The sequence below is a fragment of the Clostridium moniliforme genome, from assembly GCF_017873235.1.
Lineage (GTDB): Bacteria > Bacillota > Clostridia > Clostridiales > Clostridiaceae > Clostridium > Clostridium moniliforme.
This window is the reverse complement of the sequence record NZ_JAGGJZ010000009.1, coordinates 1-57671: the sequence shown is the minus strand read 5'-3', so window position 1 is coordinate 57671 and position 57671 is coordinate 1. Positions and strand designations below refer to the sequence as shown.

Annotated in this window: 59 protein-coding genes and 1 tRNA gene (1 of these 60 running past the window's edge); 51 read left to right on the top strand and 9 right to left on the bottom strand. The window is 26.9% G+C overall.

The annotated features are described in order from the left end of the window. Window positions 1-1513, bottom strand: partial view of an LTA synthase family protein gene (locus tag J2Z53_RS11275; protein ID WP_209797598.1) — the 5' portion only. The gene continues 344 nt to the left of window position 1, outside the view; 1513 of the gene's 1857 nt are visible here — the first part of the coding sequence; it begins with the start codon at window positions 1511-1513; its stop codon lies off the left edge, out of view. 135 nt (window positions 1514-1648) lie between these two features. On the opposite strand from J2Z53_RS11275, the gene yedF reads away from it, so the two are divergent. The 3 genes from yedF (at window position 1649) to J2Z53_RS11260 (ending at window position 4164) form a co-directional block, all read left to right on the top strand. Next, window positions 1649-2218 carry a sulfurtransferase-like selenium metabolism protein YedF gene (yedF, locus tag J2Z53_RS11270; RefSeq protein WP_209797597.1) on the top strand — a complete coding sequence of 190 codons (570 nt, stop codon included), beginning with the start codon at window positions 1649-1651 and terminating at the stop codon, window positions 2216-2218. Between the two features lie 77 nt (window positions 2219-2295). Beyond that, window positions 2296-3198 carry a diacylglycerol/lipid kinase family protein gene (locus J2Z53_RS11265; protein ID WP_209797596.1) on the top strand — a complete coding sequence of 301 codons (903 nt, stop codon included), beginning with the start codon at window positions 2296-2298 and terminating at the stop codon, window positions 3196-3198. 6 nt (window positions 3199-3204) lie between these two features. Further along, a complete protein-coding gene (locus tag J2Z53_RS11260; RefSeq protein ID WP_209797595.1) occupies window positions 3205-4164 on the top strand; it encodes an NAD(P)/FAD-dependent oxidoreductase in 960 nt (319 codons plus the stop codon). Here the strand turns inward: J2Z53_RS11260 and J2Z53_RS11255 are convergent. Both J2Z53_RS11255 and J2Z53_RS11250 read right to left on the bottom strand, forming a co-directional pair. Continuing rightward, window positions 4135-4710 carry a GDSL-type esterase/lipase family protein gene (locus tag J2Z53_RS11255; RefSeq protein ID WP_209797594.1) on the bottom strand — a complete coding sequence of 192 codons (576 nt, stop codon included), beginning with the start codon at window positions 4708-4710 and terminating at the stop codon, window positions 4135-4137. The genes J2Z53_RS11260 and J2Z53_RS11255 overlap by 30 nt on opposite strands. Before the next feature lie 19 nt (window positions 4711-4729). Continuing rightward, the gene (locus J2Z53_RS11250) at window positions 4730-5350 is read right to left on the bottom strand and encodes a RusA family crossover junction endodeoxyribonuclease (RefSeq protein ID WP_209797593.1); all 621 of its coding nucleotides are present in this window, start codon (window positions 5348-5350) and stop codon (window positions 4730-4732) included. Window positions 5351-5544: 194 nt separating this feature from the next. Here J2Z53_RS11250 and tsaD point away from each other — a divergent pair, with 194 nt between their 5' ends. From tsaD to J2Z53_RS11220, 6 genes are all read left to right on the top strand, one after another. Further along, window positions 5545-6555: a tRNA (adenosine(37)-N6)-threonylcarbamoyltransferase complex transferase subunit TsaD gene (gene tsaD / locus J2Z53_RS11245; protein WP_209797592.1), complete on the top strand. Its 1011-nt coding sequence runs from the start codon at window positions 5545-5547 to the stop codon at window positions 6553-6555. A gap of 18 nt (window positions 6556-6573) precedes the next feature. Continuing rightward, entirely contained in the window at window positions 6574-7596 is a 1023-nt protein-coding gene (locus J2Z53_RS11240) for an alpha/beta fold hydrolase (protein ID WP_209797591.1), read from the top strand. A 162-nt stretch (window positions 7597-7758) separates the two neighbouring features. Next, entirely contained in the window at window positions 7759-8889 is a 1131-nt protein-coding gene (locus J2Z53_RS11235) for a S1C family serine protease (RefSeq protein ID WP_234925850.1), read from the top strand. Between the two features lie 162 nt (window positions 8890-9051). After that, window positions 9052-10407: an MATE family efflux transporter gene (locus J2Z53_RS11230; RefSeq protein ID WP_209797589.1), complete on the top strand. Its 1356-nt coding sequence runs from the start codon at window positions 9052-9054 to the stop codon at window positions 10405-10407. Window positions 10408-10431: 24 nt separating this feature from the next. After that, the gene (gene eutH, locus J2Z53_RS11225) at window positions 10432-11517 is read left to right on the top strand and encodes an ethanolamine utilization protein EutH (RefSeq protein ID WP_209797588.1); all 1086 of its coding nucleotides are present in this window, start codon (window positions 10432-10434) and stop codon (window positions 11515-11517) included. 12 nt (window positions 11518-11529) lie between these two features. Further along, complete coding sequence (locus tag J2Z53_RS11220) at window positions 11530-12663, top strand: ABC transporter substrate-binding protein (protein ID WP_209797587.1); 1134 nt, start codon at window positions 11530-11532, stop codon at window positions 12661-12663. Here J2Z53_RS11220 and J2Z53_RS11215 read toward each other — a convergent pair. Next, window positions 12652-13782 (bottom strand): glycosyltransferase family 4 protein, encoded by a 1131-nt coding sequence (locus tag J2Z53_RS11215; RefSeq protein ID WP_209797586.1) that lies wholly within the window; start codon window positions 13780-13782, stop codon window positions 12652-12654. The genes J2Z53_RS11220 and J2Z53_RS11215 overlap by 12 nt on opposite strands. A 120-nt stretch (window positions 13783-13902) precedes the next feature. Here J2Z53_RS11215 and J2Z53_RS11210 point away from each other — a divergent pair, with 120 nt between their 5' ends. The 3 genes from J2Z53_RS11210 to J2Z53_RS11200 are packed head-to-tail and all read left to right on the top strand — an operon-like array spanning window position 13903 to window position 16654. Then, complete coding sequence (locus J2Z53_RS11210; RefSeq protein WP_209797585.1) at window positions 13903-14898, top strand: CotS family spore coat protein; 996 nt, start codon at window positions 13903-13905, stop codon at window positions 14896-14898. Between the two features lie 55 nt (window positions 14899-14953). Beyond that, window positions 14954-15589, top strand: a complete 636-nt coding sequence (locus J2Z53_RS11205) for a hypothetical protein (protein ID WP_209797584.1) — start codon at window positions 14954-14956, stop codon at window positions 15587-15589. Window positions 15590-15601: 12 nt separating this feature from the next. Continuing rightward, window positions 15602-16654 carry a CotS family spore coat protein gene (locus J2Z53_RS11200; protein WP_209797583.1) on the top strand — a complete coding sequence of 351 codons (1053 nt, stop codon included), beginning with the start codon at window positions 15602-15604 and terminating at the stop codon, window positions 16652-16654. A gap of 50 nt (window positions 16655-16704) precedes the next feature. Here J2Z53_RS11200 and J2Z53_RS11195 read toward each other — a convergent pair whose 3' ends face one another. Beyond that, the gene (locus tag J2Z53_RS11195; protein ID WP_209797582.1) at window positions 16705-17829 is read right to left on the bottom strand and encodes a glycosyltransferase family 4 protein; all 1125 of its coding nucleotides are present in this window, start codon (window positions 17827-17829) and stop codon (window positions 16705-16707) included. A 107-nt stretch (window positions 17830-17936) separates the two neighbouring features. On the opposite strand from J2Z53_RS11195, the gene J2Z53_RS11190 reads away from it, so the two are divergent. From J2Z53_RS11190 to rho, 13 genes are all read left to right on the top strand, one after another. After that, window positions 17937-18938, top strand: coding sequence for a CotS family spore coat protein (locus J2Z53_RS11190; RefSeq protein WP_209797581.1), 1002 nt, complete (start codon window positions 17937-17939; stop codon window positions 18936-18938). A gap of 94 nt (window positions 18939-19032) precedes the next feature. Next, window positions 19033-19914 carry a sporulation peptidase YabG gene (gene yabG, locus J2Z53_RS11185; RefSeq protein ID WP_209797580.1) on the top strand — a complete coding sequence of 294 codons (882 nt, stop codon included), beginning with the start codon at window positions 19033-19035 and terminating at the stop codon, window positions 19912-19914. Window positions 19915-20120: 206 nt separating this feature from the next. Continuing rightward, window positions 20121-20357 (top strand): Veg family protein, encoded by a 237-nt coding sequence (locus tag J2Z53_RS11180; protein ID WP_209797579.1) that lies wholly within the window; start codon window positions 20121-20123, stop codon window positions 20355-20357. Between the two features lie 355 nt (window positions 20358-20712). Continuing rightward, complete coding sequence (locus tag J2Z53_RS11175) at window positions 20713-22272, top strand: DUF3794 and LysM peptidoglycan-binding domain-containing protein (RefSeq protein WP_209797578.1); 1560 nt, start codon at window positions 20713-20715, stop codon at window positions 22270-22272. A gap of 127 nt (window positions 22273-22399) precedes the next feature. Further along, entirely contained in the window at window positions 22400-23245 is an 846-nt protein-coding gene (locus J2Z53_RS11170) for a cyanophycinase (protein ID WP_209797577.1), read from the top strand. Next, entirely contained in the window at window positions 23217-25823 is a 2607-nt protein-coding gene (gene cphA, locus J2Z53_RS11165; protein ID WP_209797576.1) for a cyanophycin synthetase, read from the top strand. The genes J2Z53_RS11170 and cphA overlap by 29 nt, the downstream gene beginning before the upstream one ends. A gap of 102 nt (window positions 25824-25925) precedes the next feature. Continuing rightward, entirely contained in the window at window positions 25926-26768 is an 843-nt protein-coding gene (gene ispE / locus J2Z53_RS11160) for a 4-(cytidine 5'-diphospho)-2-C-methyl-D-erythritol kinase (protein WP_209797575.1), read from the top strand. Window positions 26769-26830: 62 nt separating this feature from the next. Beyond that, entirely contained in the window at window positions 26831-27487 is a 657-nt protein-coding gene (gene spoIIR, locus J2Z53_RS11155) for a stage II sporulation protein R (RefSeq protein ID WP_209797574.1), read from the top strand. Between the two features lie 113 nt (window positions 27488-27600). Further along, a complete protein-coding gene (locus tag J2Z53_RS11150; protein WP_209797573.1) occupies window positions 27601-28590 on the top strand; it encodes a tRNA 4-thiouridine(8) synthase ThiI in 990 nt (329 codons plus the stop codon). Between the two features lie 12 nt (window positions 28591-28602). Continuing rightward, window positions 28603-29016 carry a DUF1934 domain-containing protein gene (locus J2Z53_RS11145; RefSeq protein ID WP_209797572.1) on the top strand — a complete coding sequence of 138 codons (414 nt, stop codon included), beginning with the start codon at window positions 28603-28605 and terminating at the stop codon, window positions 29014-29016. Window positions 29017-29096: 80 nt separating this feature from the next. Continuing rightward, on the top strand, window positions 29097-29390 hold the full coding sequence (locus tag J2Z53_RS11140) for a hypothetical protein (protein WP_209797571.1): 294 nt from the start codon (window positions 29097-29099) through the stop codon (window positions 29388-29390). 205 nt (window positions 29391-29595) lie between these two features. Beyond that, window positions 29596-31203 (top strand): CTP synthase, encoded by a 1608-nt coding sequence (locus J2Z53_RS11135; protein ID WP_209797570.1) that lies wholly within the window; start codon window positions 29596-29598, stop codon window positions 31201-31203. Between the two features lie 233 nt (window positions 31204-31436). Beyond that, a complete protein-coding gene (rho, locus tag J2Z53_RS11130; protein ID WP_209797569.1) occupies window positions 31437-32834 on the top strand; it encodes a transcription termination factor Rho in 1398 nt (465 codons plus the stop codon). A 23-nt stretch (window positions 32835-32857) separates the two neighbouring features. On the opposite strand, the gene J2Z53_RS11125 is transcribed toward rho, so the two are convergent. Further along, the gene (locus tag J2Z53_RS11125; protein WP_209797568.1) at window positions 32858-33976 is read right to left on the bottom strand and encodes an MGDG synthase family glycosyltransferase; all 1119 of its coding nucleotides are present in this window, start codon (window positions 33974-33976) and stop codon (window positions 32858-32860) included. A gap of 120 nt (window positions 33977-34096) precedes the next feature. Continuing rightward, the gene (gene rpmE / locus J2Z53_RS11120) at window positions 34097-34303 is read right to left on the bottom strand and encodes a 50S ribosomal protein L31 (RefSeq protein ID WP_209797567.1); all 207 of its coding nucleotides are present in this window, start codon (window positions 34301-34303) and stop codon (window positions 34097-34099) included. Window positions 34304-34476: 173 nt separating this feature from the next. On the opposite strand from rpmE, the gene J2Z53_RS11115 reads away from it, so the two are divergent. The 8 genes from J2Z53_RS11115 to upp all read left to right on the top strand — a co-directional run bounded on the left by J2Z53_RS11115 (window position 34477) and on the right by upp (window position 41332). Next, the gene (locus J2Z53_RS11115; protein ID WP_209797566.1) at window positions 34477-35064 is read left to right on the top strand and encodes a thymidine kinase; all 588 of its coding nucleotides are present in this window, start codon (window positions 34477-34479) and stop codon (window positions 35062-35064) included. A 15-nt stretch (window positions 35065-35079) separates the two neighbouring features. Beyond that, window positions 35080-36831 carry a peptide chain release factor N(5)-glutamine methyltransferase gene (prmC, locus tag J2Z53_RS11110; protein WP_209797565.1) on the top strand — a complete coding sequence of 584 codons (1752 nt, stop codon included), beginning with the start codon at window positions 35080-35082 and terminating at the stop codon, window positions 36829-36831. A 69-nt stretch (window positions 36832-36900) separates the two neighbouring features. After that, entirely contained in the window at window positions 36901-37986 is a 1086-nt protein-coding gene (gene prfA / locus J2Z53_RS11105; RefSeq protein ID WP_209797564.1) for a peptide chain release factor 1, read from the top strand. A 53-nt stretch (window positions 37987-38039) separates the two neighbouring features. Next, complete coding sequence (locus tag J2Z53_RS11100) at window positions 38040-38627, top strand: hypothetical protein (RefSeq protein ID WP_209797563.1); 588 nt, start codon at window positions 38040-38042, stop codon at window positions 38625-38627. Window positions 38628-38643: 16 nt separating this feature from the next. After that, the gene (locus J2Z53_RS11095; protein WP_209797562.1) at window positions 38644-39687 is read left to right on the top strand and encodes an L-threonylcarbamoyladenylate synthase; all 1044 of its coding nucleotides are present in this window, start codon (window positions 38644-38646) and stop codon (window positions 39685-39687) included. A 20-nt stretch (window positions 39688-39707) separates the two neighbouring features. After that, window positions 39708-40160 carry a low molecular weight protein arginine phosphatase gene (locus J2Z53_RS11090; protein ID WP_209797561.1) on the top strand — a complete coding sequence of 151 codons (453 nt, stop codon included), beginning with the start codon at window positions 39708-39710 and terminating at the stop codon, window positions 40158-40160. A 71-nt stretch (window positions 40161-40231) separates the two neighbouring features. Next, on the top strand, window positions 40232-40681 hold the full coding sequence (gene rpiB, locus J2Z53_RS11085; RefSeq protein WP_209797560.1) for a ribose 5-phosphate isomerase B: 450 nt from the start codon (window positions 40232-40234) through the stop codon (window positions 40679-40681). 21 nt (window positions 40682-40702) lie between these two features. Next, window positions 40703-41332, top strand: coding sequence for a uracil phosphoribosyltransferase (gene upp / locus J2Z53_RS11080; RefSeq protein ID WP_209797559.1), 630 nt, complete (start codon window positions 40703-40705; stop codon window positions 41330-41332). Between the two features lie 71 nt (window positions 41333-41403). On the opposite strand, the gene J2Z53_RS11075 is transcribed toward upp, so the two are convergent. After that, window positions 41404-41898: a deoxycytidylate deaminase gene (locus J2Z53_RS11075; protein WP_209797558.1), complete on the bottom strand. Its 495-nt coding sequence runs from the start codon at window positions 41896-41898 to the stop codon at window positions 41404-41406. Between the two features lie 214 nt (window positions 41899-42112). On the opposite strand from J2Z53_RS11075, the gene J2Z53_RS11070 reads away from it, so the two are divergent. The 16 genes from J2Z53_RS11070 to mreB all read left to right on the top strand — a co-directional run bounded on the left by J2Z53_RS11070 (window position 42113) and on the right by mreB (window position 56170). Then, complete coding sequence (locus tag J2Z53_RS11070; RefSeq protein ID WP_209797557.1) at window positions 42113-43291, top strand: acetyl-CoA C-acetyltransferase; 1179 nt, start codon at window positions 42113-42115, stop codon at window positions 43289-43291. A 629-nt stretch (window positions 43292-43920) separates the two neighbouring features. Continuing rightward, entirely contained in the window at window positions 43921-44283 is a 363-nt protein-coding gene (locus tag J2Z53_RS11065; RefSeq protein WP_209797556.1) for an ATP synthase subunit I, read from the top strand. A gap of 4 nt (window positions 44284-44287) precedes the next feature. Next, window positions 44288-44938 carry a F0F1 ATP synthase subunit A gene (locus J2Z53_RS11060; RefSeq protein ID WP_209797555.1) on the top strand — a complete coding sequence of 217 codons (651 nt, stop codon included), beginning with the start codon at window positions 44288-44290 and terminating at the stop codon, window positions 44936-44938. A gap of 58 nt (window positions 44939-44996) precedes the next feature. Next, window positions 44997-45242 (top strand): ATP synthase F0 subunit C, encoded by a 246-nt coding sequence (atpE, locus tag J2Z53_RS11055; RefSeq protein WP_209797554.1) that lies wholly within the window; start codon window positions 44997-44999, stop codon window positions 45240-45242. A gap of 70 nt (window positions 45243-45312) precedes the next feature. Continuing rightward, window positions 45313-45792: a F0F1 ATP synthase subunit B gene (locus J2Z53_RS11050; protein ID WP_209797606.1), complete on the top strand. Its 480-nt coding sequence runs from the start codon at window positions 45313-45315 to the stop codon at window positions 45790-45792. Between the two features lie 2 nt (window positions 45793-45794). After that, complete coding sequence (locus J2Z53_RS11045; RefSeq protein WP_209797553.1) at window positions 45795-46334, top strand: F0F1 ATP synthase subunit delta; 540 nt, start codon at window positions 45795-45797, stop codon at window positions 46332-46334. Between the two features lie 10 nt (window positions 46335-46344). Continuing rightward, window positions 46345-47853: a F0F1 ATP synthase subunit alpha gene (gene atpA, locus J2Z53_RS11040; protein WP_209797552.1), complete on the top strand. Its 1509-nt coding sequence runs from the start codon at window positions 46345-46347 to the stop codon at window positions 47851-47853. A 45-nt stretch (window positions 47854-47898) separates the two neighbouring features. Next, window positions 47899-48753, top strand: a complete 855-nt coding sequence (atpG, locus tag J2Z53_RS11035; protein ID WP_209797551.1) for an ATP synthase F1 subunit gamma — start codon at window positions 47899-47901, stop codon at window positions 48751-48753. Between the two features lie 17 nt (window positions 48754-48770). Then, the gene (gene atpD, locus J2Z53_RS11030) at window positions 48771-50168 is read left to right on the top strand and encodes a F0F1 ATP synthase subunit beta (RefSeq protein WP_209797550.1); all 1398 of its coding nucleotides are present in this window, start codon (window positions 48771-48773) and stop codon (window positions 50166-50168) included. 14 nt (window positions 50169-50182) lie between these two features. Further along, a complete protein-coding gene (locus J2Z53_RS11025; protein ID WP_209797549.1) occupies window positions 50183-50581 on the top strand; it encodes an ATP synthase delta/epsilon chain alpha-helix domain-containing protein in 399 nt (132 codons plus the stop codon). A 165-nt stretch (window positions 50582-50746) separates the two neighbouring features. Beyond that, window positions 50747-51361 carry a hypothetical protein gene (locus tag J2Z53_RS11020; protein ID WP_209797548.1) on the top strand — a complete coding sequence of 205 codons (615 nt, stop codon included), beginning with the start codon at window positions 50747-50749 and terminating at the stop codon, window positions 51359-51361. A 21-nt stretch (window positions 51362-51382) separates the two neighbouring features. Next, entirely contained in the window at window positions 51383-52642 is a 1260-nt protein-coding gene (murA, locus tag J2Z53_RS11015) for a UDP-N-acetylglucosamine 1-carboxyvinyltransferase (RefSeq protein WP_209797547.1), read from the top strand. Between the two features lie 115 nt (window positions 52643-52757). Then, window positions 52758-53789, top strand: a complete 1032-nt coding sequence (gene spoIID, locus J2Z53_RS11010) for a stage II sporulation protein D (protein WP_209797546.1) — start codon at window positions 52758-52760, stop codon at window positions 53787-53789. 129 nt (window positions 53790-53918) lie between these two features. Continuing rightward, window positions 53919-54686, top strand: coding sequence for a M23 family metallopeptidase (locus tag J2Z53_RS11005; protein WP_209797545.1), 768 nt, complete (start codon window positions 53919-53921; stop codon window positions 54684-54686). A gap of 73 nt (window positions 54687-54759) precedes the next feature. Beyond that, the gene (spoIIID, locus tag J2Z53_RS11000) at window positions 54760-55011 is read left to right on the top strand and encodes a sporulation transcriptional regulator SpoIIID (RefSeq protein WP_209797544.1); all 252 of its coding nucleotides are present in this window, start codon (window positions 54760-54762) and stop codon (window positions 55009-55011) included. Between the two features lie 124 nt (window positions 55012-55135). Continuing rightward, window positions 55136-56170 (top strand): rod shape-determining protein MreB, encoded by a 1035-nt coding sequence (gene mreB, locus J2Z53_RS10995; protein ID WP_209797543.1) that lies wholly within the window; start codon window positions 55136-55138, stop codon window positions 56168-56170. A 19-nt stretch (window positions 56171-56189) separates the two neighbouring features. On the opposite strand, the gene yyaC is transcribed toward mreB, so the two are convergent. After that, window positions 56190-56735 (bottom strand): spore protease YyaC, encoded by a 546-nt coding sequence (gene yyaC / locus J2Z53_RS10990; RefSeq protein ID WP_209797542.1) that lies wholly within the window; start codon window positions 56733-56735, stop codon window positions 56190-56192. A gap of 99 nt (window positions 56736-56834) precedes the next feature. Here yyaC and J2Z53_RS10985 point away from each other — a divergent pair, with 99 nt between their 5' ends. Then, window positions 56835-57410, top strand: a complete 576-nt coding sequence (locus J2Z53_RS10985; protein WP_209797541.1) for a hypothetical protein — start codon at window positions 56835-56837, stop codon at window positions 57408-57410. Window positions 57411-57576: 166 nt separating this feature from the next. Continuing rightward, window positions 57577-57662 (top strand) — tRNA-Tyr (locus tag J2Z53_RS10980). Window positions 57663-57671 lie beyond the last annotated feature (9 nt).

Sequence of the window (57671 nt, the reverse complement as noted above, 5' to 3'; positions counted from 1 at the left end):
TGTCTATACTATCTTGATAATATTTATGAACACCAGTATGATCACCTTCAATTGCAACAACAGTGTTATCTAAAAGACCAGCTTTATCAAGAAGCTTTAGAAAATAGCCTATTTGAGCATCTGTATAATGAATACTCTCAAAATATCCACCAAGTTTACTATTATTCAATTCAGGATCTAAATTAAGTTTTCTCATTTTTTGAGGAAGATCAAAAGGTCCATGACTTGTAAGTGTTACATTAAATGAATAAAATGGTTGCTTTAATTTTTTTAGTTTAGGAACAACTTGTTTAAAGTAAGTTCTATCACTTATACCCATTCCTATTATTTCATCAGGATTGAAAGAATAGAAATCTTTAAAGTTTTTAAATCCTATTCCTGTTAAACCATTTTTGTAATTCCAAAATGATCCTTTATCTGGATGGATTGCAATTGATTCATAACCATTTTTACCTAATATTTTTGGTAGTGAGTTGTAAGTTCTATTTGGGTATCTAAAGAATGTTGCACCTCTTCTAAGTGGTAACATAGAAGCATTTATCATTAAATCTGAATCAGAGCTTGTACCTTCATTTACTTGTTCGCATATATTAGGGAAGTAAACCCCTTGTTTAATTAAACTATCCATTACAGGAGTTATAGGTTTTCCATTTATTTTATGACCTATTAAAAAACTTTCAAGAGATTCAACTTGAATAATTATAAGATTTTTACCTTTGTACATTCCATAATATTTATTGTTAGGTAAATTTTCATTTTTGAATTTATAATAATCTTTTATTTCTTGTTTTTCCTCTGAAGTTAATTTATAAGGCTTTGAATCTTTATAAACATTTATAGCATCTATTATATGATAACCAATTGATGAAAAATATTGTACTGTATTAGTTGGATCATAATTTTCAAAAAGATATGAATTTTTAACATCCTTATTTTTCAATGCATAAATGTTAAAAGGAACATATGTAATAAATAATATAGGAATTATTAATGTGCATAAAAATGTTTTAATAGCTCTTTTTTGAACTCTTACATATGATTTTCTTGTAAAGAATACGTATATACCTAATATTACAAAATCTAATACAAATAAAATATCATATGGACTAAACATTGATAATATACTACCTGAAAGGTTGTCCAAATTAGCAGTTTGAGTAAATATAAGCACTGATGGAACTGTTTGGAATCCTCTAAAGTAGGTTATATCTGTAAGTATTAAAGCAGTAAGTATAGCATCGATTACAAATAGATAAATAACACGACCTTTTCCTTTGAACAATAATGCAAAGCTTAAAAATACTAATGCAAAAGCAAAATAGTAGTCTAAAAATTGACTAGCAACTGAAAATCCGTGAGTGATATTTAAATCATAAGGGTTTTTACTAGTTACAAAGCTTTGAAAAAGAATACCTTTAAATACTATTGAAAATAAAGGTATTAAAAAAAGAATAATTCTGTAGATCGTATCTTTATCAAACTTATTCTTTGAATTTTTTGGAAATTTTTTCATTTGGTCACCTCTTAAAATTTAATCAACTTAAATTATATTATATTGATTATATTTAAGCAATAAAGAGATAAGTTAATAACATTAAATAGTGTTATAATATAAGTATAAATTAAATAATAAAAAAGGGGTGTTTTTATGAAAACTATCAATTGTGTTGGGCTTCCATGTCCTAAACCGGTAATAGAAACTAAAAAATATTTTGAAGGAATAGAAAAAGGAGAGGCTATTGTAATTGTAGATAATGAAGTAGCAAACACTAATGTAACAAGGTTTGCAGAAAATTCAGGATTTTCAGTTAAATCTGTTGAAGAAGATGGACTATTCAAGCTTACAATATCAAAAAAATCAGAGCAAAATAAAGAAGATAAAAAAGATACATTTTCAATAGTAATTTCTACAGATAAAATGGGAGAAGGAGATGATGCTTTAGGAAAAATTTTAATGAAAAGTTATATGTATGCCTTAAGTGAATCTTCAGAAATTCCAGAAGAATTAGTTTTCTTAAATGGAGGAGTTAAACTTGTAACAGAGGGAACAGAAGTTTTAGATAGTATAAAGGAATTAGAAAGAAAAGGAACAAAGATTATAAGCTGTGGAACATGTTTAGATTTTTATGGACTTAAGGACAAGCTTTTAACTGGTGAAGTTTCAAATATGTATACAATAGTTGAAATTATGAATAGTAAAAGAATAGTAAAAATATAGATTGTACATAAATATAGAAATATCTGATTTTAATATGATATAATCTATCATATTAAAAAAGATTTATGGAGTATTTTATGAAACACATTTTTATTATTAATCCTGTAGCAGGAAAAGGAAAAGGTATAGAATTTAAAGAAAAAATAGAAGGTATATTTAAAGATTTAGATCTTGAGTATGAAATAATAATTACAGAAGAAAGTGGATATGCTATAAAGAAAGTTAGGGAGTTAACTTCAAAAGAAAAATGTAGAGTATATTCAATTGGTGGAGATGGAACATTAAATGAAGTTTTAAATGGAATGGTAGGATCAGATAGTGAACTTGCTGTTATACCAGCAGGTTCTGGTAATGATTTTGCTAGAACATTATATAAAGATATAAGCTTTGATAATATATTACAAGAATTAATATATGGAGAGGAAAAAACAATAGATGTTGCAAAGTTAAATGAAAGATATTATTTAAATATATCTTCTGTTGGTTTTGATGCAAATGTAGTTAATAATGCTAGAAAGTATAAGAAATATAAGTTTATAAGTGGTCCTATGGCTTATGCTATAGGACTTATAAATTCACTAATAACATTTAAATCTATGAAATTAAAATTTGAAGTAGATGGAAAAGAAATAAATACTGAAATGTATTTAATTGCAGTAGCAAATGGTAAGTGCTATGGTGGAGGTATAAGTATAGCACCAAATGCAGAAATTGAAGATGGTTTTTTAGATGTTTATGCAATAAGAAAACCTAAAGTACATAGACTAATTAGATTTTTACCTAAAGTTATTAAAGGAAAAGATATTAGAGATATAGATGAAGTAACATATATAAAGTGCAAAAATATTTCTGTTAAAGCAAATGAAGATATAACGGCAAACATAGATGGAGAAATTGTATTTTTAAATAATATGAGTTTTGAGATAGTACCAAAGGCTATAAAGATTATAGTTCCTAAAAAAGAAATAAAGGAAGTGTAAAAATATATGAAAAAGTATGATTTAGTAGTTGTTGGTGGTGGAATATCAGGAATGACAGCAACTTTAGCAGCTTTAGAAAATGGAATAAAAAATGTACTTTTAATAGAAAGAGAAGAAACTCTTGGTGGAATATTAAATCAATGTATTCACAATGGGTTTGGTAAATCATATTTAGAAGAAGATGTTACAGGACCTGAATTTGTAGAACTTATTAGAATTAAACTTTCAAAATACGATTTTCATATAAAAAAGAAAACAACTGTACTAAATATTTCAGATGATAGAGTAATTACATATGTTAATGAAAAAGATGGAATAAGAGATATAAAATCTAAGGTGGTTATATTAGCAACCGGTTGTCGTGAAAGATATACAGGAAATGTACTAGCACCTACAAGTAAGTTTACTGGAATATTTACTATTGGTAATGCTCATAGATTTATAAATTTAGAAGGGCTACTTCCTGGAAAAAATCCTGTTATCATAGCTAATAGTAAATGGGCAGTTATACTTGCAAGAAGAATAGAAATAGAGGGTGGAAAAGTTGCTTCTTTGATTATAAATAAAGATAGTGGTTTTGTTCTTAGTAAAGAAGAAAGAGAAATAATAAAAGATTTCAATATAAATTTATTAGAGAATGCTAAGCTTTTAGAAATAGAAGGAAACAAAAGAATAAATAAGGTTAAAGTGTTAGATAAAAGTATAGGTGAAATTAAGAAAATAAGTTGTGATTCTTTATTTTTATCTGTTGGATACTATCCAGAACTTGGAGTTGTAAAAAAACTTAATCTTGAGATAGATAATGAATTAAAAACACCAAAAGTTAATAATTATCAAACTTCAAAGGAATGGTTATTTGCTTGCGGAAATATTATATATGGTAAGGAATGTATAGATATGAATGATATAAATGGATATGATGCTGGAGTTATAGCATCACAATACATTCTTAAAGAAGTTGAATAATAAATCATTTCCTTTTTCATTTAAGTGGATTCCATCTAAAAATATCTTTTCATTTATATGATTTTTAGTTAGTTTATAAAAATCAACATATTTGAAAGGATATTTTTTTTGTAAATTAATAATACTATATCTTAAAACTGGAAGATTTTTATCACAATGGTCATAATAAGTAGAAGGCATAAATATAGCTTCAGCCATATTTTTTATTATAGTAGGTGGTATGCCGACTATTATGGATGAATTATTATCTAAAGATTCCTTAATCATAAGTTCTATATTTTTAATTATATAATCCACATTTTTTCCACTTAATAAATCATTAGTACCTCCCATTATAAAGGTTGTTTTTGGAAGGTTTTTAGTTACATCTCTATAATATCGTGTAAGCATTAAAGATGTTGTATCTCCATTTACTCCTTTATTTAATATTTTTAGGTTATTATATTCATTTTGCAATTTATAAACCCAAGAATTTTTTTTAGAAACTCCATAGCCAAAAGTTAGACTATCTCCAATTAAAATCATATCTATATTTTTAGAATTCATAAAATATCACCTCTAAATTTTAAAAAAGTTTATTAAAACAGCTTTTGCATATTAATGTTTTTCCTTTGTTTGCTTTAATTGAATCTTTAGGAGAAACTTTTTTCTTACATATTTCACAAATGTGTTCTAAGTTTTTAGTTTCTATCTCCTTTGGTTTTAAGTTTTTTGAAATAGGAGATTTATTTAGTGAAGTATAATTTTTTACAGGTAATTCTTCATCACGTTCCTCTAATGAAAATGAAAGTTTAAATTTACTAGCTGGATATAATTCAAGTTCAAAACGAGGATCTTCCTTATCATAATATTCTTCAACAATTATTTTTATAATTTGAGCATCATTTATTATAAGTCCACTTTTTTCAATTCCATCAAAAATACTTTTTGATATATTTATTGTATCTGGATGTCTTTTTTCACTTTTATAATAAACTTTAAGTATTGCAATAAGACTTTCAGTAAAAACTATATTTGGATTTTGAACTCTTGCTACATAGGCTATTTCTTGTTCATAAAGGGCATATCTATCATGATATTTTCCAGTATTATAAGGTAAGATAGCTCTTCCATCTTTATTGTGTAATTTAAAGTTTGATTTAGTTATAGGAGAGCCTTTAACTATAACTTTTGCATATGATGACATATATTAAACTCCTTTTAGAAATTATTTTTTATATTTTAAGTTATAATGAAATAATTAAATTAAAATTATATAATTTAACTATACATTATTAAAAAATACTTAACAAGTATTCCTTTCATTGATAATAAAGTATTAATGAAGTATAATTACAAATAGTAAATTTATACGATTATATAAAGAAGAGGGAATTTAAAATGAATAGAAAATTAATTTTAGCAATTGAATCAAGCTGTGATGAAACATCAGCTGCTGTTGTTGCAGATGGTAGAGAAGTTTTATCTAATATAATAGCGTCCCAAATAGATACTCATAAAAAATTTGGAGGTGTTGTACCAGAAGTGGCATCAAGAATGCATATTGAAGTTATAGATAGTGTTGTTAAAGAAGCTCTTAAAAAAGCAAATGTAACTTTAGATGATATAGATGCAATTGGTGTTACTTATGGACCAGGTCTTGTTGGAGCCTTATTAGTTGGTGTTCAATATGCAAAAGGCCTTGCTATGTCAGCTAAGAAACCTTTAATTGGAGTTAATCATATAGAAGGACATATATCAGCAAATTATATACAACATAAAGATTTAACGCCACCATTTGTTTCACTTGTAGTTTCAGGAGGACATACCTTTATAGTTTATGTGAAAGATTATGGAAAATATGAAGTTATTGGAGAAACAAGGGATGATGCAGCGGGAGAAGCTTATGATAAAGTAGCAAGAGCAATAGGACTTGGATATCCAGGAGGTCCTAAAATAGATAAGTTAGCTAAGGAAGGAAATAAATATGCAATAGCATTTCCAAGAGCTAAATTCCATGATGATACATTAGATTTTTCTTTTAGTGGATTAAAATCGGCAGTTCTTAATTATTTAAATAAATGTAAAATGAAAGATATAGAAATAAATAAAGCTGATGTTGCAGCATCATTCCAAAATGCTGTAGTTGAAGTTTTAAAAGATAATGTTTTTAAAACTTGTGAAAAGAAGAAGTTAGATAAAATTGCAATAGCAGGAGGAGTTGCTTCAAATTCTGCTTTAAGAGAAGCTTTAATATCAGAAGGAAATGAAAAGGGAATAAACATATTATTTCCAGAACCAATATTATGCACAGACAATGCAGCTATGATTGGAAGTGCTGCTTATTTTAGATTTATGATGGGAGAAGAATCATCATTAGATTTAAATGCTAAACCAAATTTAAAATTGTAGTATAGCAGGAGGATTAATATGAGATTATTACCTAACTCTAATAGCTTACATAAAGTTAATATGAAAGAAAAAGTTCCAAAGTCAGTTCTTTTTAAGAGAATAGTAATAACTATATTAATAGTTGTTTTAGCTGGAATGATTATTCAATGGGGGTATGGATTTTATGTAAGCGAAAAAGTTGATTCTAGAATGAAATATACTAGAGTTAACGAGAAAAAGATGGAATATAATACTTCTGGAACAGGAGATTTAACAATAATATTTGATGGGGATATGGCAGCTAATTCATATGAATGGAAAAATGTAGCAAGTGATATTCAAAATTCTGAAGGTGTTAAAACTTTTGTGTATAATAGAAGAGGATATGGATTTAATGATGGCGGAGATAGATTAACTCCAAAAGAACAAGCAGAAGATTTAAAGATATTATTAAGAAAATCAGCTGTTAGTGCTCCATATATATTAGTTGGAGAAGGATATGGTAGTTTGGTTATGACTAATTTTGCAAATATGTATCCAGACACAGTAAAGGGAGTAGTTTTAATAAATCCATATGATGAAAATAAATTAAATAATACAAAAAATACTATTGGTGATACATTAGATTTACTAAGAAAAAAATTAGAATATTTAGGATCAAAATGTTCATTAACATTGTTATTAGATAAGTTAGGACTTGCAAGTAATAATAAAGAGTTTGAAAATAACCTTCAAAGTATAGCAAAAGAAGAGTATAACTTAAAGAAAGATCAAAGTAATTATAGAGAAGCTGTTTATAATGAAAGAAAAAATATATATGATAAAGTAAGTAACAGTCAAAGGGCTGGAATGTTTAATAATATACCTTATTATATAATAAGTAATGAAGCTGATAATACTTTAAAAAATCTTGGAAGCAAAGATTTAACATTCCAATATAAAAGTAGCTATAATGGAAATATGTATTCTATGATGGATAGTCAAAATGTTGAAAATGCAATTAAGAAGGTTGTAGAGACAGCTAGACGAATAGAAAAAAGTAATAAGAAAAATAATAATTAAGTTTAAAGTAATAGTATTATAAAAAATACTGAATAGTTAGTTCCTATTCAGTATTTTTTATAAAGAATTTTAGTATTAATTAAAATTTTCTTTTTATGTCATATGGTTGACACAAAGAGTTTTTATACTATTAATAAGCAAGATTTGATTTGGAGGGATATAATGAATACAGATGAGAATAAAAACTTTAATAGCGATAATAACATAAATTATAAACCAAAGAAAAAAGGTAAAAGAACAGTGCTTATTGCATCGCTAATTATAATAGTAGCATTACTTGCAGGAGTTTGTGGTAGTGGAATCACATATTTTATTATGAAAAATAATAATGAAATTGTTCAAAGTAGTTCTAATAGTAATGATTCAGCAAATTTTAAAGAAGATTCTAAATTAACAACTCAACAAGCTTTTAACAAGGTTGCACCAGCAGTTGTTATTGTTTCAACTAAGGGACTTATGCAAAATGGAATGTTTCCAAAAGAGGTTGAAGGAATTGGATCTGGTTTCATAATAAACAAAGAGGGATATATTTTAACAAATTATCACGTTGTAAAAGGTGCACAAGAAGTAACAGTAACTTTAAGTACAGGAAAAGAAGTTAAAGCTAAGGTAGTTAATTATGATGAAAATCAAGATATAGCAATGATTAAACTAGAAGGAAAGTTTGAAGTACCAGCAGTTGCAGAACTTGGAAATTCGAAAGATGTAAAACCAGGAGAAGACGTTATTGCAATAGGAACTCCTTTATCTAAAGATTTTGCACAAACAGTAACAAAAGGAGTTGTAAGTGCAGTTGGAAGAAGTGTAAATACCGAAACAGGAAAACAAGTTAATTTAATTCAAACAGATACAGCTATAAATCCAGGAAATAGTGGAGGACCACTAGTTAATTCAGAGGGGAAAGTAATTGGTATAAATACATTAAAATTAGCTGGTGGAGCTGAAGGAATAGGATTTGCAATTCCAATTAATGAAGTTAAAGCTAAGTTAGATGTTCTTTCAAAACCATTATTAACTTTAGGTGTTAAAGTTAGAGAAATAGACAAAGAAATGTCTAATGAATATAATTTACCAGAAGGAATTTATGTTGTAGAAGTTGTACCTTTTTCACCAGCAGAAAAAGCAGGAATTAAACAAGGAGATACAATAGTAAAATTTGCTGGAGAAAGAGTAAAAACTCTTGAGGAGTTAAATAAAATTAAAAATAAAATGAAATCCGGAGATAAGGTAGAAACAGAAGTAATAAGGGATGGAAAGAAGATAAATCTTACAGTAGTTTTAGAAGCTAATTAAAATAATAAAGAAAAGCACATCAATTTTTATAAATTGATGTGCTTTTTTATATATGTTTTAAATAATTATTTATGAACAAAATATGTTATAATTGTAGCTGAAATTTCTAAGTTGTAAATTTTTTAAACAATAAATATTTATTTAAGACTTAAGGGGGCGCGTATGGAAAAAATATTTAATATGGATAAGAGTTTTATAAAAAAGGTAATAATTTTAGCTTTACCTATAGTTATTCAAAATTTTATATCATCATCATTGAATATAATAGACACAATGATGATAGGTAAACTTGGAGAAAGTGAAATAGCAGCTGTAGGAATTGCTAATCAATATTTTTTTATGCTTAATATTTTAATGATGGGGCTATTTAGTGGAATAGGAATTTTTATATCCCAGTATTTTGGGAAAAAAGATGAAAAAAATATAAAAAAATTAGTAGGAATAGGAGTTGTTTCTGCAATTATTCTTGGTAGCGTATTTACAATATTTGCTCAATTTACTCCAGAAGGAATAATAGGAATATTTAATAAGGATAAGCATGTTATAGAACTTGGAGGACAATATTTAAGTGTTGTATCAATAAGTTATATATTTACTGCAATAACTTTTAATTATGGAATTGCATCAAGATGTATAGAAAGAACTTCAATACCAATGATTGCAAGTGCAATTGGATTAGTAACAAATACAATTTTAAATTATGGATTTATATTTGGAAATTTTAATTTACCAGCACTTGGTGTTAGAGGAGCAGCCATTGCAACATTAATAGCTAGAATAGTAGAATTTATAATTATGGTTGGATATGTATACTATAGTAAAAATGAATTAGCTGGAAATTTAAAGGAATTATTATCTTTTGATTTTAAATTTATAAAGAGAATATCAATTACTGTGCTTCCAGTGGTTTTAAATGAAGGATGTTGGGGATTAGGCTCAGTAATGTACAATGTAATATATGGTAGGATTGGAACAAGAGCAATTGCTTCAGTTCAAATAGCTACAACAATAATTTATTTATTTATGGTTATAATCTTTGGACTTGGAAGTGCTACATTAGTTATGGTAGGAAATCAAGTTGGTAGAGGTGACGAGGAAAAGGCCGATGAATATGGGAGAAATCTTATTAAACTTAGTTGCACAATAGGAATTTTAATTGCTATAGTACTAGCTTTATGTGCTAATAAAGTTGTATCTATATATGATGTTTCAGAACAGGTTAAGTCTTGGGCTAAGTTAATAATTTATGTAACTTGTATTGTTATGGTTATGAGGGTTTATAATATTATAGTGGTTGTTGGAGTTTTAAGGGGTGGAGGAGATGTTAAGGTATCTTTTCTTATAGAAGCTTTAACTATGTGGTGTATAGGAGTTCCTTTTGCATTAATAGGAGCTTTTGTTTTAAAACTTCCAGTATATTTAGTTTATGCACTTTGTACTTTTGAAGAAATTACAAAATCAATTGCATGTTTTAAGAGAATAAAATCAAGAAAATGGATAAAAAATTTAGTATCATAAATATTAAGGGGATGAGAGGGTTTTATGGAAAATTTAATATTATACATTGTTGCTGCATTTTTTTTTATTGGAGCTATAGATTATATATTAGGAGATAGGCTTAGTTTAGGGTTTTTATTTAAAGATGGGTTAAATACAATGGGTCCACTTGCAATTTCAATGGTTGGAATAATTTCATTAACTCCTGTAATTACTGAAGGACTAAATTTATTTTTAGTTCCAATTGCAGAAAGGTTAGGAATTGATCCCTCAATATTTGTATCTAGTATTATAGCAATAGATATGGGAGCATTTAATATAGCAGAGAATATTTCGGTAAGTCAAAATATGATTTATTTTTCAGGTGTATTAATGGCATCTATGTTAGGGTGCACTTTAAGTTTTACTCTTCCTTTAGCACTTGGAATAATAAAAAAGGAAAGTAGACGGGACTTTTTTATTGGGACATTATTTGGAATTATAACTATACCAATAGGCTTATTTATTGGTGGTCTATTACTCAATATTCCAATAAAAATTATATTTATAAATTTATTGCCTATAATAATAATTTCAATATTATTAGGAATTGGAATAGTTTATAAAGGAGATTTTATGATTAAATCTTTTGATATTTTTGGAAAAGCTATTATTGTTATAAGTATAATAGGTTTAACTTTACAAGGGGTTCAATCAATTTCAGGGTTAGTAATTTTTGATAATATTATGCCATTACAGGATGCGTTAACAATTGTAGGTAAAATCGCTATATTTTTAGGTGGAGCTTACGTTATGTTAGAAGTTATAAAAAGAATTTTAGAAAAACCTTTAGATAAGATTTCTAATAAAATTGGAATTAATAATCATTCAATTGCAGCCTTTTTAGGAAGTTTAGCTTCAGCTATAATAATCTTTTTAAATTTTGAAAAGTTAGATAGTAAAGGAAGAATATTATGTAGTGCATTTTCAGTTGGAGGGGCATATGTTTTAGGAGGTCAGCTAGGCTTTGTTGCAAGTGAAGCTCCTAAAATAGTAAGTATTTATATTTTTACTAAATTATTATGTGGACTTTTATCAATTTTAATTGCAATATTATATATAAAGAGTAAAGAAAATAAAATTAGGGTTTAAAGGATTGATTTTATGAATAGTAAATTTAAGACAGCTGTGATTTTTATAATAACAGTAATTGTTTCTTTGTTTATTATTAACTATTTTAGTAAGGATAGAAGTAATACAGTAGGTGGAGAAATAACTATATGGGGAGACGAAAATAGCTATAGCTATATAAATGAATTAGCTAGAGATTATATGAAAAGCAATAAGAAAGCAAAAATAAAAGTTGAAAAAGTTAATTCAAAGGATTATTTTAATAAAATTGTTAACTTAGATAAAAAGAATATGCCTAATATTGCTCATTTTAATAGTTTAGAGATAAGCAAATTAGTAAGCAAGGGTATAAATTTAGGTAATGAGTGGAATTTAATAAACACATATAAGATGAATTTTTCAAATAGTAGATTACAAGAGATTAATATTAATGGAAAAATATCAGGAGTGCCTTTTACAAGTAGACCTTTAGTATTGTATTTAAGAGAAGATGTATTAAATAAATATGGATATTCTAGTGAAGAAATAAATACATGGGATGATTTAATTAAAATATCAGAGGATATTTATAAAAAGAGTAAGGGAAAATATAAAGGATTAAATGGAAATGGACAAGATTATAAAGATTTATTAACTTTACTCATAATGCAAAATATGGAGTATATTAAAGATAAAGATAAAATAATTAAATCAGTAAATAAAGAAATAAAGAAACTTACGTATAAAAAAATACTTACATCTAATGATTATGAAGGATATTTTGGAAAAATTTCTTCTATAAGAGGTATGAAATCTATTGAAGATTTAAAGGAAAAGTGTATATGGACAGCTAATAATCCTCCAGCTGAAGAAATTGGAGCAAATAGATTTTTTGTAGCACAAGGACAAAATTTTGTTGTATTAAATAGTAGTAGCGATAATTCTAATCTTACAGATAGTTTTTTAGAGTATATAAGCAATAATAGTAAAATAGCATTAAAATATGCTATTAATGGTGATGTTTTTCCAAGTTATATTTTTGCTTATAAAAGTAAATCTGTAGAAGAACAAATTAATAATTTTAAAGGAAAAAGCCCTCTTGTTGTTATGAGTAACATAGCCAAGAAGGCACCTAAAATAGAAGATTACAATCTTTATAAGAAAATAGAAGAACAATTAATAAGTTAATGATGATATTATATTTTTATATGCATTAAGAGTCTTTGTTGCTGTTTGCCTCCAAGAAAATTGGAGGCTTCTTTTATATCCATTTTCTGATAAATTGTTTTTTAAATCATAATTTTCAAGTAAGTTAAACATATTTTCAGAAAGCTCATCTTCCTTTAAAGGATTTATAAGTAATGCTGAATTGCCTGTAACTTCTGGTATTGAAGTTGTGTTTGAAGTTATAACAGGGGTTTTACAGCTCATTGCTTCTAGTGGAGGAAGTCCAAAGCCTTCATAGTAAGAAGGATATACAAAGATTTCAGCTCCATTATAAAGTATAGGAAGATCTGAATTTTCTAAAAATCCTGTAAAAATAACATCTTCATTTAAATTTAAAGTATCACAATAATTTTTTAGATTAAGTCCCTCATCTTTAAGAGAGCCTCCAAGTACTAATTTATATTTTTTAGATAAACTATTTTTAATTTTAAAGAAGGAATTTATTAAACCCTTCACATTTTTTCTAGCACTAAATCCTCCTATATATAGTATATAAGGATCTTTAAAGTTAAATTTTTCTTGTATTAAATTTCTACATTTTACTTTATTCATTGGAGTAAATTCATTATTTGTAGATAAAGGAGTAACAAATATTTTATCCTCTGGATAACCTTTAAAAAATTTTAGTATATCCTTTTTTGAATATTCTGATACTGTAATTATTCCTTTTGAGTGCTCTACTATATTTGGCATATCCTTTAAAAATCTTTTTAAATACCCCTCACCAACAGTTTCAGGCATTATATAAGGAATCAAATCATGTATTGTAACTACTGTATTTATATCATAGTTAAATGGATAGCCTATTCCATTTTGAGGAATATGATATAAGTCTAATTCTTTGTTTTTAATTAAATTTGGAATATATTCTTTTTCGAAAAAGCTTCCATGTTTTCCAGAACACAGAATAAGTTCTGTATTATCTTTTAAGAAATTATTATCTATTTTACCAGTCCAAATAAGAGTAAAAAGATTAGATTTATCTATGTTTATTATTTCTGAAACTAAGTTTTTTGTATATGTTCCTATTCCAGTTCCTTCATGTAAATTTATACTTCTAGAATCTATGCAAACTTTCATTAAAACACCTCAAATTATCTATATAATATAAAATATTAGAAATAGTAAATTTGGTGAATGAAATCACATTGAATTAATAGATTCATATAATAAAAATAAATAAGAGTTTGGAGAAAATATATGAATCTTAATGAAATAAAAAAAACAGTTGAAGAGGAATATTGTATAAAGATAAAATCCATTAAAAAAATTAAAAATGTATACAAAATAAACGGAAATGATGGATATTGTCTTAAGGTTGTTAAATATAATTTCTCTCATTTTTATTTTATTTTATCTTCAATCCTTCATTTAAGAAATAAAGGATACTTAAATGTTTTAGATATAATAAAAAATAAAAATAATGAATACTATATAAATTTAGGTTTTGAAACTTATGGATATTTAACTAAATGGATTGAATCTAGAAAAAGTGATTATGATAATTTAGATGAACTTAAAAAGGTATCAGAGGAAGTATCAAAGTTACATGTTTATAGTAGGGATTTTACTATTACTAAAAATATGAATCCTAGAATATATTGGTTTTCATGGATAAATGTTTTTAAAACTAGAAAAATGGAAATTTTAGATTTTGCAAATAGAATTTCTCAAAAAGCTAAAAAAAATGAATTTGATAATATATTTTTAAATAATTTGGAAAATGAATTAGCTAGAGCTGATAAAAGTATACAAGGTCTTATAAATAGTGAATATATTAATATAATGAAAAAACATATGATGAAGAGAGAATTTTGTCATCATGATCTTGCAGATCATAATATTTTAATAGATAAAAATAACTGCATAAAAATTATAGATTTTGACTATTGTATTTTAGATAGTCACTTACATGATTTATCTTCCTTATTTATTAGATCTATGAAAAATCATAGTTGGAGTAATAAAAAGGGTATTGAAATACTTAATAGTTATTCTAAAAATATTGAAATTACTAAAAGTGATTTAGTAGTTATGAAGGAATTTATAAGATTTCCACAAAGTTTTTGGCAAATTGGACTTCAAGTATATTGGGAACAACAACCTTGGAAAGAGGAGGTTTTTTTAGAGAGAATTAATAGGTACTTAGATGATGCTGAAGAAAGGGAGGATTTCATAAATAATTTTTTTAATTAAAGGGGGGATTAATATAAATGAGGAAGCTCTTTCAAAATATTTACTAGAAAACAATGTGTTTATAATAGGAGAATATTTTAAAGTTAAAAAAAGTGATTCTAATGTTTTAAATCATATAGAAGCTATAAAATCTATTCAAAATATACTTATGGGATATCATTCAGTTGAAAAAAATAGCATATTAAGTGAAATAGGAAAAAGAGTTGATAGAATTTTTGTAATGACTAAAAAATTAGAAACTTTATTTAAAGAAAAAAATTATTATGAAAAAAGAATATTAGAAGAAGCAAAAAAAGCACTTGAAGAATTAGAGAAAATTAATTATATAGACATATACAAAAGGGGGATGGAGAGATATGAAATATGTATAGATAAAGTTGATGAGAGTAACTTAAGAATAATGGATAATATTGAAATTGGAAAAATAAAAAAATTTAATTTTAATATAATTGAAGAAGATTTTATAAATTATCTATTTAAGCTTAAAAAAGGGTGCAGTAAAGAATTAATAAAAGAATATTCAATTGAATATGTAAGTAAATTAAAGTTAAGGAAAACTAGCTTAGACTATATAAATTTAATTATTAATATTCCTCAAGAAAGTTTAAAATATTGGTATAAAAATAGATATGAATGGGATGTGTTTAGAAGTAATTTAAAAAATATTGCTGAAAAGGAATTAGGATTTTAAGGGAGGTTTATAATGGGAAGATCTAAATACTTAGAAAAAAATTTCCTGTGTAAATATGATTTAAGTAAAAATTTTTTTGATAAGTTAGGTATTGATATATTAGATATTACTCCTATTAGAAAGTTATTCATATTAAACACAACTAATGGATCTAAAATTCTTAAAAAAGTTGATTACAAAGAGGAAAAAATAAGATTTATAGATGAATCTTTAAAATTTATAAATAGAAACTTTAAAAATACTATGAAAATGGATAGAATAAATGATAATGATGCTTTTATATGCTGGAAGGATGAGAACTATATTTTAATGGATTTAATAAATGGACGTGAAGCATCAGTAAGTAATCCTGTTGAAGTTAAAATGTGTAGTGAGGCTTTAGCTAATCTCCATAAGGCATCAAAAAACATATTAGAACATTTAAATGAAAAAAGAATTCAACCTATTATTGGAGAAAATTTGTGTAATTGTTATAGTAATATAAAAGATGATCTTATAAATATAAAATCATGGGTTAAAGGATATTCTTATAAAAATGAATTTGATAAATTATTTTTAGAAAATTGTGATAGATATATAGAAGAAATAAAAAAAGTAGAAGAAATGCTTTGGGTTAGCAATTATAAAAAATTAATAAAGGATCAAGAACTTATATCTATATGTCATAATGACCTTGCAAATCATAATTTTATAATTAACGAAAATGATGTTAATATAATAGATTTTGATTATGGAACAGTAGATTTAAGAACAATAGATTTAGCTGATTTTCTTTTAAAATGGATTAAAAATAGTACCTTTGATATAAGTAAAGGAAAACTTGTTCTTGAAAGCTATAATAACATATTAAATATAAAAGATGATGAGTATAAGTTAATATATGTATTAATGAGTTTTCCAAGAGATATATACTCAATAATTAAATCATATTATCACAAAAGCAAAGAATGGGAAATGGAAGTATTTCTACACAGATTTAAAAATAAACTAGAAAATGATGTGTTTAGAATTAAGTTCCTTAATGATTATAAAGAACTTTATGAAAAAGAGATTTTTTTTAGTTAAGTTAATAAAAGAAGTGGGTAATAAAAGTTTTTTCTTATTACCCACTTCTTTTAATTATTTAAAATATTTTCATAAGCTTTAATTGTAGATATTGCAGTATTTTCCCAAGAAAATAATCTACTTCTTGTTAATGCTTTCTTTACCATGGCTAATACAAGTAAACTATCACTTAAGACTTTTTCTATTGCATAACTTAAATCATCTGGATTGTTAGGATTTATAAGAAGTGCAGAATCATAACACACTTCTGGAAGTGATGTTACACTAGATGTTATTACAGGAGTACCACAAGCCATAGCTTCTATAGGAGGCAAACCAAAGCCTTCATAAAAGGATGGATAAACTAGCATTTCTGAAGCATTATAAAAATAAGGTAGATCTTTAGATGGAATGAAACCTGTAAAAATAACATCATTTTGAACATTTAAATCTCTAGCTCTTTTTAGATATATATCATATGAAAGACCTTTTTTACCTGTTATAACTAACTTAGTAGTTTTTCTATAAGGTGCTGGTAACAAAGAAAAAGCTTCAATTAGTCCTACTATATTTTTTCTTGGACTAAAACCTCCAACATATAATATAAAATCAGATTTAATTCCATATTTTCTTTCAATATTTTTTTTACACTGGCACTTACTCATTGGTTTATAAATACTTTCTGCAGCTAAATGGGTTACAAAAATTTTATCCTTTGGAAAATTAAACTCCTTAAATATATCTTGCTTTGAAAACTCCGAAACAGTTATTATACCATCACAATTATCAATAATTTTAGGCATTTCATCATTAAATATTTTAAGATAACGATCGCTTACTGTCTCTGGCATTCTAAGTGGGATTATATCATGTAATGTAATGGCTTTTTTACAATTATTAATATTTTTAGAAAGTCCTACACCGTTTTGAGGAACATGATATAATTCCATATTATTATTTGTTAAAATATTAGGAACTTTAATTTCATCCCAAAAGTTTTCTTTAGTTACTGTATCGACCTTTTCAATTTTAAAGTTAGAATTTAAATTATTTAGTTCTTTATTATCAGGAGTGAAAATTAAATAGTTATTATTAAAGTCTACCATATTTAGACTTTGTATTAGTTGACTAGTATATGTGCCAATGCCTGTTCCTCTATACAATTTTGCGGCTCTGCCGTCAATGCCAATTTTCATTACTTAATCCTCTTTTAAAGTATTATTACTTTTATTATATATATTTATAGTAAAAAATGTTAATAAAAGAAATGGCATACACATATAAATATTAAGGGGTGATTGAAATGATGAGAGAGTTTGAAATAGAAAGACAATTTAATATTGAAATTGAAACTCTAAAACCAAATAAAGGGGTTTATTATTTAAATACTAATAAAGGAGAGAGATGTCTTAAAAAGATAAATTATGGACCTCAAAAACTTTTGTTTGTTTATGGAGCTAAAGAACATTTAATAAAAAATGGATTTGATAAAGTAGACAGGTATTTTTTAAACATAGAGGGTGAACCATATGCATTAGTAAATGAAGACTTATATACATTATCAAAATGGTTAGAAGGAAGAGAGTGTGATTTTAATAAAATACCAGAAGTAAAACTTGCAGCAGAAACTTTAGCAAAATTACATGAAGCTTCAAAGGGGTATGATCCTCCAGAAAATTCTAAATTAAAAAGCGATTTAGGAAGATGGATAAATCTAATGAAAAAAAGAGTTAAATCTTTAGATAAAATGAGAGACATGGTTAGAAAAAAACATAATAAGAGTGATTTTGATTTACTTTATATTAAGTCAATGGAATTTTATAAAGAAATGGGAAAAGAAGCTTTTAAAACATTAGAGGAATCAAATTATAATGAACTTTGTGAAATAGCAGAAAAAGAAAAAAGCTTTTGTCATCATGACTTTACTTATCATAATATAATAATTGATAATAATGAAGAAGTTAATGTTATAGATTTTGACTATTGCAAAAGAGAGATAAGAGCTTTTGATATTTCAAATTTTATGATAAAAGTTTTAAAAAGAGTAGATTGGAATATAGAATATGCTAAAGCTATAATTGAAGCATATAATGAGGTAACTCCTTTAAGAGATGATGAATATAAAGTATTATTAGCTTATTTACAATTTCCTCAAAGATATTGGAGATTAGCTAATAGATATTATTATAATGAAGTTAATTGGGGACAAAATACATTTGCAAAAAAACTTCAAGGAATAATAAATGAAAAAGATAATTATCTTAAATTTTTAGATGAGTTTAAAAAAGAATACAATATTAACTAAAATAGAACTCCGTTAATGGAGTTCTATTTTAGTTAAACATAAATTATATTTTTGCATAGAATAATATAGAGAAATAATAATTTAAGGTATAAATATGGTTGTAGGAGATATAGTTGTAAGAAAATCATATGATAAGGATGTAACTTTTAAAATAGTAGATATAATTTATGAAAATGGGAAAACAATTTTTGTTCTTAAGGGAATCAATATAAGAGTTATAGCTGATGCTACTTTGGAAGATCTAGAAAAGGTTTCTGAAGATTATTCAGGAGAAAAAGATAAAATATTAAATAGTAGAGTTAATAAAGCTATAAAGACAGCTATTTCAGCAAGAGAAATAGAAAATAGAAAATGTTCAGTAAAAAATAATAAGGTAATTAATGCTAAAGGGGATACGGAGGAATTATTTTTTGGAAGACCAGGTAAAATACTTCATGTTGATGGGGATAAAGAATATATGGATACTTGTCTTAAAGTATATAAACAATTATCTCTTGATGCAGTTGGCGTATCAATATCTGAAAAGGAACAACCAAATAAAATTGTTGACCTTGTAAAGGAAGTAAAGCCAGATATAGTTGTTCTTACAGGTCATGATGGTGTAATTAGGGGGACAAGAGATTATTTAGATTTAAATAATTATAGAAATTCAAAGTTCTATAGAGATGCAGTAAAAGCTTTAAGAGATTATAACTCTAGTTACGATGAACTGATAATTTTTGCTGGTGCATGTCAGAGTTGTTATGAATCTATGTTAGATGCTGGAGCAAATTTTGCATCTTCCCCTAGTAGGGTTTTAATTCACTGTTTGGATCCTGTGTTTGTATGTGAAAAAGTAGCTTATACTAAAATAAATGATATAGTATCAATTAAAGAAGTGATAGATAATACAATAACTGGAATAAAGGGTGTTGGTGGACTTCAAACAAGAGGAAAATATAGAGAAGGCTATCCTAAGTCATCATATATTTTATAGAAATATAATTAATTTAGAATTTATATATGTAATATTTAAATAAATTTATTATGAATAAATAATTAGGCTTTTACAAATAATAAAAAAGGTAAATAAGAAAATATAAAAATATATTGACATTATATTTATTAAATGATAAAATAAAAATTTTATTTGACTTATATTCAAAAAAATGGTATAATCAAATAAGGAAAGAGGGTGTTTTCATGGGAACCATTAAAACTATTGCCTCAATTAAAAAAAGTATTGAGGGGCACCTTGGAGAAAAAGTAACTTTAAAAGCCAACGGAGGAAGAAAAAAGATTCTGGTTAACGATGGAGTTTTAGAAAGTGCTTATCCTAGCATATTCGTAATAAGATTAGACAATGACACCCAAAGAACCGTGACATATAGTTATTCAGATGTATTAACTCAAACAGTGCAATTACATTTTCCAGGATAGAAATAAAGCTTCGAAATTTTTTCGAAGTTTTATTTCTTTTTTTTGCAAAAAAAAAAGAAAGATGGTGGGTTTCCATCTTTCAACTATGGTATAAAAGGGTATTGAGAATTTATGAGAGGTTATATGGTCAATAACCAATTCTTATATTACGACAAAAAGATACCTTTGTCAACAAAAAAATAAAAGAAATTTTTTAAAAAATTAAAAATATATATAATACATAAAAAATATTTCTTTAATATGGATTCATTGATTAAAAATAACAAAATTAATAAATCTTTTTAACTTCTAATAGTCATAAATTTTAAATATTTTTATATAAATAGTAGTAGGTATTTTATAGGAGGGGTTAAAAATGGCAAGTATAGATGTTATAAAAGAAAATATTAAATTTGAGCAACTTTTAAATGAAAGTAATACCACTACTATGTTAAATGATGAGTATCTTATACCAGATACCCATCCAGATGTAGAAAAGTTATTACTTGTTGATGCAAAGCCAACTGTTATATCTAAGGAAATTGTTGGGGATAAAGTTATAGTAGAAGGTAATATAGAATATAATGTACTTTATTTAGCAAAAGAAGAGGATACTATAGTTTCAGCAGTTAATTATTCTAAAAAATTTAATAGTAGTTTAGACTTGCAAGAAAGTGAACATAAAATGATCTGTGAAGTGGTATGCAGAGTAGAACATATTGAAGCACAAATAATAAATGAGAGAAAAATTGCTATTGATGGAGTGATTGATTTTAATTGGGAAGTGTATGAAGGAAAAGAAGTTGAACTTGCAAAAGATATTTCAGAGAATAAAGGAGTTGAAGTTCTTAAAAAGAATGAAGTGATAAACAGTAAAAATATTAGTGAAAATATTGAAATACTTGGAAAATCAATGATTAGAGTTAGTATGGATAAGCCATCAATATCTAAAATACTAAAATCAAAAATGGAACTTCAAAAAAAAGAAGTAAAAATAGGTGAAGAAAAAGTATATTGTGGTTGTTATTGTAAGGTTGAAATAATATATTTAAGTAATGAAGGTAAAGATATATATTATTTAGAAGATAATATTTATCTATCTAAAGAAATTGAAATGACAGGGGTAACTCCTGATATGGTAGTAGCTTCTGATTTTAATATAAAAAATAAAGATATAACAGTTGAGGAAGATGATTTAGGGGAAGCTAGAATAGTTAACACTGAAGCCTTAGTTATCTGTAATGTAAAAGTATTTTCAAAGAAAAATATAGATGTTATAGTAGATGCTTATTCTCCTAAGTTTAAAGTTGAAGTGTCAAAGAATGAACATAATATTGGAATGCTTCAAGGAATATATAATAATGAATCTATAATTAAGGATAATATATATATAAATGAGAGTAACATGATTCCAGAAAAAATAATAACTTATTTGGCTAATGTTGTTTTAACAGATAAGTCAGTTTCTCAAGACAAAATAAAGGTTTCTGGATATATAAAAGTTGATGTTATATATAAGACTAATGATGAAGAAAATTACTTAGATAAAGTTTCAGGAGATATTCCTTTTAATATAAATATAGATGCAAATGGTGTAAATGAAAATATGAAGGCATTAATAAGAGTATTTATAGAAAATATAGATATAGCAATTGAAGCAAATACTATTTCAGTAAGAGCAAATATAGAAGTTATAGCTAAAGTTTTATTTGAAATTAATAAAGAATTTGTAAGTGACATAGTAGAGGTTGAAGGTGAGGAAGTTAAGAAAAAGGCTAGTATTACAATTTATGTTGTTGGCGAGGGTGATACATTGTGGAAGTTAGCAAAGAAATACAATACTACAATGAGTGAAATTATAAAAATTAATGAATTAGAAGATATAGATGATTTAACAATTGGAGAAAAGTTATTAATACCAGGAAGAGCTATATAATGGAATAAAATAAAAAGTCTTACTAAGTTTTTAGTAAGACTTTTTATTTTTTTATAACATTAAATAATATTGAATAGTAAATAATAATTTAGGAAATAATAATAAACACATGATTTGAGGTGATATTATGAAATCTAAGTTAAATTATAACTTAGTTATAATAGGTGGAGCAGAAGATAAAGAAGGAAGAAAAAAAATACTAAATGAAGTATGCAATTTAATTAATAAAGAAGAAGATACACTATTAGTTGCAACTATTGCTTCTGAAATTCAAGAAGATATGAAAAGCATCTATAATAAAGTATTTAGAAAAATAGGTGTTAATAATATAGAATTTTTAGATATAAATGAAAGAGAAGAAGCATATTTACAAAAAAATATTGAACTTGTAAATTCAGCTAAATTAATATTTTTTACAGGAGGAGACCAATTAAGAATTACTAGTTTAATAGGGGGAACGCCTTTAAATGAATCTTTAATTGAAGGATTGAAAAGTGGAAAGATAATAGTTGGTACATCAGCAGGTGCTTCAGTTATGAGTGAAACTATGATTCTAGATGGTGATGATGAAGAATCTCCTAATAAAAATAGTATTAATATGTCTCCTGGAATTGGATTAGTTGAGAATGTAATTATTGATCAGCATTTTAGTCAAAGAGGAAGAATAGGACGTTTATTAACTGGTATAGCTGAAAATCCTGAAAATTTAGGAATTGGAATAGATGAAGATACTGCAATAATAATTAATGAAAAAAAACTTTTAAGAGTAATTGGCAGTGGAGCTGTATATATAATAGATGGAAGCAAAATAAATCATACGAATGTTTCAGAACAATTTATGGATAAGACACTAAGTATTTTTAATGTTAAGTTGCATGTACTTATAGAAGGAAACAAATTTGATTTAACTAATAAGATACCTTTTGAGGAGGAAGTATTTAGAAATGAAGATAAAAGGGATAAGAGTATTTAATGGAAGAAATATATATTCTCATAGAAAATGTATAAGAATGGATGTAGATTTAGAAGGATATTCACAAATTCCAAGTAAAGAAATTAATGGGTTTAATAATAATATTTTGAAAATATTGCCTACTTTAAATGAACATAGATGTGGAATAGATGTTGAAGGTGGATTTGTTATAAGGCTTAATGAAGGAACATATTTAGCTCACATTTGTGAACATATTATAATTGCTATACAAAACATTATTGGAATAAACTGTTCTTATGGTAAAGCGAGAGAAGTTAAAGGTGAACATTATTATGTGATTTATGAATATTTGTATAAAAAAACAGGGATTGAAATTGGAAAATTAGCTGTTGATTTAATAAATTCATTAATTTTAAATAAAAATATTAATTTTGATGAAAGAATAAAAATAATTAAAGATATTTTAAATAAAGAAATTATAGGACCAAGTACAGAGGCAATTAAAAATGCAGCGGAAAGATCAGGTATTCCAGTTTTTCAAATAGATGATTCTGGATATTATCAGATAGGATATGGAAAACAAGGACGAATTATTGAAGCAACAATTGGAAATAATACTAGCTGCGTTAGTGTGGATATAGCTTGTGACAAGATGTTTACAAAGACAATGCTTAGAAGTCAAAATATTCCTATAGCTAGTGGAGAAAAGGTATTTAATATAATAAGCTTATTAAAAGAGGCGGAAAATATAGGATATCCAGTTGTTTTAAAACCTCAATGTGGAAATCAAGGTAGAGGTGTTATTTTAAATATAAAAAATGATAAGGAACTTTTAAAAGCTTACAATAAACTATGTAAAGAATATAAAGACATAATAATTGAAAAGTATATATATGGTAGTGATTATAGAGTTTGTGTAGTAAACAATGAAGTAGTTGCTGCATCTTTGAGGATTCCACCTTCAATATGTGGAGATGGAAAGAGAAGCATTAAAGAATTGATAAATGAACTAAATAGCAATCCTTTAAGAGGAACTGGTCATGAAAAACCATTAACAAAAGTTGTAGTTGATGATGAGGTTAAAGAGTTAATAAGTGAGTATGGTTATAATTTGAAAAGTATTCCTAAAAAAAATGAAGTAATAATTCTTAGAAAGAATGCAAATTTATCTACAGGTGGAATGGCCATAGACTGTACAGATGAGATCTGTGAAGAAAATAAAAAACTTTGTAGTAGAGTTGCCAAAATTATTGGGTTAGATATTTGTGGCATTGATATAATCTGTAAAAATATCAATAAACCATTAACTGGTCAAGGAGTAATTATGGAGGTTAATGCTGCACCTGGTATAAGAATGCATCATTATCCATCAAAAGGAAAAGCAAGAGATGTTGGGAATTATATTTTTAATCACTTATATAAAGGAACACCTAAAAATATTCCGTTAATAGCCATAACGGGAACTAATGGAAAGACAACTACAACTAGATTGATTTCTTATGTACTAAATCTTATGGGTAATACAGTTGGGATGACATCAACATCTGGAATATATATTGGAGATGAATGTATAGATATAGGTGATGATACAGGATATGAAAGTGCAAAGGCTATTCTTTTAAATAAGGATGTTGATGTAGCTGTTCTTGAAACTGCTAGAGGAGGTATGATTAAGAAAGGATTAGCATATGATTTAGCTGATGTTGGAATAATTACAAATATAACTGAAGATCATTTGGGGCTTAATGATATAAATACTATGGAAGATTTAAGTTTTGTTAAATCATTAGTTGTAGAAGCTGTTAAGCCAGAAGGATATTCAATTATAAATGCAGATGATAAGTGGAGTAAAAGTATAATTTCTAGAATTAAAGGAGAAATTATATATTTTTCAAAAGATAGAGAAAATTCATTAATTAAAGAAAATATAAATTTAGGTAAAAAAGCTGTTTTTATAGATAATGGTATGCTTTGTGTGGTGAGTAATGGAAGAAAATATAATGTAATAAAAATTGATGATATACCTATTACTTTAAATGGAAGTTTAACATTTAATATTGAAAATTCTTTAGCAGCATGTGCAGCTTTGGTTGGAATAGGAATAGATTATTGTATGATTGCTAGAGGATTTAGCAAATTTAAATTAGATTCTAATCATAATTCAGGAAGATTTAATATGTATGAAATAGAAGGAAGAAAAGTTATATTAGATTATGGACACAATGTTGATGGATATAGAGCGATATTTGAGTCATTAAAGAATATTAATCATAATAATTTAATTGGAGTTATAGGAATTCCAGGAGATAGAAACAATGAAATGGCAGAGGATATTGGTAAAATAAGTGATGAAAATTTAGACCTTATAATAATAAAAGAGGATAGAGATAAAAGAGGAAGAAAAACAGGAGAACTTGCAGAAATTATAAAAATGGGAATAAGCAATAAAGATAAATGCAAAATAGTATTGGATGAAGTTGAAGCTTTCAAGGAAGGACTTAGTATAAGTAAAGAGGGAGATATTGTAATAATATTTTTTGAAGAATTACAACCTTTAGTAGAAGTTATTAATGAAATTAAAAAAGAAAATAAAAATGATAGACTAGTTAATTTATAATTATATCTTCTATGTTTATTATTTTAATATTACAAAAATAGACAGGAATAATTTGCTATGATAAAATATGAAATAGCAAATTAACGAAAGAAGGGATATATTATGAATATAAAGGCTTATGCTAAAGTTAATATAGCGCTAGATATTGTTGGAAAAAGAGAAGATGGATATCATTTATTAAAGATGATAATGCAAGCAATAGACTTATATGATGAAATAATAATAGAAAAGATAAGCAAAGGAATAAAAATAAGTTGTAATAAGCCTTATGTCCCAACTGATGAAAGAAACTTAGCTTATAAAGCAGCAAAATTATTTATTGATAAGTTTAATATAAAGTCAGGTGTTAGTATAACAATTAAAAAAAATATACCTGTTTCAGCGGGACTTGCTGGAGGAAGCACAGATTGTGCAGCTGTTTTAAAGCTTATGAATAAAATGTTTAAAACTAATCTTACAGATGAAGAGCTAATGGAGTTAGGAGTAAAACTTGGAGCTGATGTTCCGTACTGTATAGTTTCAGGAACAGCTATTTGTGAAGGAATTGGAGAAAAAATTACAAAATTAAAACCTTTTAAAGATAAAATATTAGTTCTTGTAAAGCCTCCTTTTGGAGTTTCAACAAAAGCTGTATATCAAGAGTTTGACTTAGCAAAAGCTATTTTTCATCCAAATGTTGAAGAACTTATAAAAAATATGAATAGTGATAATTTAGAATATGTAGCTAAAAATATGAAGAATTTACTTGAAAATGTTACTTTATCAAAATATAAAGAAATAACATCTATAAAACAATCAATGCTTGAGTGCGGGGCTATGGGAAGTATGATGAGTGGAAGTGGTCCTACAGTATTTGCTTTTTTTGATGATATGGTTAAGGCACAAAGATGTTATGATATTATGAAAAAGAGATACAAAGATGTATTCATGACAAGAACAATATAATAAATATTTTGTATAAAACCTCCTTAATTGGTAATAATCATTACTATTAAGGGGGTTTTATTATGAAGAGATTTTTTGTTATAGTTATATTACTTATAGGAACATTATTTTTTACTGGATGTACAAGCTTACCTAATAAAAATGAAGAAGTTAAATATAATTATGAAAGTGTTAAAGATGAAATAATAAGATTTCATGTAATAGCAAATAGTGATAATAAAAAGGATCAAGATTTAAAACTTAAAGTTAGAAATGAAGTTATTAAATTTATAGAACCTTTATTAAATAAATCAAAAAGTATAGAAGAATCAAGAAGGATAATTAAAATTAATAATAAAAAAATAATTAAAATAGCAAAAAAGGTTATAAAAGAAAATGGATATAACTATAAAGTTGAGGGAAAATTATCGAAAGAAAATTTTCCAGAAAAAATGTATGGAAATATTGTGCTTCCACAAGGAGAATATGAAGCTTATAGAATATTAATAGGAAATGCTTCAGGTCAAAATTGGTGGTGTGTTATGTTTCCGCCATTATGTTTTGTTGATGTAACTAAAGGAGAAGTTGCTTATAATGAAACAGAGAAAAGAATGAATGAAGTTTTAGATAGTGAAGAATTAGGTAACAATAAAGAAAAGAAAGAGATTTCTAATAATAAAGATAAAGAAGATTATAATATTAAATTTAAGTTTTTAGAAGTTTTAAAAGAAGCATTTTAAAATAATAAAAAATTTAACTTGATAAAATCTTAGAAGAATCATAAACTATAATTTGTAACAATTTATGAAATTAAATATGTAGTTTAAATAAAATTATTTTAGGAGGAAATTTTATGACTAGAGCATTAGCTATGATATCAGGAGGATTAGATAGCATATTAGCTGCAAAATTAATAAAGGATCAAGGAATAGAAGTTATAGGAATATGTTTCAGATCATATTTCTTTAATGAAGAAAATGCTAAGAAGATGACTAAGCAAATAGATATACCTTTAGAAGTTATTGACTTTTCAAAGGAACATTTTGAAATGGTGAAAGACCCTAAAAATGGATGGGGAAAAAATATGAATCCATGTATTGATTGTCATGCTATGATGATGAGATATTCAGGAGAACTATTAAAGAAATTTAATGCTGATTTTATTATAACAGGAGAAGTTTTAAATCAAAGACCTATGTCACAAAATAGACAAGCTTTAAATAAAGTTAGAAAAGAATCAGGTTTTGAAGATAAAATACTTAGACCATTATGTGCACAAAATTTAGATGAAACAGAAATGGAGAAAAGTGGATTAGTAGATAGAGAAAAGTTACTTAAGATATCAGGTAGAAGTAGAAAGATTCAAATGGAACTTGCAGAAAAGTGGGGAATAAAAGATTACCCATCACCTGCTGGTGGATGTAAGTTAACTGAACCTAATTATTCAATAAGACTTAAAGAGACTCTTCAAAGAAATGGAGATGCAACTTCAGATGAAATTGAATTATTAAGATTTGGAAGACATTTTGTTAGTGATAGTGGATGCAAAATAATAGCTACAAGAACAAAAGATGAAGCAGATAAAATAAAGCAATTTTTATCAAAGGAAGATTTAGTATTTTATCCAGTTAGCTATAATGGTGCTATGATAATAATAAATGGTAAACATAATGAAAAAGATAAAGAATTAGCAGCTAAAATAGCAGGAAGATACTGTAAAGGAAAAGATTTAGATGAAATAGAGGTATCTTATGGAAAATTTGGATGTAAATTCGAAGGTACATTAAAAGTTAAACCTGCTACTGAAGAGGAAATAGACAGATATATAATTCAAGGAAAGTAGGGAGGAAGAACTTTGGAAAAAAAGGCAGTTATAAAAATAGTTAGTAATGCTACTATGGAAAAAGGAGAATTAATAGAAGTTGTTACCCCAGGCAATATAAAAAACGAAAATGATGAGATAATTGCAACTTATAAGGAAACAGAAATATCAGGAATGGATGGAACTGATACTAAACTTAGAATAGGTAAGGATTATGTAATTCTTGAAAGAGAAGGAAGTACTACAACTAAAATGCATTTTCAAAAAGATAAGCAATCTGTTTGTTTATATAATACTCCTTATGGAATGTTAGAATTAACAATTGATACAAAAGACTTAGAAATTGATGTGAATGAAGAAGGTGGAAATGTAGAAATAAAATATGAAATGAAAGTTGCGGATCAACCTTCAATAAAAACTCAATTAAAACTAGATATTAAGGCTTAAAAAGAGTGGTAAATTATTTACCACTCTTTTGGTTTATTTATTGAAATTAATGGTAATAATTGAGATAAGGAGTGGGTTTTTTGGTAAATAAAGAAAGGTATTTTAAAATTATAGAAGAAATATGTGCTTTTAATAATGTATCTAGAGAAGAAATTATAGAAATGTTTAAAGAAAAAGAAATTAGGTATTTATTTATATTATTTTTAAAAAAGTATAATTGCTGGAGTGAAGAGAATATAAAATACTTATTAAAAGTAAAAACTAGCAAAAGTATAAATTATAATTATAGAAAAGCTGAAGAAAAATTATTGATAAATAAGAAATTTAGAGATAAATATTTTGAGATAGAAAAGAAAATTAACTCAGTAATATAAAAAAATAAAATATGAATAAAAAAAGAACAAAATATGACTAGATATTAAAAAAAATATATGATAGTATATTATCTATGTTGTTAAAAGAAATAAATTTAAGCACCAATACCCCACAAATTCAATTCATGGGGTAATATCTATTATAACTTTAAATAGTATATATGTCAATTATAAAATAAATTTTTTCTCATGGGGAGGAAGTAAAATGAACAAAAGAACAAAATATGTATTCGTAACAGGTGGAGTAGTTTCAGCATTAGGAAAGGGAATTACAGCGGCATCACTTGGAAGATTATTAAAAAACAGAGGAGTTAATGTATCAATTCAAAAGTTTGATCCATATTTAAATGTAGATCCAGGAACAATGAGTCCATATCAACATGGAGAAGTTTTTGTAACAGATGATGGGGCAGAAACAGATTTAGATTTAGGACATTACGAAAGATTTATAGATGAAAATTTAACTCAAAATAGTAATGTAACTACTGGTAAAATTTATTGGTCAGTTATTTCAAAAGAAAGAAGAGGAGAATACTTAGGAGGAACAGTTCAAGTAATACCTCACATAACAAATGCTATAAAAGAAAGAGTTTATAGAGTTTCAAAGGAAAGAGATGTTGATGTTGTTATAACAGAAATTGGAGGAACTGTTGGAGATATAGAATCACAACCATTTTTAGAGGCAATAAGACAAGTAAGAAGCGAAGTAGGAGCAGAAAATGTTTGTTTTATACATGTTACATTAGTTCCATACTTAGGAAAAGCTGGAGAGCTTAAAACTAAACCAACTCAACATTCAGTTAAAGAACTAAGAAGTATAGGAATTCAACCAGATATAATTGTATGTAGAACAGAAAAAGAATTATCAGATGATATTAAAAATAAAATAGGATTATTCTGTAATATTGAAGGAAAAGCTGTTATACAAAATTTAGATGCTGAACATCTTTATGAAGTTCCTTTAATGTTACACGGTGAAGGATTAGATAATTTAGTTTGTGAAAAGTTACACTTAGGATGCAAAGATATAGATAATAGAGAATGGATTGACATGGTTCAAAGAATTAAAAATTTACAAGATGAAGTTACAATAGCTTTAGTTGGTAAATATGTAGAGTTACATGATGCGTATATATCAGTTGTAGAAGCATTAAATCACGGTGGTCTTGCAAATAATACTAATGTAAAAATTAAATGGATTAATTCAGAAGAATTAGAAAGTCAAGATGTAGAAAAAGTTTTAGCAGGTGTAGATGGAGTTTTAGTTCCAGGTGGATTTGGAGATAGAGGAATAGAAGGTAAAATTGAAGCTATAAGATGGGCTAGAGAAAACAAAGTACCTTTCCTTGGAATTTGTCTTGGAATGCAATGTGCAGTAATTGAATTTGCGAGAAATGTTGTTGGACTTGAAGGTGCACACAGTTCAGAATTAAATGCAGAAACAAAATATCCTGTTATAGATATTATGCCAGAACAAAAGGATATTGAAGATTTAGGTGGAACAATGAGACTTGGACTATATCCTTGTAAGTTAGATGAAAAAACAAAGTCATATGACTTATATAATGATGAAGTTATATATGAAAGACATAGACATAGATATGAATTTAATAACGAATTTAGAAAAGAAATTACTGAAAGTGGAATGACTATTGCAGGAACTAGCCCTGATGGAAGATTAGTTGAAATAATAGAAATAGAAGATCATCCATGGTTTGTTGCTTCACAATTCCATCCTGAATTAAAATCAAGACCAAATAGACCACATCCATTATTTGTTGGATTTATAAAAGCTGCATTAGAAGAAAGATAAACTTATATATAAGAAGATATTCTAAGATTTTAGAATATCTTCTATTTATTTTGGAAAGAATTAATAAAAAGAAAATTTTTAAATTAATTATAAATAAATACATTAAATCTCTTGCAAACATTTCAGTATTGAAGGATAATTAAATAAACATCAAGTTATCTAAGAGGCTTACCTTAAAAATTCCCAAAATAATTAAAGTTTACATAAATAAAATTTAGTACGGAGGTATCATTTTGACAAGAGAAGTTTATGAAGGAATGACTTTAGCAAAATTAAAAGAGATTGCTAAAGAATTAAATATAAAAAATATATCGAAATATAAAAAAAGTCAATTAATAGATGAGATTTTAAATAATAAAGTAAATTCTATTGAGAAAAATGGAGTTATATTAAAGGAAAAAATATCACCTAAGGTTAAGGAAAATAATAATTTAAATAGTCACCAAAATAATAATTATCAAAATACAAATAAAAGTTATAATAATCAAAATGATAGAAATAATATTTCACAAGCAGCAACTGTGTCGGGTATTTTGGAAATTCAAGAAAATAATAGTTTTGGTTTTTTAAGAGGAAAAAATTGTTTAAGTAGTAGTGAAGATGTATATGTGTCTCCAGCACAAATTAGGAGATTCAATTTATCTACTGGAGATAAGTTAGAAGGTAAGGTTAGGGAGCCTAAAGAAGGAGAAAAATTTAAAGCTTTAATATATTTAGAAAAGGTAAATGATGAAAGTCCTGAAAAGGCTATTAGAAGGATTCCTTTTGAAAAGTTAACACCAATATATCCTAAGGAAAGAATAAAACTTGAAAGAAAGGGAGAGAATGATCTTTCTACAAGATTAATGGATATAATTTGCCCGTTAGGTAAAGGTCAAAGAGGAATGATTGTTGCCCCACCAAAAGCAGGTAAAACAACTCTTTTGAAAAAATTAGCTCAAAATATATCAAAAAATTGTCCAGAGGTTAAGCTTATAGTATTGCTTATTGATGAAAGACCAGAGGAAGTTACTGATATGCAAAGATCTATAAATGGAGAAGTTATGTATTCAACATTTGATGAAGAACCACAAAATCATGAAAAAGTATCACAGATGATATTAGAACATGGTAAAAGAAGAGTTGAGCAAGGTCAAGATGTTGTAATACTCTTAGATAGTTTAACTAGATTATCAAGAGCATATAACTTAACAATTACTCCAACAGGAAGAACATTAACAGGAGGATTAGATCCTGGTGCTTTAATAATGCCTAAAAAATTCTTTGGAGCAGCAAGGAATATAGAAGAAGGTGGAAGCTTAACTATTCTTGCAACAGCACTTGTAGATACTGGTTCAAGAATGGATGATATGATATTTGAAGAATTTAAAGGTACAGGTAATATGGAAGTTCATTTAGATAGAAGACTTCAAGAGAGAAGAATATTCCCAGCTATAGATATTTATAAATCAGGAACAAGAAAAGAAGACTTGTTATTAACTAATGAAGAAAGAGAAGTTGCATATTCAATTAGAAAAGTTATGTATGCTGATGGAAATGTGGATAATGTAACAGAAAATCTAATAAAAATGTTAACAAAAACAAAAGATAATGATGAGTTTATAAGAATATTTGAAAAAAATAACATATAATAAAAAACTGATACAAAAAGTTATTAAACTTTTGTATCAGTTTTTTTGCTTATTAATTTATTTGATAGGTCAATAATTGAAGATGGTGAGTAAGTGTTAGATAAAGAGTTTAATCTTTTTTTCATAACTGTAAGCTTACTTGGATCTTCTATTAAAGAATTTATTAGAGGATTAATTTCTTTAATATTATTAACGCAAAAAGCATATCCTTCGCTGGTTAAAAATTCAGTATTTTCTTTTTCTTGTCCAGGAATAGCAAATGGTATTATTAAAGGTAGATTCTTTACAATTGATTCTGTAACTGTAAGACCACCTGGCTTGGATATTATTACATCTGAATATTCCATAAATGATGCTATGTCATTTGAAAAGCCTAATATATGTAACTTTTTATTTTTATGATTTTCAGAACAATGTTTCATCAAGTCATTTTTTAATTTTTTATTGTTTCCGCAAACAACTGTAATTCTTAACTTATTATCATTTTTTAATAATTCATCAAGAACATAAGAAATATCTTTCAATCCCATACTACCACTCATAAGTAATATGTTGAAGTATTCATTGGTTTTAATATAAGGAATATTTTCATCTCTTTCAAAAAAAGATTCTCTTATAGGAATACCTAAAGGGAATATTTTGTTTTTATCTATTTTTTTATCTATTAAAGATTGTTTAGTATATTCACTTCCTGTAATATAAGCGTCTACATTTTTTCCTATATATGTATAATGTGCTTTAAAATCTGTAACAACAGAAATAAAAGGAATATTTAATCCTTTTTTCTTTAGCTTGTTCACAATACACACGCTAAGAGGGTGAGTAGCTATTATTATATCTGGTTTTTCTTTATCAATTAATTTTGCAAGTCTTTTTCTAACAAATAAGAATAATATATTAGTTAATGAATTAATACATCTTATGTTTGTTAGTTTATAGAAAAAACCATAAAAACCTGGAAAACTCATTGCTGATACTTCATATCCACCTACTATAGTATCGATTAAAAACTTACTGCTATTACTTAAAAAATCATAAGTTGTATAATTATAATTTGCTCTTTCAAATAATTCACTTAGGGATTTAGCAGCTTGATTATGTCCCTGACCAGTAGAAGTGGTTAATATAAGAACTTTTTTCATTAAATTCACTCGCTTCATATAAAATTTATATAAATATAGTCTAACATTATTTTTGAATAATTAAAATAAATTTATAAAAAAAAGAAAATGGGAAAGACATGAAGTCTTTCCCTAAATTTCTTACTTATTAAGGTTGAATCTCTTGTTGAACTTGTCAACTCTTCCTCCAACATCAACGATTTTTTGCTTACCAGTGAAGAATGGGTGGCATTTAGAGCATATTTCTACTTTAAGTTCTTTTTTAACTGAACCTGTTGTAAAAGTATTTCCACATGCACACTTAACCACTGCGTCATGGTGGTATTCTGGATGTATGCCTTGTTTCATATTTTTCACCTCTTTAAATATATTTTACTACTATTTTAAGTAATAAATAACTACTAAAGTATAGCATAGGACTTATAAGCAGTCAATAATATTTAATGCTAAAAAAAACTTTTTATAAGCTTTCATAAATGCTATAATCGTAATAACTGAAAAGTTAAAAGGAGAGGAAAATTTTGAGTAAGTTATATTTTAGATATGGAGCTATGAATTCAGGTAAGTCAACACATTTAATGCAAGTTGCTTATAATTATGAAGAAAGAGGAATGAGAGTATTATTACTTAAACCACAAACTGATAAAAAAGGTGGAGATAAGCTTATTTCAAGACTTGGAGTTGTTAGAAAAGTAGATGTTTTAATTAAAGATAATGATAACATTTATAATATAGTAAAAGACAATTTAAAAGAGTATGGAAAGTTACACTGTATTTTAGTTGATGAAGTACAATTCCTAAAAAAGGAGCAAATAGATGAATTATTTGAAATTGCAGTAACTTTAAACATTCCAATAATATGTTATGGATTAAGAACTGATTTTAAAATGGAAGGTTTTGAAGGCAGTGAAAGACTATTGTTAATAGCCCATAGTATAGAAGAAATGAAAACAATATGTAAATGCGGACATAAAGCTGTAGTTAATGCAAGAAAGATAAATGATAAATTTGTATTTGAAGGAGAGCAAGTAGCTATAGATAATATAGGAGACATTACTTACGAATCATTATGTGGTGAGTGTTACTTTAAATATAAGAATCAAAAATAAGGAGAGGATGCTTAATTGAAAAAATGTGAAGTTGGTGGTCAGGCTGTAATTGAAGGAGTAATGATGAGAGGAACTAAAGGAATGGCAACAGCTGTTCGTAAAGAAAATGGTGAAATTGAAGTTGATATAAAAAAAATTACTCCAATTACTAAAAAATATAAACTTCTTAATATACCTTTTATTAGAGGAATGTTTGTACTTATAGATTCTTTAATTCAAGGAATAAAAAGTTTAAATTATTCAGCTTCTTTTTTTGATGATACAGAGCCATCCGCTTTTGAAGATTGGCTTAGAAATAAATTTGGAGAAAAGAGTAATGATGTAATAATTGGATTTACCATGTGTGCATCTTTTGTAATGGCAATTTTGTTGTTTGTTGCATTACCAACAGGAATAGCAACAATTTTTAAAAAAAGTGGAATTTCTGATATAGGACTTAATATAATAGAGGCTATAATAAGAATTGTTATACTCTTAGGTTATATGTGGGGAATTAGTAAGTTTGATGATATATATAGATTATTTCAATATCATGGTGCAGAACATAAAACAATTTTTTGTTATGAAGCTGGAGAGGAACTAAAAGTTGAGAATGTAAAAAAATACTCAAGATTTCATCCAAGATGTGGCACTAATTTTTTATTTCTTATAATGTTTGTAAGTATAATAGTTTTTGCTTTTACTGGTTGGGGAAGTTTTCTTGAAAGATTAATACTTAGAATACTATTAATTCCAGTTGTATCTGGAATAACTTATGAAATAATAAGATGGCTTGGAAAATCAAATAATAAATTATCATCTATTATTTCAGCCCCAGGACTTAAATTACAAGAAATAACAACAAGAGAACCAGATGATCTACAAATAGAAGTTGCAATTAGAGCTTTAAAAGCAGCTGAAGGTTTGATGGAGGATAAGATGAATATAACAGATGCTTTAGCAGAAGGAACAAAAATATTATCAAGTGTAAATATAGATACAGCAAGATTAGATGCAAGCATTTTACTTGGATATGTTATTAATAAAGATAGACTTTATTTATTAACTCATGGAGAATTAGAAGTGAGTAATGAAGATAATAAAAAGTATATGGAATTAATAGAGAAAAGAAAGAATAAAATGCCAATAAAATATATTTTAGGTTCTTGTGAGTTTATGGGATTAGATTTTTATATTGAAGAAGGAGTTTTAATTCCAAGGGGAGATACAGAAGTACTAGTTGAAGAAGTTTTGAAAAATATAGAAGAAGATGAAAGTTTAACTCTTTGTGATTTATGTTCAGGAAGTGGAGCTATTGGTATATCATTAGCATATTATAGAAAGAATATAAATGTAGACGAAATAGATTATTTTGATAAACCAGAAAAAGTTACTAATGAGAATATTAAAAAACATAACTTAAATGATAGGGTTAAATTTATTAAAAGTGATCTTTTAAAGAAAGCTATAGATAATAATAATAGTTACAGTATAATAGTTTCAAATCCTCCATATATAAAAGAAGAAGAAATAAACAAATTAATGGATGATGTTAAAAAATATGAACCGCATAGTGCATTAAGTGGAGGAGAAGATGGTTTAATATTTTATAGAAGAATAGTTAAAGAGAGTAAACTTATTTTAAAGGACAAAAAAATATTAGCTTTTGAAATTGGTTATGATCAAGGCGAAGATGTAAAAAAAATAATGATAGAAGATGGATTCAAAGATGTAAGAATTATAAAGGATTTAGCAGGACATAATAGAGTGGTTATAGGACATTTATAATTATTGAAAAAATATTATAAGTTGTGATATAATAATTAAATATGAAAATATATAGTACGGAGTGATAAGATGTTATTAGATAGATTAGCATTTATAGAGAACAAGTATGATGAGTTATCAGTAAAAATTAGTGATCCTTCAATTATGGAAAATCAAAATGAATGGAGAAAACTATGTAAAGAACATGCTGATTTAGAAGTCATAGTAGGAGCCTATACAGAATATAAAAAGGTTATTGAAGATTTAAATGACAATAAAGAGATGCTTGAACTTGAGACAGATAAAGAAATGAAGGATATGCTTCATGAAGAAATAAATGAATTAAAGATAAGAAAAGAAGAATTAGAAAATAAAATTCAAATTCTATTATTACCTAAAGATCCTAATGATGATAAAAATGTTTTCGTTGAAATAAGAGCTGGTGCAGGTGGAGATGAAGCAGCACTTTTTGCAGCTAATCTTTTTAGAATGTATACAAGATATGCAGAAAATAATAGATGGGCTGTAGAACTTATGCACACTAATGAAACTGGAATTGGTGGATTAAAAGAAGTTGTATTTATGATTAAAGGTAATGGTGCTTATTCAAAATTAAAATATGAAAGTGGAGTTCACAGAGTTCAAAGAGTTCCAGATACAGAATCAAGTGGTAGAATACATACATCAACAGCAACTGTTGCTGTTTTACCAGAAGTTGATGATGTAGAAGTTGAAATAAACGAAAAAGATATTAGATTTGATGTATTTAGAGCATCAGGTAATGGAGGACAATGTGTTAATACTACTGACTCTGCAGTAAGACTTACACATATACCAACAGGAATTGTTATTTCATGCCAAGATGAAAAATCACAGCTTAAAAACAAAGAAAAGGCAATGAAGGTTTTAAGAGCAAGACTATTTGAAAAAGCTGAAGCAGAAAGAGCAGCAGGAATTGCAGAAGATAGAAAATCTCAAGTAGGTACTGGAGACAGAAGTGAAAGAATTAGAACATATAATTATCCTCAAGGAAGAATTACAGATCATAGAATTGGTTTAACTCTTTATAAGTTAGAATCTTTCTTAGATGGAGATATAGATGAAGTTATAAATGCTCTTATAACTGCAGATCAAGCTGAAAAAATGAAACAAATGGGAAATACACAAGAAATGTAATAAAAAAGCCTTGCATTAAAATGTAAGGCTTTTATAATATAAAAGGAGTAAGTATGGATATTTATAAAGCATTAAAAAAAGAGAAAAAATCTATAAAACGATTTTATATATTAATGATTATATTAGCTATACTATTACCAACAACTTTGTGGTTAACTGGAATTATAACAAAATTTTATATAATTTATGTAGCATTATTAGAAATCTTAATATTACTTGCAATTTTAAAAAAACGAGATTATACAAAGCTTGAATTTTCTTATAAAAATAATAAGTTAAAATTTACAAATGGTTTGTTTAGTCAAACTCATACAATATTATGTGATAAAATAGCAATAGTTCATACTGAAGGTATAGAAGATTATATGAAAATAATATTAGTTAGTAGTGCTAAATTAAGAAATAGAAGAATGAAACCAATATCTAAAAATTTTTTAGATAAGTATCCACAGATTTCGGAAGAATACATAAAAATAAAGAAAATAAATTCAGATGAAAAATATTATTTTCAAATAATTAAAAAAGGTGGACTTAAAAAATATCCTTTTTTAAATGAAATATTTAAATATTGTGTTAAAGCTGAATTCACTGATGACTGTATTGAAAATATAAAAATTGCACGTGGAGAAACTTTAAATTAGAAAGAGGGCGTTAGCTTTGGATACAAAGATTGCTACTATAAATGGAATTAATGATAAAAAATATATAAAAGAAGCAGCAGAAGTTATAAAAAGAGGTGGAACGGTTGCATTCCCAACAGAAACAGTTTATGGATTAGGAGCAAATGCATTAAAAGAAGAATGTGTAAAAAAAATATTTGTTGCTAAGGGAAGACCTCAAGATAACCCATTAATTATTCATGTAGCATCAAAAAACTTAGATGCTTATGCAAAAAATATTCCTGATATTGCAAAAAAATTAATGGATAAATTTTGGCCAGGACCAATGACATTAATATTAGAAAAACAGGATATAATACCAATGGAAACAAGTGCAAATTTAGATACTATAGGAATTAGAATGCCATCAAATAAGATTGCAAGAGAACTTATAAAGGAGTCAGGTGTACCAATTGCAGCTCCATCTGCTAATATTAGTGGAAAGCCAAGTCCAACTGATATTGAAAGATGTATTGAAGACCTAAATGGTAAAGTAGACTATATAATTGGTGGAGAAAAGAGTGAGGTTGGATTAGAATCTACAATAGTGGATTGCACAGTTGATCCCCCAATAGTTTTAAGACCAGGTGGAATAACACTTGAAATGCTTAGAGAAGTTGATAAAAGAATTGAAATTGATAAAGGATTACTTAACAATTCAGAAGATTTTAAGCCTAAGGCACCAGGTATGAAGTATAGACATTATGCTCCAAATGCAAAACTTAAAATTATAAAAGGAAATAAAGAAAAAACTATTGAAAAAATTAATGAAATGGTACAAAATTATATAGATGAAGGAAAAAAGGTAGGAATACTTACTACAGAAGAAAATAGCCATAAATATCCTAATGGAGAAAAGGTTATTTTAGGAGCAGAAAATAATTTAGAAGAAATTGCATCAAATCTTTTTGAAGCTTTAAGATCATTTAATGATTTAGATGTAGACATAATATTAGCAGAAGCATTTAATGAAGAAGGAATTGGAATTGCTATTATGAACAGATTAAATAAAGCAGCAGGATATGATGTTATAGATGTTTAAAAGAATTTGGAGGTTTTTTTATGAAAGTGCTCTTCGTATGCACAGCAAATACATGTAGAAGCCCAATGGCAGAAGAAATATTTAATAAAATAAATGATGATTCAAATATAGAAGCTAAATCAGCTGGTATTGTAATAGTGCCTGGGAGTTTTGTTACTGAAAATTCTATAGAATTAATAAAAGAAGAATTAAATATAGATATCAAAAATAGGGAAGCTATTCAATTAAATAAAGCTATGCTTCAAGAATCAGATATTATTTTAACAATGACTGAATATGGTAGAGATTTTATAAAGAATAATTATCCAAATTATAAAGATAAAGTGTTTTCAATATGTGAATATGCTGGCATAAAAGGAGAAATAACTGATCCTTATGGCAGCACAATTTCTGTTTACAATAAAACATATAAAGAGTTAGAGGAGATAGTGCCTCTTATAATAGGTAAATTAAAGAAAGCTGGAAGTGTGTAATATTTATTTTACACGCTACACTTTCTTTTTTTATAAATTAAATACATAAAAATATATGGAGGTAAGATTTTATGAAAATAGCATTAGGATCAGATCATGGTGGATATAGTTTAAAAAATGAAATCATGGAGTATTTAAGTTCAAATGGATATGAAATAAAAGATTTTGGTACTTATACTAAAGAATCATGCGATTATCCAGATTATGCAGAAAAAGTTGCTAAAGCAGTTGCATCAAAGGAATTTGATTTAGGAATATTAATTTGCGGAACTGGAATTGGAATGAGTATTGTTGCAAACAAAGTACCAGGAATAAGAGCTGCTTTATGCTCAGATACATTTAGTGCTCATGCAACTAGAGAACACAATAATGCAAATATTCTTGCATTAGGAGAAAGAGTTGTAGGACCAGGTCTTGCTCTTGATATAGTTAAAACTTTTCTAGATGCAAAATTTCAAGGTGAAAGACATGAAAGAAGATTAAATAAAATATCTGCAATAGAAAAAGAATACAATAAATAAAATTTTGGAGGAAGAAATAAAATGAGTAAAGTTACAGAAATTAATCATCCATTAATATTACACAAATTAGCATTTATAAGAAGTAAAGAAACTGGTTCAAAGGATTTTAGAGATTTGGTTTCAGAAGTTTCAATGTTAATGGCATATGAAGTTACAAGAAATTTACCAACTGAAAATGTAGAAATAGAAACACCAATTTGCAAAACAAAATGTAAAATGTTAGCTGGAAAGAAACTAGCAATAGTACCAATATTAAGAGCTGGACTTGGAATGGTAGATGGAGTTTTAAAGCTTATACCAGCAGCAAAAGTTGGTCATATTGGATTATACAGAGATGAAGAAACTTTACAACCAGTTGAATATTTTTGTAAGCTACCTCAAGATATAGCTGAAAGAGAAATAATAGTTGTAGATCCAATGCTTGCAACTGGAGGATCAGCTATTGATGCTTTAACAATGCTTAAGAAAAAAGGTGCAAAATATTTAAAACTTATGTGTTTAATTTCATCACCTGAAGGAATAAAAGCAATTAAAGAAGTTCATCCTGATGTTGACATATATGTTGCACAAATAGATGAAAAGTTAAATGAAAATGGATATATTGTACCAGGACTTGGAGATGCTGGAGATAGATTATTTGGAACTAAATAATAATTAAAATAAACCTTCATTTTGAAGGTTTTATTCTTTTATAAATTATATTTTATTAAAAAGATTTTTATTTAAATGTCATCAACATTAAATGATAATTCAATTTTTTCTAAAGAAGGTACAAGTTTTGTTAGTTTGATACCTGCTGATTTAAACATTCTCTTTGAAGCTTTAACTATATCAGTATCAGCATATTTATCACTTAAAAAAATTACTTCCTTTATTCCACTTTGAATAATTGCTTTTGCACATTCATTACAAGGAAATAAAGCTACATAAAGTTTAGCATTTTCTAGAGAAACACCTCTATTATTTAAAATGGCATTAAGTTCTGCATGTACAACATAAGGATACTTAGTCTCTAAAAATTCTCCTTCTCGTTCCCAAGAGTAAGTATCATCAGAACAACCAAAAGCAAAACCATTATAACCAACAGAAAGAACTCTGTTAGTAGGACTTACAATACAGGCTCCTACTTGAGTACTTGGATCTTTACTTCTTTTAGCAGATAAAAGAGCAAGTCCCATAAAATATTCATCCCAAGATATAAAATCATTTCTTTTCATTATAGAAACTCCTTTGTATAAAAATTTTTATGTAATTTTATTAATATTATAATATAAATAAAAAGAAATTTGTAAAATAGTTTTAAAAAAGTATTTGTTTAAAATTTAACAAAAACTATTGATTATTACAAATGAAATGGTTATAATAAAAGTATGTTAAGAGTTTAACAAAGAATGAAAATTTGTTAATTATAAATTTGGGAGGTTTTGTTTAATGAAAGAAGTAGTAATTGTAAGTGCAGTAAGAACAGCGTTAGGATCATTTGGAGGATCATTAAAAGATGTTCCAGCAGTAGATTTAGGAGCATTAGTAATAAAGGAAGCTGTAAAGAAAGCTGGAATAAAACCAGAAATGGTTGAAGAAGTTTTAATGGGAAATGTTATACAAGCTGGCCTTGGACAAAATGTTGCAAGACAAGCAACTATAAAAGCAGGACTTCCAGAAGAAGTTCCAGCAATGACTATCAATAAGGTATGCGGATCAGGATTAAGAGCAGTTAGTTTAGCAGCTCAAATGATAAAAGCAGGAGATACTGATATTGTAGTTGCTGGTGGAGTTGAAAATATGTCAAGAGCTCCTTATCTTTTAGAAACTGCAAGATGGGGACAAAGAATGGGAAACGGTAAAATGGTTGATTCTATGATAAATGATGCACTATGGGATGCATTTAACGATTATCATATGGGAGTAACAGCAGAAAATATTGCCAAGAAGTGGAATTTAACAAGAGAAGAACAAGACGAATTCTCAGCTAATTCTCAAAATAAAGCAGAAAAGGCTATAAAAGAAGGAAGATTTAAAGAAGAAATAGTTCCAGTTGTAATTCCTCAAAGAAAAGGAGATCCAATAGTATTTGATACTGATGAATTCCCAAGATTCGGAACAACTGTTGAAAAATTAGGAAAGTTAAGACCAGCATTTATTAAAGATGGTACTGTTACAGCAGGAAATGCTTCAGGAATAAATGATGGAGCTGCAGCTCTTGTAATTATGAGTGCAGAAAAAGCAGAAAGCTTAGGAATTAAACCAATGGCAAAAATACTTTCATATGGTTCAAGAGGATTAGATCCAGCTATAATGGGATATGGTCCATTCCATGCAACAAAGAAAGCATTAGAAAATGCTGGATTAGAAGTTAAAGATTTAGATCTTATAGAAGCAAATGAAGCATTTGCTGCTCAAAGTTTAGCTGTAGCTAAAGATCTAGGATTTGATATGACAAAAGTTAATGTAAATGGTGGAGCAATAGCTTTAGGTCATCCAGTTGGAGCATCAGGAGCTAGAATTTTAGTTACATTACTTCATGAAATGGAAAAGAGAGATGCTAAGAAAGGTTTAGCTACACTTTGCATAGGTGGAGGAATGGGAACAGCAGTAGTTGTTGAAAGATAATATCATAAAAAGTTATTTCATAAATTAATTTATAAAAAATGTAAACATACCTTAGAAACATTTGCTAAGGTATGTTTTTGTTGTATAATGAAAATATATAGAAAATTTATATAAGAAAAAAATATTAAAAATTTTTATGAAAACATTTAATAAAATAAAAAAATAATAACATTAAAACTATAAAGCTATAAATTAAATAATTTATAGCCTTAACTTTATTAATAAAATAATAAATTTATTAATAAAATAAAAATGCATTGAATAAAATCAATTAACTTTATTCAAACTAAAAAATAAAGGTAAAATTAAATTAGAATAAAATAAAAATATATAATAATAAATATGTTTACATAGAGTAAAAAAATTAAAATTTGTAATATGATTTAATAATGATATAAATATATTATAATGTTATTATTTTGAATATTCAGACAAAAGAATAGGTAATAAATTTAAAATTCGTAAAATGTAGAAAAACTTAAAATTAAGAGAAAACTATAGCAAATATGAATTATGATGATATAATTTAATGTAAGATGAAAAAACAACATATTAAGCTTAAATATAATGTTTCCGACAAAAAAATATATAAACTATAATAAGGGATATAATTGCCAAGGGGGTAAGTAATGGTTGGAAATTTAACTAGACTATTAAGACAGACTCTTAAACTTAGTGGAATAATTGTTACTGCAGGACTTATAATTTTCTATTTTATTAATCAAAGTTATTGTTTTCCTTTTTTAATAGGTTCAATAATTAGCATTTTAAATTTTTTAATAAGTGGAGCAGTTACTGAAAAAGTTATTAATAGTAAGATAAATTTAAAAGGTATTATTTTTATGGTTAGTTTTGTAATAAGAATAATAATGATAGCTATAATAGGATTATTATTATTGCAAAACCAATATAACATAATACTATATATTATTGGATATATGTCCAACTTTATTTCTTTGTTCATGGCAATTAAATATGAAGAAAGGAAGTGATTGAGTGGAAGCATTGTTTAATGAAATTGGTTCTACTGTGTTACAACAATGGGGAATAATCATAATTATTGCTATTGTTTTAATACTAATGACAAAAAATCTTTCAGTTGTACCTAAAACAAAAAGCCAATCAATAATTGAAATATTTGTTGAAGGTATGAACAATTGGGTTAAAAACACTATGGGAGATAAGTATGCAGGATTTGCTGCATATATTGGAGCATTGGTTCTTTTCTTATTCTTTATGAATATTACAGACCTTGTAGGACTTCATCCACCTACAGCAGACTATAGTGTAGCATTAGTATTGTCATTAACAACATTCCTTATGGTTCAAATAAATTCAATCATAAAGAATGGTGGTTTAGGATATCTAAAAGGATATGCTCACCCAAGTCCAGCTTTATTACCTATCAATATCTTAGAGAGAGTAATGTTACCAGTAACATTAAGCTTCAGACTTTTTGGTAATATTACAGTTGCAACTGTAATTATTGAATTGTTATTAAGAGCATTGAGTAAGGTAGCTTGGATTGCTCAATTAGCTATCCCAGTGCCATTTATGGCATACTTCGATTTGTTTGATGGATTTCTTCAAACATTCATCTTTTCAATATTAACAATGATTTATATAAAGATGATAGCAGAAGAATAACCAAAATAAAATCAAATTTAGTCAGAGAAACTTGTAAAAGATTAAGGAGGAATTATTTATGACTGGAGCAGAATTTATAGTAGGAATGCGTGCAATAGGTGCAGGACTTGCAGTTATTGCAGCAATAGGTGCAGGTGTTGGTATTGGTAACGCAACAGCTAGTTTATTAAAGAGTATAGCAAGACAACCAGAAGCAAGTGGTAAACTTATGTCAACATATTTCATTGGTTGTGCATTAGCAGAAACAACAGCTATATATGGATTACTAGTTTCATTTATCTTATTATTTGTTGGAATTCACTAAATTTTGAATGCTATTAAAAAAGTAGGTTTTTAATAAGCCTGGAAGGGAGGCTTTAAATTTGGAAATTAATATGAATATTAACATTCCAGAGATGATAGTTACATTAGTAAACTTATTAATATTATTTTGGATAGTTAAGCATTTTGCTTTTGATAGAGTAAATAAAATTTTAAAAGAGAGAAATAATCGTATAGAAGATACGATTAGTAAGGCTGATGAAGATTTAGAGAAAGCAAGAATATTAAAGCTTCAAAATGAAAAAGAAATCGGATCAGCAAAAGAAGAAGGAAAAGAAATTGTTAGCCAATATAAAAGTAAGGCAGATAGTATTTATAAAGAAATAGTAGAAGATGCTAGAAAAGAAGCAAGTACTATTATTGAAAAATCTAAGGTTGAAATCAATAGAGAACGTGCAAAAGCTGAGGATGAAATTAAAACTCAAGCAGTAGAACTTGCAATATTCCTTTCAGAAAAGGCTCTTGGTGAATCAATAGATGAAAAGAAGCATAGAGAACTTATTGATGAATATATAAGCAAGGTAGGTATGTAATTATGTACGAATATTTGGATCGTAGATATGCCTTAGCTTTATATAAAGTAGCAGAAGAAAAAAATAAGGTAGATGAATATCTTAATGACCTAAGAGAGATATGCAAAATTATTGATGACAACCAACAAATTTATGAAATTATAAAATCACCTCAAATAAGTACTAGACAAAAAAAGAAAATTTTTAAAGACTTATTTAAGGGTAGAATTGATGAAGAATTACTATCATTTTTATTAATTCTTGTTGAAAAAGGAAGAATATTATTCCTAAGAGAAAAACTTAATCAAATGGAGAAAATCCATTTAGAAAAAGAAAATACAGTAATTGCTAAGGTGAAAAGTGTTATAGAACTTACACCTGAAGAAAGCAAGAAGTTAAAAGAAAATTTAGAAAAGAAGTATAACAAAACAGTAATTTTAGAGCATGAAATTGATAAAAGTATATTAGGTGGACTTTACGTTAGAGTTGGAAATGATGTTATTGATGGATCAATAAAATCTAAACTTGATGAAATGAGAGCCTTAATACTTAAAAGGGAATAGAGGTGAAACCATGAATATCAAACCAGAAGAGATTACTTCTATAATCAAAAGTGAAATTGAAAAATACGACAAACAAATAAAAACAATAGATTCAGGTACAATTATTCAAATTGGTGATGGTATTGCTAGAGTATATGGTTTAGATGATTGTATGGAAGGTGAATTGTTAGAATTCCCAAATGATGTTTATGGTATGGCATTAAATCTTGAACAAGATAATGTAGGATGTGTTTTACTTGGTTCTGAAGAAGGAATCAAGGAAGGAGATGTCGTTAAGAGAACAGGAAAGATTGTTGAGGTTGGAGTTGGAAATGAATTAATAGGAAGAGTTGTAGATGCTTTAGGTAATCCTATTGATGCAAAAGGACCAATAAAACCAGAAGCATTTAGACCAATAGAAGTTCCTGCACCTAGCATTCTAGATAGAAGTTCAGTTAATGAGCCATTACAAACAGGAATAAAAGCAATTGACTCAATGATTCCAATTGGTAAGGGACAAAGAGAACTTATCATAGGAGATAGACAAATAGGTAAGACAGCTATAACAATAGATACAATAATAAACCAAAAAGGTAAAGATGTAATTTGTATATATGTAGCAATAGGGCAAAAACAATCAACAGTAGCACATATAGTGAATACATTAACAGAGTTTGGTGCTATGGATTATACAACAGTTGTTGCAGCAACTGCATCAGAATCAGCACCATTACAGTACTTAGCTCCTTATGTTGGATGTTCAATTGGTGAACATTTTATGCATCAAGGAAAAGATGTATTGGTTATATATGATGACTTATCAAAGCACGCAGTTGCTTATAGAACAATGTCATTACTACTTAAAAGACCACCAGGCAGAGAAGCTTATCCTGGAGATGTTTTCTATATTCATTCAAGATTACTTGAAAGAGCTGCAAAACTTTCAGAAAAAAATGGTGGAGGTTCTTTAACAGCACTTCCAATTATAGAAACACTAGCAGGAGACGTAACTGCATATATTCCAACTAATGTTATATCAATAACAGATGGTCAAATATTCCTAGAATCAGATCTTTTCAATTCAGGACAAAGACCAGCTGTTAATGCAGGTATATCAGTATCAAGAGTTGGGGGTAACGCTCAAATTAAAGCTATGAAACAAGTTTCAGGTACATTAAGATTAGAGCTTGCCCAATATAGAGAACTAGAATCATTTGCTCAATTTGGATCAGATTTAGATGCTGATACTTCAAGAAGACTTGAAAAAGGTAAGAGATTGGTTCAAGTTTTAAAACAAAATCAATATTCACCTATGCCAGTAGAAAATCAAGTAATGATTTTATACGCAGCAGTAAATGATTATTTATCAGATATAAAAGTTGAAGATATAAGAAAATTCGAAAAAGATTTCTTAGAATATATGGATACTCAATATAGAGAAGTAGGAAAAGAAATTGTAGAGAAGAAAGTTTTAACTGATGAATTAAAAGCATCCCTTGAAAAAGGAATTACAGAATTCAAAAAAATATTCTTACAATAAAGCATAGCTTAATTTAAGCTATGCCATCTTTTAGGAGGTGGATGTATGGCAGGAGCTGGACTTATTGAAATAAAACGTAGAATTAAGTCTGTAGAAAATACTAAAAAAATAACAAAGGCCATGGGACTTGTTGCCACTTCTAAGTTAAGAAGAGTCAGAATGGGATTAAACGAAAATAACAAATATTTTGAAGCTGCTAAACAAATAGCTCAAGAAGCATATTCATCAATGGATATGGAAAAGGAAGGAGTTTATTTTAAAGGCAATTCTTCAAAAAGAAAGTTATATATAGTTGTAGCGTCAGATTCAGGATTATGTGGAGGGTATAATGTTAATATTGCATTAACTTTAAAAAATCATGTTGGAATAGATAAATCAGATAGTCTGGTTATGTGTTTAGGAAAAAAAGGTATTTCTTATGTGAAGAGATATGGATTCCAAACAGTTGCAGAGTATGTTGATATAAAAGAAACAACTGATATAAAAGAAGTTTCAATGATTTATAAACATGCCTTAAGATTATATAATTCAAATGAAGTTGGAGAAATTTATGTAGTATATACACATTTTAAATCTCCAGTTTCACAAGTAATAAAGATAGAGAAAATGCTACCTTTAGAATTTGATGATATTAAAGAAGATATTGGATTTATGTTAGAATCTAATAGTAAGTCTTCAACAGAGGCAACATTTGATTTTTATCTACAATCAAAATTAATAAATTGTATTTTACATGCAAAAACTAGTGAAGAATCTTCAAGAATGACTGCAATGGACGGAGCTACAAAAAATGCAGATGACTTGTTAGATAAATTAAATACTAAATACAATAGAATAAGACAAAGTGCTATAACTCAAGAAATTGCTGAAATAGTAGGTGGAGCAGAAGCACAAAAATAGTGAGGAGGTATGATTAAATGCCTAACAATATAGGAAAAGTAGTTCAAGTTATTGGACCAGTAGTTGATATAAAGTTTGACGCAGAGTCACTTCCAAATATCTATAATGCTATTGAAATAGACATGAATGGTGAAATAATAATAACTGAAGTTGAACAACATGTCGGTGATGATATAGTAAGAACAATAGCTATGGAAGCTACAGAAGGATTAAGAAGAGGTATGAAGGCAATTAATACAGGAAAGCCAATTTCAATTCCTGTAGGACAATGCGTTTTAGGAAGATTATTTAATGTTTTAGGAAAACCAGTTGATTATGAAATTGCAGGAAAAGTTGATGCTAAGGAATTCTATCCAATACATAGACCAGCACCAACATTTGCAGAACAATCAGTTGAACCTGAAATGTTTGAAACAGGAATAAAGGTTGTTGACCTTATAGCACCTTATCAAAAAGGTGGTAAGATAGGTTTATTTGGAGGTGCTGGAGTTGGTAAAACAGTACTTATTCAAGAACTTATAAATAATATAGCTAAACAACATGGTGGATTATCAGTATTTACAGGTGTTGGAGAAAGATCAAGAGAAGGTAATGACCTTTATTATGAAATGAAAGAATCAGGAGTTATAGATAAGACAGCATTAGTGTTTGGACAAATGAATGAACCACCTGGTGCAAGAATGAGAGTTGCTCTTACAGGACTTACAATGGCAGAGTATTTTAGAGATCAAGGTCAAGATGTGTTACTATTTATAGATAATATATTTAGATTCTCTCAAGCAGGTTCTGAGGTTTCAGCTTTACTTGGTAGAATACCTTCAGCTGTTGGTTATCAACCAACACTTGCAACAGAAATGGGTGCTCTTCAAGAAAGAATAACATCAACAACTCATGGTTCAATTACATCTGTTCAAGCTGTATATGTTCCAGCTGATGACTTAACAGACCCAGCACCAGCAACAACATTCTCTCACTTAGATGCAACAACAGTTTTATCAAGAAGTGTATCAGAACGTGGTATATATCCAGCAGTTGATCCACTAGATTCAACTTCAAGAATATTAGACCCAAGAGTAGTTGGGGAAGAACATTATAATGTTGCCTCAAAAGTTAAGAATATATTAGAGAGATATAGAGAACTTCAAGATATTATTGCTATACTAGGAGTTGATGAATTATCTGATGAAGATAAGTTAACTGTTTCTAGAGCAAGAAAAGTTCAAAACTTCTTATCACAACCATTTACAGTAGCAGAACAATTTACTGGTATGAAAGGTAAATATGTTACAATACAAGAAACTATTAGAGGTTTTAGAGAAATAATAGAAGGTAAACATGATGATTTACCAGAATCTGCTTTTCTATTTGTTGGAACTATAGAAGAAGCTGTAGAAAAAGCTAAGACTTTAGCATAAGGGGATGGTATAGTATGGCTAATACCTTTAGACTAAAGATTATTACACCTAGTAGTGTTAAATTTGATGAAGAAGTTTTAAGTATATTAACAAATACATCAGAAGGAAAAGTTGAAATTCTTGCAAATCACGCTTCAATAGTAATTAATACAGTTCAGGCAATTACTGTAGTAACTAAAGCAGATGGAGAGAAAGTAGAACTTTTTACAGCAAGAGGATTAATTGGTTTTAAAGATAATGAATTAGATTTTTGTTGTGGATCATGCGAAACTAAAGATGAAATTGATGTAGAAAGAGCTAAAGCAGCAAAAGAAAGAGCAGAAAAACGTCTAAAAGAAGATCAATATGATAAAGAAAGAGCTACAGCTGCTTTGAGAAGAGCGTTAATAAGATTACAATTAAAGAATAAATAAAAAATAAGACTTAGGTATTTATACCTAAGTCTTATTTCATTTATGGCTAATTTATGACAATCTATCACAAAAAAAGCATAGAATATATATATTATATTATAAAGGTGGTTTGTATAAAAAAAATATATATGACAATAATTAAGAGGAGAAAGGTAGGGGGATAAAATGGAGATAAAAAGTTTCATTATCTATTTTATTATTTTCACTCTTAATTTAGTTAATATACCTAATGGAAGTATCATAAGTAAAGATAACTATAAATATATAGAAAAGATTGTTATGGATGAAACTGATTTTTCAGAAAATGGAGTTAAAATTCAATATAATATTAAATCAGATATAGATAAAGAAGTTTTAAGAATTAAAAATATATTTAAAGATAATTATGAATTTGATGAAGTGGATAAGTATCATTTTTATATTAAAGGTAAAAATAATATAGAGATTAAACTTTGGAAAGAAAATGACAATTTATTTGTTGAAGGTATTATACTAAATAAAAATGAAAATATAACTAATATATATTTAAAGAATATATTAAAAAAATTAGAAAACAATAAAACTAAGTCTGTTAAATATTTTGAATATTATAAGGGAAAATTATTATATATAAATAGTTTAAAAGATATAAATCTAAATGATAAATTATTAAAAATTCATAATGGGTATGTAGGTAAGGAAAAGTTATCTAATAACAGAGAATTCAGTTATGGAATTATAGAATATAATACAGGAATATATATTATTATTGGAACTCCTACTATATTTACAACATACTAATAATTAATTATGGAGGAAAATATGGAAAAGATAATTGTAAAAGGAGTTAATAGATTACAAGGGGAAGTAAATATAAGCTCAGCAAAAAATTCAGTATTACCTATAATAGTATCTACAATTTTATCTCCTAATGAAATAACAATAAAAAATACGCCAATGTTAGAAGATGTTCAAGTTATATTAAATTTGCTTAAAGGATTAGGTGCAGATGTTAATTATTCAAAAATTAGCACTGATCTTAAGATAAATACAAATAATCTTAAAAATTTTGATGCAAATAATAGTCTTGTTAGAAAAATGAGGGCTTCTTTTTTAATTATGGGTCCAATGCTTTCAAGATTTGGATACTGTAAATTATCAATGCCAGGAGGCTGTAATATAGGAAGTAGACCTATAGATTTACATTTAAAAGGATTAAGTGCATTAGGTGCAGAAATTACACAAGGACATGGATTTGTTGAAGCAAGGGTTAAAAAACTTATAGGAAATAGAATATATTTAGATTTTCCATCTGTAGGAGCTACTGAAAATATTATGATGGCAGCAGTTTTAGCAAATGGAACAACAATTATAGAAAATGCAGCTGAAGAGCCAGAAATATGGGACTTAGCAAATTTCTTAAATTCAATGGGAGCAAATATAAAAGGTGCAGGACTTGGGAAAATTACAATAGAAGGTGTAAAAGAATTAAAGGGAATATCATATAAACCTATTTATGATAGAATAGAAGCTGGAACATTTATGATAGCTGCTGCAATAACAAACAGCATGATAAAAATAAATGACATAAATGAAGAGCATTTAAGACCTTTAATAGAGAAATTAAAAGAATGTGGAGTTATTTTAACTGAAGAAGATAATGGAATAATAGTAGATGGTAGGTTAGACAAAAAAACTGTAGATATAAAAACATTACCATATCCAGGGTTTCCAACAGATATGCAACCACAAATGATGGCATTACTTTCAGTTACAAAAGGTTCAAGTATAATTACAGAAACTGTATTTGAAAATAGATTTATGCATGTAGCTGAACTTGTTAGAATGGGAGCTAAAATAAAAATAGATGGAAGAAGTGCAGTAATTGAAGGGGTTCCTAAATTAACAGGATGTGATGTTAAAGCTACTGATTTAAGAGCTGGTGCAGCTATGATACTTGCAGGACTTGTGGCAGATGGAACTACTGAAATAAGTGATATTTATCATATAGATAGAGGTTATTTAAATATAGAAGAAAAATTTAGAAATATTGGTGCTTGTATTTATAGGGTAAAAAAATAGAAGGATAAAGCCTTCTATTTTTTTTTATATTCTTTACATAAATTTATATATATTAAGTATATTTTTATATTGAAAACATATAAATAGATGTATATAAATTTTAGGAGGGATAAAGGTGAGAGAAAATGATATTTTGAATAATATTAGAAGAATAGGAATTATAACAGGAATTATTTTAATATTTATAATAGTTATTCCCTTTATTCTTATGGGAAATGGAATTACGAATTTCCTATCTAATGAAAACTCTTATAATTTGGATGATAAAGAAGTAAATATTTTAATTAAAGGAAATGATAAAGCAAAAGTTTATAGAACTAAAGAAAAAAAGATTGAAGAAATTAGTGTTGAAGAATATGTTTTAGGAGTAGTTTCCAGTGAAATGCCAGCAAAATTTGAAAAAGAAGCATTAAAGGCTCAAGCAATAGCAGCAAGAACATTTTATTATAGTAAAAGGCTTAAAAATTGTAATTTATCTAATGGTGGGGAAATATGTGATGGAGTTCATTGTCAGGCTTATATGAATAAACAAGAAAGAATGTCTAAATGGGATAATAAAGAAAGAAATACAAATTATCAAAAAATAAAAAAAGCAGTAAAAGAAACTAAAGGTGAAGTTTTGACATATAAAGGAAAATTGGTATTATATCCACAATTTTTTTCAACAAGTTCAGGTAAAACAGAAAATTCAGAAGATGTTTTCTCTGGAGAAGTTCCATATTTAAAGTCAATAAATAGTTTAGGGGAAGAAATTTCTCCAGTATATGAATCTCAAAAAGAATTAAAAAATAAAGATTTTATAAACATAATTAACTTAAAGTATAAAAGAGCAAAGCTTACAGATAAAAATTTAAAGGAAAGCATAGATATAAAATCGAGGACAGATGGCGGATCTGTTAATGAAATAAAAATTGGTAAAACAATAATAAGTGGAGTTGAATTTAGAAAATTATTTGATTTAAGATCTGCAAATTTTACTATTGAATACTTAAAGGATAAAGTTAAGATAAAATGCAAAGGAAATGGTCATGGAGTTGGAATGAGCCAGTGGGGTGCTAATGTTATGGCAAAGGAAGGTAAAAAATATGATGATATATTAAAACATTACTATACAGGTATAGAAATTGGAAAAATTATTTATAAATAAAAATAAAAAAGTATATAAAGATGATATTTGGTAAATAATCAAATATCATCTTTTTTTATGAAAATAAAATTAAATTGACATGATTACTTTTTGAAAAAATGTCAAAAATAACTAAAGGAGGTGTTTATTATGAATAATAAATCAAATGGATTTAAAGAAAGATCTAAAAAAATAATGACTGGTACTAAGAACTTTTTTAAGAAGGAAGGACTTTATGTAGCTTTATTTGTAGGGTTGTGTGTAGTTACTATAATTGGAGCAATTGCAATAAAGGGTGTAGGAAATAACCCAGAAGGAAGCAAGGAAAATAAAGAAAATGAAGTAGCTTTAAATATTGAAGAAAATCAAAAAACAAATGTAGAAAGTGTTATGGAAAACTCTGAGAGAGTAGAGGGTGAAAAGCAACAAACATCAACTAAACCTGTAGGAAATAATAGTAAGATGGATTTTAATAAGCCACTAGAAGGAAAACTTTTAAAATCACATAATGAGCCATATATTTTTAAAGATGGAAAGCAAGTGCGAGAAGGTGAAAAAGGCGATTCAAGTTACAGTTATGGAGGAATTTCAATAAAGGCACCTTTAGGCACAGCTGTAAAGGCTGCTGAGGATGGAATAATAGAAAGTGTAATAGAAAATGATGTAACATATGGAGTTACAGTTACTATAAAACATCCAAATGGAATAAAGACATCTTACTCAAATTTAGATAAAAATTTAAAATTAAAAAAAGATGATAAAGTTACAAAAGGACAAGAAATAGGAAAAATTGGAAATACATCAAGTACTTTAAAAATGTGTATTAAAGAAGATTTCTTACACCTTAAAGTATTTTCAAAAAAAGATAATAAATATACAGAGGTAGATCCAATAAAATATTTTAATTACAAAAAGTAATTCAACTTATTAATCAGCCATTTTTTAGGAATGGCTGATTAATATAAAAAATATAGTTTGAGGAGGGAGCGTTTTGAAAGACTATATTGAAGAGAGAGTATTAGAAGTAGCACAATATATTATTGACTCAAAAGCTACAATAAGAAAAACTGCAAAAGTTTTTGGAGTAAGCAAAAGTACAATTCATAAAGATATGACAGAAAGGCTTCCTAAGATAAATCCAATTATAGCAGAAAAAACCCATACGATTTTAGAACTAAATAAAGCTGAAAGACATATAAGAGGTGGAAAAGCGACAAAATTAAAGTATAAATCTGTTGAATAGTGTAAATTTTCTTGGAAAAAAGTTGAACAAAAATCATATTCCATATATAATTTATTGTATGGTTATATAAAAAATGTAAAAAATTCTAAGATAAATTGTAAAATAATTAGGAGTGAACTTTGGGATGTGGTTTTGGAAATCAGGAAGTGATCTAGGTATAGATCTAGGTACAGCAACAGTATTAGTATATGTAAAAGGAAAAGGTATTGTATTAAAGGAACCATCAGTAGTTGCTATAAATACAAGTAATGGTAAGGTTTTAGCTGTAGGAGAAGAAGCTAGAAAAATGATTGGAAGAACTCCAGGAAATATTATTGCGGTTAGGCCTTTAAAGGATGGAGTTATTTCAGATTATGATGTAACTGAGAAGATGCTAAAAGAATTTATTGGTAAAGCACTTGGAAATAAAAAAATTACAACGCCTAATATTATGGTATGTGTACCATCACAAGCATCTGAAGTAGAAAAAAGAGCTGTAATGGAAGCTGCTAGAAATTCAGGAGCTAAGACAGTACATTTAATAGAGGAACCACTTGCAGCTGCAATTGGTGCAGGATTAGATATAACAAAGCCAGATGGTTGGATGATTGTTGATATAGGTGGCGGAACTTGTGATGTTGCGGTAATATCTTTAGGCGGAATAGTGGTAAGATCATCTATAAAAGTTGCTGGAGATAAATTTGATGAAGCTATAATTAAGTATATAAGAACAAGATATAAAATAATGATCGGTGAAAAAACAGCTGAGCAAATTAAGATAGAAATAGGTTCAGCCTTTAATAATTCAAGAAATGAAGAGACATCAGTTAAGGGAAGAAATCTAGTTACAGGTTTACCTGATGAAATAAAGATAACATCAAGTGAAATTAGAGAAGCACTTAAAGAACCAGTTAATTTAATAGTTGAAGCTGTTAAGGGTGTTTTAGAAAAAACACCACCTGAAATATCAGCAGATATTATAGAAAAAGGTATACTTATGACTGGTGGAGGTTCTTTACTTCATGGATTAGATAAACTTATAGAATCAGAAACTGGTGTATCTGTAAATGTTGCAGAAAATTCAATTGAAGCTGTTGCAGAAGGTACAGGTTCTGTTTTAGGATATATTGATAAATTAGATAAGGCTATAAATGATCAAGAAGTTGTACTAATTGAATAGTATAAAAATAAACCCAAATTTATAATTTGGGTTTATTTTTATTTAGAATTTCATATTCATAATATGCATCAATTAATCCGCGAGCGATAACATTTGCCATTTTAAAGATTAAAGATAATCTAATTGACTTATTATAAAAAAAATCAACATTCTCATTAGAATCAACAATACCAACAATTGATTTATCTCCAACTTCAGGTAAAGATTTTCCCACACCTTTACCGGGATGAATAGAAAAATTTCTAATATGGATTTCACCAATTGAAGATTCTTTTCCTAAACAGGCATCTATTCCGATTATATAGGCATTTGGATGAGTTTTATTTATATGTTCTAAGTTATTGTTTAAATTTAATGCATGTATTGGGTTATCTATTGAGCCATATACAGGAAGAGGGAAGTTACTAATATTTAATATAGTACCAACTAGTGGACCTAAACAATCACCTATACATTTATCGGTTCCTATACATACTATTACAGTATTTTCAGAAATAGAATTTAGGATACTTTTAGATATACTATAGTAAGCTAGTGGGGATGTGTGATGAACCTTTTTTTCCATATAAGCACCTCCATAATTATATATATGTATGTATTTTTTTTATAGAATAAATTGAATAAAAATATTTTATTTGGAAAGTATTTTTATAGGAGGTGTATTATGAAAAAAATATTAGTGGTAGTATTATTATCAATAATAACTTCAATGACAATATATTTTGTGGCTTTTTGGAAATCAGATAAGAATATGGATAACAAGATGGCTTTAGAATATAAAAGTAAATATAAGAATAGTTATAATGATATAGAAAACTCAAATAATGAAAATTATAAGAGTAAAGTTAAAAATAAAAATGATAATATAATGAAAAATAATGAAAGAGAAAATAAAAGTTATAATATGAAATTAGAAGAAAATAGTAGCAGAAATCAAAGGGATATTGAAGCTGAAGATAAGGTTGCAAACTCTAATGTGCAAATATTTAATATAAAAAAAGAAGAGATAGTTAGTAGTCTTAATATTAAAGAAAAATCAAAAATTATTTCAATAATTAATAAATTATCTTCTGTAGACATAGAAAGGATTAGAGAAATGTTAAGCAAAAAAGGAGAAAAAGAAGGAGCAAAAGAGATTGTTAGGATTTTAAAACTTAGATTAGTAGAAAAAGATTACAATGATATAAAATCTATATTACCACCATATATAAACATAGAATTTTTAGAAGAATTAATTTAAAATATATTATATTAAAAATAAGAGTATATATAAGTATTTAAAAGTATTAAAAGGATAAACTTAATTTTTGATATGTTTTGTAAGTTGAAATAAAAGGTGTATAAATATATACTAACTATTGTCGGTTGGTCAGTAAAACAAATCGATACAAAGTTTAATGAAATTTGGTGGAGTTCCCGAGTGGCCAAAGGGGGCAGACTGTAAATCTGTTGTCAGTTGACTTCGAAGGTTCGAATCCTTCCTCCACCACCATTTTTGTGG

Excerpts from the sequence above, each read along its gene's own strand:
- yedF (WP_209797597.1), top strand. The coding sequence starts at position 1,649 with ATGAAAACTATCAATTGTGTTGGGCTTCCATGTCCTAAACCGGTAATA.
- J2Z53_RS11265 (WP_209797596.1), top strand. The coding sequence starts at position 2,296 with ATGAAACACATTTTTATTATTAATCCTGTAGCAGGAAAAGGAAAAGGT.
- J2Z53_RS11260 (WP_209797595.1), top strand. The coding sequence starts at position 3,205 with ATGAAAAAGTATGATTTAGTAGTTGTTGGTGGTGGAATATCAGGAATG.
- J2Z53_RS11255 (WP_209797594.1), bottom strand. The coding sequence starts at position 4,710 with ATGAATTCTAAAAATATAGATATGATTTTAATTGGAGATAGTCTAACT.
- J2Z53_RS11250 (WP_209797593.1), bottom strand. The coding sequence starts at position 5,350 with ATGTCATCATATGCAAAAGTTATAGTTAAAGGCTCTCCTATAACTAAA.
- tsaD (WP_209797592.1), top strand. The coding sequence starts at position 5,545 with ATGAATAGAAAATTAATTTTAGCAATTGAATCAAGCTGTGATGAAACA.
- J2Z53_RS11240 (WP_209797591.1), top strand. The coding sequence starts at position 6,574 with ATGAGATTATTACCTAACTCTAATAGCTTACATAAAGTTAATATGAAA.
- J2Z53_RS11235 (WP_234925850.1), top strand. The coding sequence starts at position 7,759 with ATGAATACAGATGAGAATAAAAACTTTAATAGCGATAATAACATAAAT.
- J2Z53_RS11230 (WP_209797589.1), top strand. The coding sequence starts at position 9,052 with ATGGAAAAAATATTTAATATGGATAAGAGTTTTATAAAAAAGGTAATA.
- eutH (WP_209797588.1), top strand. The coding sequence starts at position 10,432 with ATGGAAAATTTAATATTATACATTGTTGCTGCATTTTTTTTTATTGGA.
- J2Z53_RS11220 (WP_209797587.1), top strand. The coding sequence starts at position 11,530 with ATGAATAGTAAATTTAAGACAGCTGTGATTTTTATAATAACAGTAATT.
- J2Z53_RS11215 (WP_209797586.1), bottom strand. The coding sequence starts at position 13,782 with ATGAAAGTTTGCATAGATTCTAGAAGTATAAATTTACATGAAGGAACT.
- J2Z53_RS11210 (WP_209797585.1), top strand. The coding sequence starts at position 13,903 with ATGAATCTTAATGAAATAAAAAAAACAGTTGAAGAGGAATATTGTATA.
- J2Z53_RS11200 (WP_209797583.1), top strand. The coding sequence starts at position 15,602 with ATGGGAAGATCTAAATACTTAGAAAAAAATTTCCTGTGTAAATATGAT.
- J2Z53_RS11195 (WP_209797582.1), bottom strand. The coding sequence starts at position 17,829 with ATGAAAATTGGCATTGACGGCAGAGCCGCAAAATTGTATAGAGGAACA.
- J2Z53_RS11190 (WP_209797581.1), top strand. The coding sequence starts at position 17,937 with ATGATGAGAGAGTTTGAAATAGAAAGACAATTTAATATTGAAATTGAA.
- yabG (WP_209797580.1), top strand. The coding sequence starts at position 19,033 with ATGGTTGTAGGAGATATAGTTGTAAGAAAATCATATGATAAGGATGTA.
- J2Z53_RS11180 (WP_209797579.1), top strand. The coding sequence starts at position 20,121 with ATGGGAACCATTAAAACTATTGCCTCAATTAAAAAAAGTATTGAGGGG.
- J2Z53_RS11175 (WP_209797578.1), top strand. The coding sequence starts at position 20,713 with ATGGCAAGTATAGATGTTATAAAAGAAAATATTAAATTTGAGCAACTT.
- J2Z53_RS11170 (WP_209797577.1), top strand. The coding sequence starts at position 22,400 with ATGAAATCTAAGTTAAATTATAACTTAGTTATAATAGGTGGAGCAGAA.
- cphA (WP_209797576.1), top strand. The coding sequence starts at position 23,217 with ATGAAGATAAAAGGGATAAGAGTATTTAATGGAAGAAATATATATTCT.
- ispE (WP_209797575.1), top strand. The coding sequence starts at position 25,926 with ATGAATATAAAGGCTTATGCTAAAGTTAATATAGCGCTAGATATTGTT.
- spoIIR (WP_209797574.1), top strand. The coding sequence starts at position 26,831 with ATGAAGAGATTTTTTGTTATAGTTATATTACTTATAGGAACATTATTT.
- J2Z53_RS11150 (WP_209797573.1), top strand. The coding sequence starts at position 27,601 with ATGACTAGAGCATTAGCTATGATATCAGGAGGATTAGATAGCATATTA.
- J2Z53_RS11135 (WP_209797570.1), top strand. The coding sequence starts at position 29,596 with ATGAACAAAAGAACAAAATATGTATTCGTAACAGGTGGAGTAGTTTCA.
- J2Z53_RS11125 (WP_209797568.1), bottom strand. The coding sequence starts at position 33,976 with ATGAAAAAAGTTCTTATATTAACCACTTCTACTGGTCAGGGACATAAT.
- rpmE (WP_209797567.1), bottom strand. The coding sequence starts at position 34,303 with ATGAAACAAGGCATACATCCAGAATACCACCATGACGCAGTGGTTAAG.
- prfA (WP_209797564.1), top strand. The coding sequence starts at position 36,901 with ATGTTATTAGATAGATTAGCATTTATAGAGAACAAGTATGATGAGTTA.
- J2Z53_RS11100 (WP_209797563.1), top strand. The coding sequence starts at position 38,040 with ATGGATATTTATAAAGCATTAAAAAAAGAGAAAAAATCTATAAAACGA.
- J2Z53_RS11090 (WP_209797561.1), top strand. The coding sequence starts at position 39,708 with ATGAAAGTGCTCTTCGTATGCACAGCAAATACATGTAGAAGCCCAATG.
- rpiB (WP_209797560.1), top strand. The coding sequence starts at position 40,232 with ATGAAAATAGCATTAGGATCAGATCATGGTGGATATAGTTTAAAAAAT.
- upp (WP_209797559.1), top strand. The coding sequence starts at position 40,703 with ATGAGTAAAGTTACAGAAATTAATCATCCATTAATATTACACAAATTA.
- J2Z53_RS11075 (WP_209797558.1), bottom strand. The coding sequence starts at position 41,898 with ATGAAAAGAAATGATTTTATATCTTGGGATGAATATTTTATGGGACTT.
- J2Z53_RS11070 (WP_209797557.1), top strand. The coding sequence starts at position 42,113 with ATGAAAGAAGTAGTAATTGTAAGTGCAGTAAGAACAGCGTTAGGATCA.
- J2Z53_RS11065 (WP_209797556.1), top strand. The coding sequence starts at position 43,921 with ATGGTTGGAAATTTAACTAGACTATTAAGACAGACTCTTAAACTTAGT.
- atpE (WP_209797554.1), top strand. The coding sequence starts at position 44,997 with ATGACTGGAGCAGAATTTATAGTAGGAATGCGTGCAATAGGTGCAGGA.
- J2Z53_RS11050 (WP_209797606.1), top strand. The coding sequence starts at position 45,313 with ATGAATATTAACATTCCAGAGATGATAGTTACATTAGTAAACTTATTA.
- J2Z53_RS11045 (WP_209797553.1), top strand. The coding sequence starts at position 45,795 with ATGTACGAATATTTGGATCGTAGATATGCCTTAGCTTTATATAAAGTA.
- atpA (WP_209797552.1), top strand. The coding sequence starts at position 46,345 with ATGAATATCAAACCAGAAGAGATTACTTCTATAATCAAAAGTGAAATT.
- atpG (WP_209797551.1), top strand. The coding sequence starts at position 47,899 with ATGGCAGGAGCTGGACTTATTGAAATAAAACGTAGAATTAAGTCTGTA.
- atpD (WP_209797550.1), top strand. The coding sequence starts at position 48,771 with ATGCCTAACAATATAGGAAAAGTAGTTCAAGTTATTGGACCAGTAGTT.
- J2Z53_RS11025 (WP_209797549.1), top strand. The coding sequence starts at position 50,183 with ATGGCTAATACCTTTAGACTAAAGATTATTACACCTAGTAGTGTTAAA.
- J2Z53_RS11020 (WP_209797548.1), top strand. The coding sequence starts at position 50,747 with ATGGAGATAAAAAGTTTCATTATCTATTTTATTATTTTCACTCTTAAT.
- murA (WP_209797547.1), top strand. The coding sequence starts at position 51,383 with ATGGAAAAGATAATTGTAAAAGGAGTTAATAGATTACAAGGGGAAGTA.
- J2Z53_RS11005 (WP_209797545.1), top strand. The coding sequence starts at position 53,919 with ATGAATAATAAATCAAATGGATTTAAAGAAAGATCTAAAAAAATAATG.
- mreB (WP_209797543.1), top strand. The coding sequence starts at position 55,136 with ATGTGGTTTTGGAAATCAGGAAGTGATCTAGGTATAGATCTAGGTACA.
- yyaC (WP_209797542.1), bottom strand. The coding sequence starts at position 56,735 with ATGGAAAAAAAGGTTCATCACACATCCCCACTAGCTTACTATAGTATA.
- J2Z53_RS10985 (WP_209797541.1), top strand. The coding sequence starts at position 56,835 with ATGAAAAAAATATTAGTGGTAGTATTATTATCAATAATAACTTCAATG.